At 67.8% G+C, this 55,084-nt stretch carries 57 protein-coding genes, 1 tRNA gene and 1 other RNA gene (2 of these 59 running past the window's edge); 37 read left to right on the top strand and 22 right to left on the bottom strand.

The window, feature by feature from the left end; all coding sequences use genetic code 11:
- The 5 genes from IMW82_RS12195 to IMW82_RS12175 all read left to right on the top strand — a co-directional run.
- Positions 1–334, top strand: the 3' portion of a protein-coding gene (locus tag IMW82_RS12195) for a cation:dicarboxylase symporter family transporter (RefSeq protein WP_211004625.1). The gene continues 902 nt to the left of window position 1, outside the view; only the last 334 of its 1,236 coding nucleotides appear in the window; its start codon lies beyond the left edge, outside the window; its stop codon occupies positions 332–334.
- A gap of 108 nt (positions 335–442) precedes the next feature.
- On the top strand, positions 443–1,039 hold the full coding sequence (locus IMW82_RS12190; protein WP_211004624.1) for an aminodeoxychorismate/anthranilate synthase component II: 597 nt from the start codon (positions 443–445) through the stop codon (positions 1,037–1,039).
- On the top strand, positions 1,036–2,094 hold the full coding sequence (gene trpD, locus IMW82_RS12185) for an anthranilate phosphoribosyltransferase (RefSeq protein WP_211004623.1): 1,059 nt from the start codon (positions 1,036–1,038) through the stop codon (positions 2,092–2,094). Before IMW82_RS12190 ends, trpD begins: the two co-directional genes overlap by 4 nt.
- A 92-nt stretch (positions 2,095–2,186) precedes the next feature.
- The gene (gene trpC / locus IMW82_RS12180; protein WP_211004622.1) at positions 2,187–2,981 is read left to right on the top strand and encodes an indole-3-glycerol phosphate synthase TrpC; all 795 of its coding nucleotides are present in this window, start codon (positions 2,187–2,189) and stop codon (positions 2,979–2,981) included.
- 5 nt (positions 2,982–2,986) lie between these two features.
- Positions 2,987–3,679 (top strand): haloacid dehalogenase-like hydrolase, encoded by a 693-nt coding sequence (locus IMW82_RS12175; RefSeq protein WP_211004762.1) that lies wholly within the window; start codon positions 2,987–2,989, stop codon positions 3,677–3,679.
- Positions 3,680–3,793: 114 nt separating this feature from the next.
- On the opposite strand, the gene IMW82_RS12170 is transcribed toward IMW82_RS12175, so the two are convergent.
- Both IMW82_RS12170 and crp read right to left on the bottom strand, forming a co-directional pair.
- Positions 3,794–4,537, bottom strand: coding sequence for a sulfite exporter TauE/SafE family protein (locus IMW82_RS12170; RefSeq protein ID WP_108470656.1), 744 nt, complete (start codon positions 4,535–4,537; stop codon positions 3,794–3,796).
- Positions 4,538–4,628: 91 nt separating this feature from the next.
- Positions 4,629–5,330, bottom strand: a complete 702-nt coding sequence (gene crp, locus IMW82_RS12165) for a cAMP-activated global transcriptional regulator CRP (protein ID WP_199909801.1) — start codon at positions 5,328–5,330, stop codon at positions 4,629–4,631.
- A gap of 288 nt (positions 5,331–5,618) precedes the next feature.
- On the opposite strand from crp, the gene speD reads away from it, so the two are divergent.
- Positions 5,619–6,404: an adenosylmethionine decarboxylase gene (gene speD, locus IMW82_RS12160; RefSeq protein WP_108470658.1), complete on the top strand. Its 786-nt coding sequence runs from the start codon at positions 5,619–5,621 to the stop codon at positions 6,402–6,404.
- Positions 6,405–6,440: 36 nt separating this feature from the next.
- Here speD and coq7 read toward each other — a convergent pair whose 3' ends face one another.
- Positions 6,441–7,082, bottom strand: coding sequence for a 2-polyprenyl-3-methyl-6-methoxy-1,4-benzoquinone monooxygenase (gene coq7 / locus IMW82_RS12155; RefSeq protein ID WP_211004621.1), 642 nt, complete (start codon positions 7,080–7,082; stop codon positions 6,441–6,443).
- A 287-nt stretch (positions 7,083–7,369) separates the two neighbouring features.
- Here coq7 and rplM point away from each other — a divergent pair, with 287 nt between their 5' ends.
- The 4 genes from rplM (at position 7,370) to IMW82_RS12135 (ending at position 10,442) form a co-directional block, all read left to right on the top strand.
- Positions 7,370–7,798 (top strand): 50S ribosomal protein L13, encoded by a 429-nt coding sequence (rplM, locus tag IMW82_RS12150; protein WP_108472001.1) that lies wholly within the window; start codon positions 7,370–7,372, stop codon positions 7,796–7,798.
- 10 nt (positions 7,799–7,808) lie between these two features.
- Entirely contained in the window at positions 7,809–8,201 is a 393-nt protein-coding gene (gene rpsI, locus IMW82_RS12145) for a 30S ribosomal protein S9 (RefSeq protein ID WP_108472017.1), read from the top strand.
- 12 nt (positions 8,202–8,213) lie between these two features.
- Positions 8,214–8,288 (top strand) — tRNA-Gln (locus tag IMW82_RS12140).
- A gap of 231 nt (positions 8,289–8,519) precedes the next feature.
- Complete coding sequence (locus IMW82_RS12135; protein WP_211004620.1) at positions 8,520–10,442, top strand: chloride channel protein; 1,923 nt, start codon at positions 8,520–8,522, stop codon at positions 10,440–10,442.
- Between the two features lie 135 nt (positions 10,443–10,577).
- Here the strand turns inward: IMW82_RS12135 and rpiA are convergent, their stop codons facing one another.
- The 6 genes from rpiA to IMW82_RS12105 all read right to left on the bottom strand — a co-directional run bounded on the left by rpiA (position 10,578) and on the right by IMW82_RS12105 (position 13,195).
- Entirely contained in the window at positions 10,578–11,219 is a 642-nt protein-coding gene (rpiA, locus tag IMW82_RS12130) for a ribose-5-phosphate isomerase RpiA (protein ID WP_211004619.1), read from the bottom strand.
- Positions 11,220–11,253: 34 nt separating this feature from the next.
- On the bottom strand, positions 11,254–11,706 hold the full coding sequence (locus tag IMW82_RS12125) for an EVE domain-containing protein (RefSeq protein WP_211004618.1): 453 nt from the start codon (positions 11,704–11,706) through the stop codon (positions 11,254–11,256).
- Positions 11,703–12,308, bottom strand: a complete 606-nt coding sequence (locus IMW82_RS12120; RefSeq protein WP_211004617.1) for a 5-formyltetrahydrofolate cyclo-ligase — start codon at positions 12,306–12,308, stop codon at positions 11,703–11,705. Before IMW82_RS12120 ends, IMW82_RS12125 begins: the two co-directional genes overlap by 4 nt.
- 66 nt (positions 12,309–12,374) lie before the next feature.
- Positions 12,375–12,561, bottom strand: a non-coding RNA gene (gene ssrS / locus IMW82_RS12115) — 6S RNA.
- Between the two features lie 77 nt (positions 12,562–12,638).
- Positions 12,639–12,947: a cell division protein ZapA gene (locus tag IMW82_RS12110; RefSeq protein WP_108471996.1), complete on the bottom strand. Its 309-nt coding sequence runs from the start codon at positions 12,945–12,947 to the stop codon at positions 12,639–12,641.
- Between the two features lie 8 nt (positions 12,948–12,955).
- Positions 12,956–13,195 (bottom strand): TIGR02449 family protein, encoded by a 240-nt coding sequence (locus tag IMW82_RS12105; RefSeq protein ID WP_108471995.1) that lies wholly within the window; start codon positions 13,193–13,195, stop codon positions 12,956–12,958.
- Between the two features lie 97 nt (positions 13,196–13,292).
- Between IMW82_RS12105 and IMW82_RS12100 the strand changes: the two genes are divergently transcribed.
- Both IMW82_RS12100 and IMW82_RS12095 read left to right on the top strand, forming a co-directional pair.
- Positions 13,293–13,856 carry a UPF0149 family protein gene (locus tag IMW82_RS12100; protein WP_211004616.1) on the top strand — a complete coding sequence of 188 codons (564 nt, stop codon included), beginning with the start codon at positions 13,293–13,295 and terminating at the stop codon, positions 13,854–13,856.
- On the top strand, positions 13,853–15,193 hold the full coding sequence (locus IMW82_RS12095; RefSeq protein WP_211004615.1) for an aminopeptidase P N-terminal domain-containing protein: 1,341 nt from the start codon (positions 13,853–13,855) through the stop codon (positions 15,191–15,193). Before IMW82_RS12100 ends, IMW82_RS12095 begins: the two co-directional genes overlap by 4 nt.
- Here IMW82_RS12095 and cydX read toward each other — a convergent pair.
- The 10 genes from cydX to rph form a co-directional block, all read right to left on the bottom strand.
- On the bottom strand, positions 15,190–15,330 hold the full coding sequence (cydX, locus tag IMW82_RS12090) for a cytochrome bd-I oxidase subunit CydX (RefSeq protein ID WP_211004614.1): 141 nt from the start codon (positions 15,328–15,330) through the stop codon (positions 15,190–15,192). The genes IMW82_RS12095 and cydX overlap by 4 nt on opposite strands.
- A gap of 15 nt (positions 15,331–15,345) precedes the next feature.
- Positions 15,346–16,476 carry a cytochrome d ubiquinol oxidase subunit II gene (gene cydB, locus IMW82_RS12085; protein ID WP_211004613.1) on the bottom strand — a complete coding sequence of 377 codons (1,131 nt, stop codon included), beginning with the start codon at positions 16,474–16,476 and terminating at the stop codon, positions 15,346–15,348.
- 10 nt (positions 16,477–16,486) lie between these two features.
- On the bottom strand, positions 16,487–18,058 hold the full coding sequence (locus IMW82_RS12080) for a cytochrome ubiquinol oxidase subunit I (RefSeq protein WP_211004612.1): 1,572 nt from the start codon (positions 18,056–18,058) through the stop codon (positions 16,487–16,489).
- Entirely contained in the window at positions 18,055–18,285 is a 231-nt protein-coding gene (gene cydP, locus IMW82_RS12075; RefSeq protein WP_211004611.1) for a cytochrome oxidase putative small subunit CydP, read from the bottom strand. Before cydP ends, IMW82_RS12080 begins: the two co-directional genes overlap by 4 nt.
- A gap of 82 nt (positions 18,286–18,367) precedes the next feature.
- On the bottom strand, positions 18,368–19,684 hold the full coding sequence (gene pepQ / locus IMW82_RS12070) for a Xaa-Pro dipeptidase (RefSeq protein ID WP_211004610.1): 1,317 nt from the start codon (positions 19,682–19,684) through the stop codon (positions 18,368–18,370).
- 264 nt (positions 19,685–19,948) lie between these two features.
- Positions 19,949–20,296 carry a PilZ domain-containing protein gene (locus tag IMW82_RS12065; protein WP_211004609.1) on the bottom strand — a complete coding sequence of 116 codons (348 nt, stop codon included), beginning with the start codon at positions 20,294–20,296 and terminating at the stop codon, positions 19,949–19,951.
- A complete protein-coding gene (locus IMW82_RS12060; RefSeq protein ID WP_211004608.1) occupies positions 20,293–22,593 on the bottom strand; it encodes a DUF1631 family protein in 2,301 nt (766 codons plus the stop codon). The genes IMW82_RS12065 and IMW82_RS12060 overlap by 4 nt, the downstream gene beginning before the upstream one ends.
- 80 nt (positions 22,594–22,673) lie before the next feature.
- A complete protein-coding gene (hemW, locus tag IMW82_RS12055) occupies positions 22,674–23,840 on the bottom strand; it encodes a radical SAM family heme chaperone HemW (protein WP_211004607.1) in 1,167 nt (388 codons plus the stop codon).
- Entirely contained in the window at positions 23,837–24,442 is a 606-nt protein-coding gene (rdgB, locus tag IMW82_RS12050; RefSeq protein WP_108471985.1) for an RdgB/HAM1 family non-canonical purine NTP pyrophosphatase, read from the bottom strand. The genes hemW and rdgB overlap by 4 nt, the downstream gene beginning before the upstream one ends.
- A 56-nt stretch (positions 24,443–24,498) precedes the next feature.
- Entirely contained in the window at positions 24,499–25,227 is a 729-nt protein-coding gene (gene rph, locus IMW82_RS12045) for a ribonuclease PH (protein WP_211004606.1), read from the bottom strand.
- Positions 25,228–25,333: 106 nt separating this feature from the next.
- Here rph and IMW82_RS12040 point away from each other — a divergent pair, with 106 nt between their 5' ends.
- The 7 genes from IMW82_RS12040 (at position 25,334) to IMW82_RS12010 (ending at position 30,451) form a co-directional block, all read left to right on the top strand.
- Positions 25,334–26,194: a YicC/YloC family endoribonuclease gene (locus IMW82_RS12040; protein ID WP_211004605.1), complete on the top strand. Its 861-nt coding sequence runs from the start codon at positions 25,334–25,336 to the stop codon at positions 26,192–26,194.
- Positions 26,191–26,844 carry a guanylate kinase gene (gene gmk / locus IMW82_RS12035; RefSeq protein ID WP_244754295.1) on the top strand — a complete coding sequence of 218 codons (654 nt, stop codon included), beginning with the start codon at positions 26,191–26,193 and terminating at the stop codon, positions 26,842–26,844. The genes IMW82_RS12040 and gmk overlap by 4 nt, the downstream gene beginning before the upstream one ends.
- Positions 26,845–26,919: 75 nt before the next feature.
- On the top strand, positions 26,920–27,756 hold the full coding sequence (locus IMW82_RS12030; protein ID WP_108471982.1) for an ABC transporter ATP-binding protein: 837 nt from the start codon (positions 26,920–26,922) through the stop codon (positions 27,754–27,756).
- Positions 27,753–28,529, top strand: coding sequence for a lipid asymmetry maintenance ABC transporter permease subunit MlaE (gene mlaE, locus IMW82_RS12025; protein WP_211004604.1), 777 nt, complete (start codon positions 27,753–27,755; stop codon positions 28,527–28,529). The genes IMW82_RS12030 and mlaE overlap by 4 nt, the downstream gene beginning before the upstream one ends.
- Positions 28,530–28,563: 34 nt before the next feature.
- On the top strand, positions 28,564–29,415 hold the full coding sequence (gene mlaD, locus IMW82_RS12020; RefSeq protein WP_108471980.1) for an outer membrane lipid asymmetry maintenance protein MlaD: 852 nt from the start codon (positions 28,564–28,566) through the stop codon (positions 29,413–29,415).
- A 50-nt stretch (positions 29,416–29,465) separates the two neighbouring features.
- Complete coding sequence (locus IMW82_RS12015; RefSeq protein ID WP_108472014.1) at positions 29,466–30,146, top strand: ABC transporter substrate-binding protein; 681 nt, start codon at positions 29,466–29,468, stop codon at positions 30,144–30,146.
- A complete protein-coding gene (locus tag IMW82_RS12010) occupies positions 30,143–30,451 on the top strand; it encodes an STAS domain-containing protein (RefSeq protein WP_108471979.1) in 309 nt (102 codons plus the stop codon). The genes IMW82_RS12015 and IMW82_RS12010 overlap by 4 nt, the downstream gene beginning before the upstream one ends.
- 69 nt (positions 30,452–30,520) lie before the next feature.
- On the opposite strand, the gene IMW82_RS12005 is transcribed toward IMW82_RS12010, so the two are convergent.
- On the bottom strand, positions 30,521–31,351 hold the full coding sequence (locus tag IMW82_RS12005; RefSeq protein WP_108471978.1) for a VacJ family lipoprotein: 831 nt from the start codon (positions 31,349–31,351) through the stop codon (positions 30,521–30,523).
- Positions 31,352–31,549: 198 nt separating this feature from the next.
- Between IMW82_RS12005 and rpoZ the strand changes: the two genes are divergently transcribed.
- From rpoZ to IMW82_RS11970, 7 genes are all read left to right on the top strand, one after another.
- A complete protein-coding gene (rpoZ, locus tag IMW82_RS12000; RefSeq protein WP_007509529.1) occupies positions 31,550–31,840 on the top strand; it encodes a DNA-directed RNA polymerase subunit omega in 291 nt (96 codons plus the stop codon).
- Between the two features lie 127 nt (positions 31,841–31,967).
- The gene (locus tag IMW82_RS11995; RefSeq protein WP_108471977.1) at positions 31,968–34,133 is read left to right on the top strand and encodes a bifunctional (p)ppGpp synthetase/guanosine-3',5'-bis(diphosphate) 3'-pyrophosphohydrolase; all 2,166 of its coding nucleotides are present in this window, start codon (positions 31,968–31,970) and stop codon (positions 34,131–34,133) included.
- Positions 34,134–34,235: 102 nt separating this feature from the next.
- Positions 34,236–34,619, top strand: a complete 384-nt coding sequence (locus tag IMW82_RS11990; RefSeq protein WP_108471976.1) for a RidA family protein — start codon at positions 34,236–34,238, stop codon at positions 34,617–34,619.
- Positions 34,620–34,701: 82 nt separating this feature from the next.
- Complete coding sequence (gene recG, locus IMW82_RS11985) at positions 34,702–36,816, top strand: ATP-dependent DNA helicase RecG (RefSeq protein WP_211004603.1); 2,115 nt, start codon at positions 34,702–34,704, stop codon at positions 36,814–36,816.
- A 52-nt stretch (positions 36,817–36,868) separates the two neighbouring features.
- On the top strand, positions 36,869–37,804 hold the full coding sequence (locus tag IMW82_RS11980) for a nucleoside hydrolase (protein ID WP_211004602.1): 936 nt from the start codon (positions 36,869–36,871) through the stop codon (positions 37,802–37,804).
- A gap of 71 nt (positions 37,805–37,875) precedes the next feature.
- A complete protein-coding gene (locus tag IMW82_RS11975; protein ID WP_108471973.1) occupies positions 37,876–38,130 on the top strand; it encodes a type B 50S ribosomal protein L31 in 255 nt (84 codons plus the stop codon).
- Positions 38,131–38,401: 271 nt separating this feature from the next.
- Positions 38,402–39,697 (top strand): citrate synthase, encoded by a 1,296-nt coding sequence (locus tag IMW82_RS11970; protein WP_108471972.1) that lies wholly within the window; start codon positions 38,402–38,404, stop codon positions 39,695–39,697.
- 70 nt (positions 39,698–39,767) lie between these two features.
- Here IMW82_RS11970 and IMW82_RS11965 read toward each other — a convergent pair whose 3' ends face one another.
- On the bottom strand, positions 39,768–40,439 hold the full coding sequence (locus IMW82_RS11965) for a hypothetical protein (RefSeq protein ID WP_108471971.1): 672 nt from the start codon (positions 40,437–40,439) through the stop codon (positions 39,768–39,770).
- A 61-nt stretch (positions 40,440–40,500) separates the two neighbouring features.
- Positions 40,501–43,029, bottom strand: a complete 2,529-nt coding sequence (locus IMW82_RS11960; RefSeq protein WP_108471970.1) for a penicillin-binding protein 1A — start codon at positions 43,027–43,029, stop codon at positions 40,501–40,503.
- A gap of 271 nt (positions 43,030–43,300) precedes the next feature.
- Between IMW82_RS11960 and IMW82_RS11955 the strand changes: the two genes are divergently transcribed.
- The 11 genes from IMW82_RS11955 to IMW82_RS11905 all read left to right on the top strand — a co-directional run.
- A complete protein-coding gene (locus IMW82_RS11955) occupies positions 43,301–44,359 on the top strand; it encodes a pilus assembly protein PilM (RefSeq protein ID WP_108471969.1) in 1,059 nt (352 codons plus the stop codon).
- Positions 44,359–45,069, top strand: a complete 711-nt coding sequence (locus tag IMW82_RS11950; RefSeq protein ID WP_108471968.1) for a PilN domain-containing protein — start codon at positions 44,359–44,361, stop codon at positions 45,067–45,069. The genes IMW82_RS11955 and IMW82_RS11950 overlap by 1 nt, the downstream gene beginning before the upstream one ends.
- The gene (gene pilO, locus IMW82_RS11945; protein WP_108471967.1) at positions 45,066–45,725 is read left to right on the top strand and encodes a type 4a pilus biogenesis protein PilO; all 660 of its coding nucleotides are present in this window, start codon (positions 45,066–45,068) and stop codon (positions 45,723–45,725) included. Before IMW82_RS11950 ends, pilO begins: the two co-directional genes overlap by 4 nt.
- Positions 45,725–46,267, top strand: a complete 543-nt coding sequence (locus IMW82_RS11940) for a pilus assembly protein PilP (RefSeq protein WP_108472013.1) — start codon at positions 45,725–45,727, stop codon at positions 46,265–46,267. Before pilO ends, IMW82_RS11940 begins: the two co-directional genes overlap by 1 nt.
- 55 nt (positions 46,268–46,322) lie before the next feature.
- On the top strand, positions 46,323–48,473 hold the full coding sequence (locus IMW82_RS11935; RefSeq protein WP_211004601.1) for a type IV pilus secretin PilQ: 2,151 nt from the start codon (positions 46,323–46,325) through the stop codon (positions 48,471–48,473).
- A gap of 171 nt (positions 48,474–48,644) precedes the next feature.
- The gene (locus IMW82_RS11930) at positions 48,645–49,640 is read left to right on the top strand and encodes a MoxR family ATPase (protein ID WP_108471965.1); all 996 of its coding nucleotides are present in this window, start codon (positions 48,645–48,647) and stop codon (positions 49,638–49,640) included.
- The gene (locus tag IMW82_RS11925) at positions 49,637–50,572 is read left to right on the top strand and encodes a DUF58 domain-containing protein (RefSeq protein ID WP_211004600.1); all 936 of its coding nucleotides are present in this window, start codon (positions 49,637–49,639) and stop codon (positions 50,570–50,572) included. The genes IMW82_RS11930 and IMW82_RS11925 overlap by 4 nt, the downstream gene beginning before the upstream one ends.
- On the top strand, positions 50,569–51,087 hold the full coding sequence (locus tag IMW82_RS11920; RefSeq protein WP_108471963.1) for a DUF4381 domain-containing protein: 519 nt from the start codon (positions 50,569–50,571) through the stop codon (positions 51,085–51,087). Before IMW82_RS11925 ends, IMW82_RS11920 begins: the two co-directional genes overlap by 4 nt.
- Positions 51,080–52,066, top strand: a complete 987-nt coding sequence (locus IMW82_RS11915; protein ID WP_211004599.1) for a VWA domain-containing protein — start codon at positions 51,080–51,082, stop codon at positions 52,064–52,066. The genes IMW82_RS11920 and IMW82_RS11915 overlap by 8 nt, the downstream gene beginning before the upstream one ends.
- Complete coding sequence (locus tag IMW82_RS11910) at positions 52,063–53,946, top strand: tetratricopeptide repeat protein (protein ID WP_211004598.1); 1,884 nt, start codon at positions 52,063–52,065, stop codon at positions 53,944–53,946. Before IMW82_RS11915 ends, IMW82_RS11910 begins: the two co-directional genes overlap by 4 nt.
- Positions 53,947–53,978: 32 nt before the next feature.
- Positions 53,979–55,084, top strand: the 5' portion of a protein-coding gene (locus tag IMW82_RS11905) for a BatD family protein (protein WP_211004760.1). The gene runs 553 nt beyond the window's last position; only the first 1,106 of its 1,659 coding nucleotides appear in the window; the start codon lies at positions 53,979–53,981; its stop codon lies beyond the right edge, outside the window.

Genomic DNA, 55,084 nt, shown 5'->3' with positions numbered 1-55,084 from the left:
GAGCCTGTTCCGTCTGACCAGCCCGGTGCAGTACGTCACCTCGGCGGTGTTCATCGCCTGGGCCTACGGCATCGACCTCAGCACCGCGCAGCTGCTCGCCGGCGCGCTGCTGGCGGTGGTGATCAGCCTGGGTTCGGTTGGCCTGCCGGGCCAGGTCACCTTCATCGCCACCAACCTGCCGGTGGCGCAGGCGATGGGTTTGCCGCTGTCCCCGCTGGGCCTGATGCTGGCGGTCGACACCATCCCCGACGCACTGGCCACGCTGGGCAACGTCACCGCGGACCTCACCGCCACCAGCGTGGTGACGCGGCAGTCGCGGCGCGATACCGCCTGAGCGAAGGCCTGGCGGCTGCGCCTGGTGCCACTGGCGGAACCGGGGCGGACGGCACGGCTATAATGCCGTGCCCGGCGCGTTGCGCCGCCAAGTCCCGCAAGGCGCGCCATGCTGCTGATGATCGACAACTACGACAGCTTCACCTACAACCTCGTGCAGTACCTGGGCGAGTTGGGGCAGGCGGTCAAGGTGGTGCGTAACGATGCGCTGGACGTGGCCGGCATCCGCGCGCTGAAGCCCTCGCACATCATGATCTCGCCGGGACCGGGTACGCCGGACGATGCAGGCGTGTCGCTGGACGTGCTGCGCGAACTGGCCGGGGAGATCCCGGTGTTCGGCGTGTGCCTGGGCCACCAGGCGATCGGCCAGGTGTTCGGCGGCAGGGTGATCCGCGCCAAGCGGATCATGCATGGCAAGACCTCGCCGGTGCTCCATCGCGGGCAGGGCGTGTTCGCCGGCCTGCCGAATCCGTTCGAGGCCACGCGCTACCACTCGCTGGTGGTGGAGCAGGGCTCGCTGCCGGATTGCCTGGAAGTCACCGCGTGGACGGAGAACCCGGACGGCTCGATCGACGAGATCATGGGCCTGCGCCACAAGACGCTGGCGGTCGAGGGCGTGCAGTTCCATCCCGAATCGATCCTGACCCAGCACGGCCACGACCTGCTGCGCAATTTCCTGGGCCAGCCGCTGCGGGCGGCGGCATGAACGGCCACGCCCGCGAGATCACCATCACGCCGCAAGAGGCGCTGCAGCGCACGATCGAGCACCGCGAGATCTTCCACGACGAGATGATCGCGCTGATGCGGCAGATCATGGCGGGCGAGGTGAGTCCGCTGATGACTGCGGCGATCATCACCGGCCTGCGCGTGAAGAAGGAAACGGTGGGCGAGATCACCGGCGCGGCGCGGGTGATGCGCGAGCTGTCGGCGAAGGTGGACGCGCCGCCGCACGAGCACTTCGTCGACATCGTCGGCACCGGCGGCGACGGCGCTTCCAGCTTCAATATCTCCACCACGTCGATGTTCGTGGCGGCGGCGGCCGGCGCGCACATCGCCAAGCACGGCGGGCGCAGCGTGTCGTCGAAGTCCGGCAGCGCCGACGTGCTGGAGGCGCTCGGCGCGGTGATCGAGCTGCCGCCGGCGCAGGTCGCGCAGTGCATGGCCGAGACCGGCATCGGCTTCATGTTCGCGCCGAACCACCATCCGGCGATGAAGGTGGTGGCACCGGTGCGCAGGGAAATGGGCGTGCGCACGCTGTTCAACATCCTCGGCCCGCTGACCAACCCGGCCGGCGCGCCGAACATCCTGATGGGCGTGTTCCATCCCGACCTGGTCGGCATCCAGGTGCGCGTGCTGCAGCAGCTCGGCGCGCGTCACGCGCTGGTGGTGTGGGGCCGCGACGGGCTGGACGAGATCTCGCTGGGCGCGGCGACCCTGGTCGGAGAATTGCGCGACGGCGTGGTGCACGAGTACGAGGTGGAGCCGGAGGATTTCGGCCTGGCCATGGCGTCCAGCCGCAACCTGCGCGTGGAAAATGCGGACGAGTCGAAGCTGATGCTGCTGGACGTGTTGCAGGGCCGCCACGGCGTGGCGCACGACATCGTCTGCCTGAACGCCGGCGCGGCGTTGTATACGGCCGACGTGGCCGCCTCGATCGGCGAAGGCATCGAGCTCGCCCGTGCCACGATTGCCAGCGGCGCCGCGCATGCGAAAATGCAGGCCTTCGTGGCGGCCACCCGCCGCCTTGCCGGTTCACGCTAGAACGCACGCGGTGTGCGAAGCTGCTGCCGCCCCCGGTGTGCCGGGGTTCTTGTCGCGCATGGGATGCGCTCCTACACCATCAGTGAGATGCCATGACTGACATCCTCAATCGCATTCTTGCCCGCAAGGCGGAAGAGGTTGCCGAACGCCGGGCACGGCTGCCGGAGGCCGAACTGATCGCGCGCATCGCGGAGCTGCCCGGCACCCGCGGTTTCGCCGCGGCGATCGAGGCGAAGATCGACGCCGGCTTGCCGGCGGTGATCGCCGAGGTGAAGAAGGCCAGCCCCAGCAAGGGGTTGATCCGCAAGGATTTCGACCCGGCAGCGATCGCGAAGAGCTACGCGGCCGCCGGCGCGGCCTGCCTGTCGGTGCTGACCGACAGCGACTTCTTCCAGGGTAGCGAGGCGTTCCTGCAGCAGGCGCGCGAGGCGTGCTCGCTGCCGGTACTGCGCAAGGACTTCATCATCGACGCGTACCAGGTGTACGAGGCGCGCGCGATCGGCGCCGACTGCATCCTGCTGATCGTCTCGGCGCTGGACGACGACGTGCTGCTGCAGCTGTCGCTGCTGGCGGCGGAGCTCGACCTGGACGTGCTGTGCGAGGTGCATGACGAAGAGGAACTGGAACGCGCGCTGGCGTTGCCGGTGCCGCTGATCGGCGTGAACAACCGCAACCTGCGCAGCTTCGAGACCTCGCTGGAGACCTCGCTGGCCCTGCAGGAACTGGTCGAGTACGACCGCGTGCTGGTGGCCGAATCGGGGATCCATACGCCGGAAGACGTGGCGCGCCTGCGCGAGGGCGGCATCCAGGCGTTCCTGGTCGGCGAGGCGTTCATGCGCGCCGAAGACCCGGGTGCCGAATTGCGGCGGTTGTTCTCGATCCCGTGACCGTGATGCCGGAGCAGGGGGCGCTGGCGCCAGCAAGCACGGATGCGGCATTGCCGCGCGTGGTGCTGTTCGATTTCGATGGCGTGCTGATCCGCGGCGATTCGTTTTATCTGTTCATGCGTGAGCGCTACCGGCGTTCGCCGTGGCGTTGCGCGCTGGCCCTGCTGTGTTCGCCGCTGCTGCTGTTGCTGCGCCCGTTCTCGTGGCGCGGGCCGATGCACACGCTGGTGCGTATCGCCCTGTTGGGTCTGGATGAACGGCGTTACCAGACCGCTGCGGGCGCGTTCGCCGCGACCCTGGCGCGGCGGCCGAAGCAGTTCTGTCGCGCTGGCCTGCAGGCACTGCGCCGACACCAGTTGCAGGGCGACCGGGTGATCGTGGTGACCGGCTGCGAGCACACCCTGGCCAGCGGCATCCTGCAGCAACTGGGACTGACCGATCTGGAAGTCCTCGCTTCGCAACTGCGTCCCGGCTGGCTCGGCATGCGCCTGCTGCGGCACAACGTGGGGCGGCGCAAGGTGCAGTCGCTGGCCGAGCGCGGCGTCGAGGCATGGCAGCTGGCCTATGGCGATTCGATGTACGACGCGCCGATGCTGAAACTGGCCGCCGAAGCAGTACTGGTCAATGGCACGCCCACGCTGTGCAAGAAGATGGAGAGGGCGCTGGGCCGCGCGGTCACCCGCGTCGAGTGGTTCTGATTACGGTTTCGTGGTTTCGCAGCACGGGCACTGCCGCCGGTTCTGCCCGGCGCGAGCGGTGGCTAGTACCGCCCTGCGCAGCAACCTCCGGCACGGGAATCACTTCCCTCGCGCCTACAGCAGTGCTTGCGCCAGTTGGCCCAGGCTGATCAGCACGATCAGGCTGCCCACGGCGGCCATCACGGCCTGCTCGGGCAGGTGGCGCACCAGCCAGGCGGCGAACGGCGCGGCGATCACGCCGCCGGTGAGCAGACCGAGCACGATCGGCCAGTGGCCGACGCCGACATGCCAGACCAGGGTGGCGGAGACACAGACCGTCACCACGAACTCGGCGGCGTTGACCGAGCCGATCGTGCTGCGCACGCCGCCACCGCGCGCGATCAGGGTGCTGGTGGCCAGCGGCCCCCAGCCGCCGCCGCCGATCGCGTCGAGCAGCCCGGCGAAGAAGCCCAGCACGCCGCTGTGCTGCACCTGGTGGCGGGTCAGCCGCTTGCCGAAGGCGCGCAGCAGCACCATCGTGCCGAGGATCAGCAGGTAGGCGTTGACCCAGGGCCGGATCGCCTCGCCCGGCACGCTGGCCAGGAAGGTCGCGCCAAGGATGCCGCCGATCGCGCCGGGAATGGCCAGTTGCCAGAACAGGCTCCAGCGCACGTTGCCGAACCAGGCGTGCGACGCACCGGAGACGCCGGTGGTGAACACCTCGGCGGTATGCACGGTGGCGCTGGCCACCGCCGGCGGCAGGCCCAGCGCCAGCAGGATCGAGTTGGAGACCAGGCCGTAGGCCATGCCCAGCGCGCCATCGACCAGTTGGGCGAGCAGACCGACACCTGCAAAGATGAAGAACTGTCCGTAATCCAAGCGTCATCTCGCAGCCGGTGGCGAGGCACCATCCTCGACCAGTCTTCGTAAAAAACCGGTTCAGACGGTGCGCGGGGTGCTTCGCGAGGGCTCAGCGCGTGCCACGCACCACGATGGTCTTGCCGGAGACGTCGATCATCCGTTGCTCTTCCAGCTGCTTGAGCACGCGGCCGACCATTTCGCGCGAACAGCCCACGATGCGGCTCACTTCCTGGCGCGAGATGCGGATCTGGGTGCCGTCCGGGTGGGTCATCGAATCCGGCTCCTGGCACAGGTCGAGCAGGGTGCGCGAGATGCGGTTGGTGACGTCCATGAACGCCATCCGGCTGACCTGGCGCGAGGTGCGCAGCAGGCGGTTGGTCAGCTGCGAGCCGATGGCGAACAGGATCTTCGGGCATTCCTCGCGCAGCGGGCCCTCCATCAGCTGGAACAGGCGCTCGTAGCTGACCTCGGCCATCTCGCACGGGGTGCGCGTGCGCACCATCGACTCGCGCTGGGCCTGCTCCACGAACAGGCCCATTTCGCCGATGAACTGGCCGCGGCTGATGTAGGCAAGGATCAGTTCGCGACCCTGCTCGTCCTCGGTGCATACCGCCAGCGAGCCCTCGACCACGTAATACAAGGTGTTGGCCGGGTCGCCGGGGCGGATGATCGCGGTCTTGCCCGGGTAGCGCCGGCGGTGGCACAGGGCCAGGAATCGCTCCATGGAGGCGGGGTCCGGGGCGAAGCCAAGCGGTGCCTGCGAACGTTCGAAAGCCTGTTGGAGCTGGTACTTGAGTTGCGCCACGTTTATCCCCCACAGATGGTTGAAGTCACAGCGGCGGCCATTGCCACACGGCACTGCTTGTCCGCGGACCATCCCTGCAAGCTTGGCATTATGGCAAACCTGACGATTTGCGACAGGTTCAATTTCTCGTTCTTTTGCCCCATAATTCGCGGTCTTCCGTATGCGGCAGGATTGTCGCATGCGATACGCAAGGGTCGTGCAGGCTGCGCGCCTGTACTTCACACCATATCGCGGGGACCCTTGTCGCTAACCCGCCTCTGCTGATGGCCGAAGTCCGGTCATGGAGAGCTGCCCGTGGTCAAGCCACTTCCCCGTCTGCGCCTGCAGGGTTTCAACAACCTGACCAAGGCGTTGAGCTTCAACATCTACGACATCTGCTATGCGGTGTCGGAAGACCAGCGCCGCAACTACATCGAGTACATCGATGACCAGTACGACGCCGACCGGCTGACCCAGATCCTCACCGATGTGGCCGAGATCATCGGCGCGAACATCCTCAACATCGCGCGCCAGGACTACGACCCGCAGGGCGCCTCGGTGACCATGCTGATCTCCGAGGAGCCGGTGGTCGAGAAACTGGGCCGCGACACCATTTCCGGTGCCGTGGTCGCGCACATGGACAAGAGCCACATCACCGTCCACACCTATCCGGAAACGCATCCGCACAACGGCATCGCCACGTTCCGCGCGGACATCGACGTGGCCACCTGCGGCGTGATCTCGCCGCTGAAGGCGCTGAACTACCTGATCGACAGCTTCGAGTCGGACATCGTGGTGTGCGACTACCGCGTGCGCGGCTTCACCCGCGACATCAAGGGCAAGAAGCACTTCATCGACCACAAGATCAATTCGGTGCAGGACTACCTGGCCAAGCACATCCGCCAGAAGTACGAGATGTTCGACGTCAACGTGTACCAGGAGAACATGTTCCACACGAAGATGCACATCAAGGACTTCGACCTGGAGACGTACCTGTTCGACTCGCACGCCGACGACCTCTCGTTCAAGGAGCGCCAGCGCATCGAGTCGCTGCTGCGCCGCGAGATCGAGGAACTGTTCCACGGCCGCAACCTGATGTGACAAAAAACCCGCCGAGAGGCGGGTTTTTTGTTCCTCCTACAGGCGATAAGCCACCGTCTTCATCACCATCGAGCTGGCGTGCATCAGCTGCGGCAGCGGGAACGGCAGCTGGATGCCGCCTCGTTGCCGTGCGGCCTGCGCGTGGCGGATCTCGTCCGACTGCATCTGTGTCAGCACGGCGCGCGAGCGCTGGTCCTGCACGGGCAGCTTTTCCAGGTGTTCGGCCAGGTGCGCTTCCACCTGGCGCTCGGTTTCCACCACGAAGCCGAGGCTGACCGGGTCGCCGGCCAGCGCGGCGGCGGCACCGATCGCGTAGCTGCCGGCGTACCACAGCGGGTTGAGCAGACTGGGGCGGCTGTCCAGTTGCTGCAGCCGTTCGGCGCACCAGGCCAGGTGATCGGTTTCCTCGACCGCGGCATGCAGCAGGTGCTGGCGGTTGTCGGCGTTGCGCGCCAGTGCGGCCTGGCCGAAGTACAGCGCCTGCGCGCAGACCTCGCCGGTATGGTTGATGCGCATCAAGCCGGCGGCATGGCGGCGCTCGGCCTCGTCGAACTCCGCCTCGGCGAGGCCGGCAGCGGGCGAGGGACGATGGGCGCGGGGCGTGCCGGCGATCGCTTCCAGCGCGCGTTCGCAGCCGGCGAGCAGGCGGTCGAAGGGGCTCAATGTGCGCACGTTCATGGGGTTTCCCGTTGCGATTGTTCGGCCAGCAGGGTCAGGGAGGAACCGGCCGGCAGGCAAAGTCCGCGCTGCACGCACTGGTCGGCCAGTTCGGCGATACGGCCAGCCCACAGGGGGACTTTTCAAGCAGCCTGGTGATCATGCTATCATTGCCAGCTCACAGCTCGCCGACCGGTGGGCTTGCGCCATGGATGACGGCTCCGCTATCATCTCGCGCCTTTGTTCCACCGAAGCATGCTTTCCCGGATCATGCGTACCGCCTCACGGCGGCAGACAGGTATTCTGAAATGAAAACGTTTAGCGCCAATGCCGACAACGTCAAGCGCGACTGGTTCGTGGTCGATGCCACGAACAAGACGCTCGGTCGCCTGTCGACCGAAATCGCCCGTCGTCTGCGCGGCAAGCACAAGCCGGAATACACCCCGCACTGCGATACCGGCGATTATATCGTGGTGATCAACGCGCAGAAGGTGGCCGTCACCGGTGCCAAGCTGGACGACAAGAAGTACCACCGCTTCACCGGCTACGTCGGCAACCTGAAGACCACCAGTCTGAAGGACCTGCTGGCGACCTACCCGGAGCGCGTGATCGAGATCGCCGTCAAGGGCATGCTGCCGAAGAACCCGCTGGGCCGCGAGATGTATCGCAAGCTTAAGGTCTACGGCGGTGCCGAGCATCCGCATACCGCACAGCAGCCGCAGGCGCTGGAGATCTAAGGAAATGAGCATGGCAATCCAGCAGAATTACGGCACCGGCCGCCGCAAGACCTCCGCCGCCCGCGTGTTCCTGCGCAAGGGCAGCGGCGCCATCGAAGTCAACGGCAAGTCGCTCGAGCAGTTCTTCGGTCGCGAGACCTCGTGCATGATCGTGCGCCAGCCGCTCGAACTGACCGAGAGCACCGGCAAGTTCGACATCAAGGTGACGGTCGCCGGCGGCGGCATCACCGGCCAGGCCGGCGCGATCCGCCTGGGCATCGCCCGCGCGCTGATCGAGTACGATGAAAGCCTGAAGTCGCCGCTGCGCAAGGCCGGCTTCGTGACCCGCGACGCCCGCGAGGTCGAGCGCAAGAAGGTCGGTCTGCACAAGGCACGTCGCGCCACGCAGTTCTCCAAGCGCTAAACCAAGCTTCATAGCCCCGTCGCCAAGCGGTAAGGCACCTGACTCTGACTCAGGCATTCGGTGGTTCGAATCCATCCGGGGCTGCCAAATCCAGATGCCGATACCCGCAGTGATGCGTGGTGATCCGGTCGAGAAGCCCGCCTTACGGCGGGCTTTTTCGTTCTACCGAGGGTGCGGTCGGGGACAGGGCGTCACCGCTTTCGAGCCGAAGTGCTGCCGCAGAACAGCAAGATATTGCGTGCAAATTCATGGACTTCGCCCCTTCGGTTTTGCGGTGCACCAGAGTAAAATTTCCGGTTTCACCTCTGCGATGATTTCATGACGCCAGCCACTGACACCCCCGTGGAGCATACCGATGTGCGTACGGTAGGCAGTACGGATGCACTGCCGATTGCGCCCGCACTGGGCCTTTCACTGGATGCCGCGCGGATGCCGCGCAAATCCACCCTGGTCACGCGCCGCATCCTGCTGATCAGCGTACTGGCGGTGATTCTGGGTGTCGTGGCGGCTTATGTCGCGCAACTGTTGATGCTGACGATCAACCTGATCACCGATCTGTGCTTCTACGGTCGGGTATCGGACGTGATCGGCCCGCATGCGCATGCGGGCTCGTTCGTGCTGTCGCCGGCCGACAACCAGCTGGGTGCATGGGTCATCCTGATTCCGGTCATTGGCGGCCTGCTTGCGGGCGTCATGGCACGCTGGGGCTCGCGGGCGATCCAGGGGCACGGCATTCCCGAGGCGATGGAGCAGATCCTCACCAATGAATCCAACATCCCGGCGCGGATCACCTGGTTGAAGCCGCTGTCGTCGGCGTTTGCCATTGGTACCGGCGGCCCGTTCGGTGCCGAGGGGCCGATCATCTCCACCGGCGGCGCCATGGGTTCGCTGATTGGCCAGCTGCTGCGGGTCACTGCGAACGAGCGCAAGGTGTTGCTGGCGGCGGGTGCGGCTGCCGGCATGGCCGCGGTATTCGGGGCGCCGGTGGCGTCGCTGGTGCTGGCGGTGGAATTGCTGTTGTTCGAACTGCGCCCGCGCTCGCTGATTCCGGTGGCTCTGGCTGCGGTGACGGCCGTTGGCGTCCGCTACGCCACCTACGGTTCGGCGCCGGTATTTCCGATGCCTGAAGTGCTGCAGCCGGGTGGCTGGGCCTTGATCAGCTTCGTGCTGATCGGTGGCCTGGTCGGCTTTGCCTCGGTGTGGGTGACCAAGGCCGTGTACGGGGTCGAGGATATGTTCGAGAAGCTGCCGATCCACTGGATGTGGTGGCCGGCGCTCGGAGCACTCGTTGCAGGTGTGGTGGGCTGGATCGAGCCGCGGACCCTGGGCGTGGGCTACGACAACATCGATGCGCTGGTACAGGGTCACTTCGGCCTCACCGTGCTGCTCAGCTTTGGCGCGTTGAAGTTTGTTTCCTGGGTCATCGCGCTGGGCAGTGGTACCTCCGGCGGTACGCTGGCTCCGTTGTTCATGATCGGTGGATCGCTGGGTGCGGTGATCGGCATCGGCATCAATCATCTGGTCCCGGGCCTCAACGTCGATCCGCGTATCGCGGCGCTGGTGGGCATGGCGGCCATTTTTGCCGGCTCCTCGCGCGCCCTGCTGACTGCGGTGGTGTTTGCCTTTGAAACCACGCGTCAGCCCGCGTGCCTGTTGCCCTTGCTTGGAGGCTGCACCGCGGCCTACCTGATCTCGGCCCTGCTCATGCACAACACGATCATGACCGAGAAGATCGCCCGCCGTGGTGTGAAAGTGCCGTCCGAATATGCGGCCGATTACCTGGAGCAGGTGAGCGTGGGCACGGTGTGTTCGCGCAATGTGGTGACCTTGCAGACCACCCAGACGCTGGCGGAAGTACGGCGCTGGCTGGCCGAGGACTCCGCCGACACCCAGCACCGGAGCTATCCGGTCATCGACGAGAAGGGTCACGTGAAGGGCATGCTGCCCCGACGTACCCTGCTCGACCCGCAATGGCATTACACGCTGGCGTTGAGTGAACTGATCACGCAGGCACCGATTGCGGTCGATGAAACCCATTCGCTGCGCGAGGCCGCCGACCACATGGTTGCCGAAAACGTCGGGCGGCTGGCCGTGGTGAGCAAGAGCGATCCGCGCAAGCTGGTGGGCATCGTCACCCGTGGGGATATCCTGGCGTCCCACGCCCAGCGCCTGCGCGAGGCGCGTTTCAAGGGCCGGCACATCAAGCTGGGCAAGTCGAACAAGGCAGCGCCCGCGGCGTAAACATCCGCGGGCGCATTACGCCCGCAGATTCAGGCGTTCTCGCATCAGCAGGATGCGACGGTGGAGATTGATGGCCAGCCCAGGCTGGCACGTTGCATGGCCGGCGCGGCACTCATGCCGCGCGGTACCGGCACTTCACATCTCGCGATCGCCAACCAGCACCACGTCGGCCGGGCGCCGCGCAAACAGGCCGACGGTGACGATGCCGGGCAGCTGGTTCAGTTCACTCTCCAGCGCGGCCGGGTCGACGATCTGCCAGCCGTGCACGTCGATGATCCAGTTGCCGTTGTCAGTGACCACGCCGTCGCGCCATACCGGCTGGCCGCCGCGCTTGATGATTTCGCGGCCGACCAGGCTACGCGCCATCGGGATCACTTCGATCGGCACCGGGAACTTGCCGAGCAGCTTGACCTGTTTGCTGGAGTCGATGATGCAGACGAACTTCTCGCTGGCTGCCGCCACGATCTTCTCGCGCGTCAGCGCCGCACCGCCGCCCTTGATCAGCCGCTTGTGTGGATCGCACTCGTCGGCGCCGTCGACATAGAGCGTCAGCGGGCCGGCGGCGTTGAGGTCGAGCACCGGGATGCCCAGCTTCTTCAGCTGCGCGGTGGACTGCTCCGAGCTGGACACCGCGCCCTGGATGCGGTGCTTCAGGTCGGCCAGCGCGTCGATGAAGAACGCCACAGTGGAGCCGGTGCCGACGCCGACGATGGCGCCGTCCTCGACGTAGCGGATCGCGGCTTCGCCGGCCTGGCGTTTTTCGTTGGCGTTGCTCATCGGTGGATTCCGGTGGAGGGTGGTCGGTTCGCGCTCATTCCAGCGCGAGGATGTGTTTCCAGTATGTCGCCTCGACCGGCATCACCGACAGCCGGTTGCCCTTGCGCAACAGCGGCATGTCGGCGAGGGCAGCGTCGTTTTTCAGTTCGTCCAGGCTGATCGTGCGCTTGAGCTTCTTCACGAACTTCACGTCCACCAGCATCCAGCGCGGGTTGTCGCGCGAGCTGCCGGGGTCGAAGTACTTGCTGTTCGGATCGAACTGGCTGGGATCGGGGTACGCATCCGTGGCCACTGCGGCGATGCCGACGATGCCGGGCACGGCGCAGTTGGAGTGGTAGAAGAACACCGGGTCGCCCACGCGCATGCCGTCGCGCATGTAGTTGCGTGCCTGGTAGTTGCGCACGCCGTCCCAGGCTTCGTGCTTCTTGCGCTTGAGGTCGTCGATCGAGAACGTGTCCGGCTCGGACTTCATCAGCCAGTGGTTCATGCGTTTGCTTCCGGGTGACAGTCGATCAGCTCGCGCTCGCTGGCGATGAAGTCGAGCGGCACGTCCCACACTTCCTCCTCGACCTGCGGCAATTCCTGGAACGCGTAACCGATGCCGACCAGCAGCGGTTCGGTCGGGCGCACCTGCTCGTTGAGGAAGGCGAAGCTGCGGTCGTAGTAGCCGCCGCCATGGCCGAGCCGGTTGCCGCGACGGTCGAAACCGAGCAGCGGCACGAATACCAGGTCGAGCTGGAACGGTTCCAGCAGTTCGCCCGGCGCGACCGGTTCGGGGATGCCGTAGCGGTTCGGCTGCACGTCGTCGCCGGATTGCCAGGGTGCGAAGCGCAGGAGTTTGTCGCGGCCGATCACCGGCAGCAGGAACTGCTGGCCGCGGCCGGCCAGCGGCGCGATCGCCAGGTTCAGCGGCAGCTCGCCATGGCTGGCCCAGTAGCCGGCCACGCGTGCGTCGGTGAGGTATTCGGGGAGTTGTTCAAGGCTGCGGCGCAGGCCCTGCGCGGCGGCGATGCGCTCGGCCGGTGGCAGGGCGCGGCGCTGGTCGGCCAGGCGCTGGCGAAGCTCGCGTCGTCGGGCGGGGGCGTCCACGTTTCGCGCAGCTCCGTCGTAGTTCGCCCCGTTCGTCGCGGGACGAACGGGGCGGGGGAATGAGTGGCGTCAACCGCGATGCCGCTGCCCACCGAACGACCTTGATCCACGATGGATCAGGTGGGAGAGCTACATGGCCTCAAGGCTTTCCGCACGTGGCGGACATGCACAACAGCCGATGTGAAGCCGACCCGGGGCCGTATTTAGGAACAAGGCAAATGTAAGAGTGTGCTGGCGCACATCGCAGAAAACGCCGAGAGCGATTTTAGGCGCTTGATCCCGAATGCGCCACTGTCCGCGGCCAGCCCGGGTTCATGCAGGCAAGCTTGTTCAGCGCTTGACTGGCTCGCTGTCGAGAACGGCATCAAGCTTGCTTCGCAGCGCGGCGAGGCCGTCGCTGAGACGCTGTTCCTGGTTGTCGTGCTGCTTGCGCAGGCTGAGGAATTCGTGTGCCACGCTGATCGCGGCGAGTACCGCCAGCCGCTCGAAACTGGGCGCCTTCGCGTTCGCGCGCAGCTCGCGCATCTTGCGGTCGAGAAAGCCGGCAGCCTCGAGCAGGCCGTCGCGCTCTTCCGGCGCGCAGGCGATCAGGAATTCTCGGTCGATCAGTCGCAGCGCGACCGGTTCACTGCTGGACATGGTTTCTATCAGCCGTTGCTTTCAAGCGATTTGAGCCGCTGGATCATCGCCTCGACGCGGCTGCGGGCCTGCTCGTTGCGGGCCAGCAGGCCGGCGCGTTCGCCGGACAGTTGCTCCTGGCTCTGGCGCAGGCTGCGGTTTTCCTCGGTGAGCCGGCGCACCGTATCGAGCAGCCGGTCAAGCTGCCGGGCCAGGGAGGCCAACTCCTGATGGACCGGATCGGGCTGGAGGGGATCGGGCGTACTCATGCCCGAAACTATAACAGGACGCCGGCGGAAATCAGCCGGCGCGGAGGTGGGGCCGGGCTGCATTAAACTGGCGGCCATTCCCAGCAGGAGCAACGCCATGACGGCACCCGGACTCGTGGGTCACGACGATATCGACGCGCTGGTCAGGCGCCTGCGCCTGGGCACCGAGGCCAGCGAACTGCATGGCTCGCTGTGCGGCTACCTGGCCGGCGGCGGCTCGCTGCGCGGCAGCTCGGTGCTGGCCGCGCTGCAGCTCGATGGCGAGGCGACCGACGCCGATGCGGACGACCTGGCCCTGCTGGCCCGGCTGGCCCGGCAGAGCGAAACCGAACTGGCCGACCCCGAGCTGGGCTTCGAGCCGCTGCTGCCGGAGGATGACCGTCCGCTGGAGCAGCGCGCCGAGGCGATGGTCGACTGGTGCCGCGGCTTCCTCGGCGGCTTCGGCCTGGCCGGCACGGCGGCGCATGCGCAGTTGTCGGACGAGGCGCAGGAGGTGCTGCGCGATCTCGGTACGATCGCCGCCTCGTCGTTCGATTTCGGCAGCGAGGACGAAGACGAGGACGCGCTGATCGAGGTGCAGGAGTTCGTGCGCGTCGCCGCGATGCTGCTGTACACCGAGTGCGCCGCGCCCGATCCGTCCGCCAGCGGCACCGTGCATTGATCCCGAGCGCGCCGAAACTGGCCGCGCTGGCGATCGGCCCGGACGAATTCGCGCGACGCCGGCGCCAGCTGATGCAGATGGCGGGCGAGGAGGCGGTGCTGCTGGTCGCCGCCGCGCCCGAGCGCATGCGCAATGCCGACGCGGCGTGGCCGTACCGGCAGGATTCGGACTTCCATTACCTGGCCGGCTTCCCCGAATCCGACGCGGTGCTGGCGCTGTTGCCGGGGCGCCGGCACGGCGAGGCGGTGCTGTTCTGCCGCGAACACGATCCCGAGCGTGAACGCTGGCACGGCCAGTCGATCGGCGCCGAGCAGGCGGTGGCCGCCTACGGCATGGACGACGCGTTTCCGATCGAGGATATCGACGACATCCTGCCCGGCATGATCGAGGGTCGCGGCCGGGTGTACTGCCATTTCGGCCGTGAGCCGGAGTTCGACGCGCAACTGCTCGGCTGGATGCGCCGCCTGCGCCAGTTGCGCGGCGGCGGTGTGGTGCCGAAGGAATTCGTGGCGCTCGGCCACCTGCTGCACGATCTGCGCCTGTACAAGTCGCGTGCCGAGCTGAAGCTGATGCGCGCGTCCGCGTCGATCGCGGTGGACGCGCACCTGGCCGCCATGCGGATCGCCGCGCCCGGTCGCCACGAATACGAGGTGGAAGCCGAGCTGTTGCGCGTGGTGCGCAGCCGCGGCGCGGTGCCGGCATTTTCGCCGACCGTCGCCGGTGGCGCGAATGCCTGCGTGATGCACTACCAGAGCAACCGCGCGGCGTTGCGCGACGGCGAGCTGCTGCTGATCGACGCCGGCGCCGAACTGGACTGCTATGCGTCCGACATCAGCCGCACGTTCCCGGTCAACGGCCGTTACAGCCGCGAGCAGCGCGCGCTGTACGAAGTGGTGCTGGCCGCGCAGCTGGCGGCGATCGACGAGGTGCGTCCGGGGCGGCCGTTCGGCGCCGCGCACACGGCGGCGGTGCGCGTGCTGGCCGAAGGCCTGTGCGAACTGGGCCTGCTCAAGGGCGATGCCGACACGGCGATCGCCGACGGCAGCTACCGGCGCTATTTTCCGGCCAAGACCGGCCACTGGCTGGGGCTGGACGTGCACGACGTGGGCGATTACCGGGTCGACGGCGAATCGCGCCTGCTCGAACCGGACATGGTGCTGACGGTGGAGCCGGGTTTGTACGTGCCGCCGGACGACCGCTCGGTGGCCGAGCGCTGGCGCGGCATCGGCATCCGCATCGAGGACGACGTGGCGGTGACCCGCGACGGCAACGAGGTGCTGACTGCCGCCGTGCCGAAAGAGGCCGAGGCGATCGAGGCGTTGCTGGCCCGGCGCTAAGTCAGTTCGTCCGGCAATGCCGAGTCGTCACGCAGCCGGTTCGCCTCGTCGGTGGCATGCACTTCGTACCACATCGCGTTGAGGATCGCGAAGGCGCAGGCCAGGCCCAGCCCGAGGATCCATGAGAAATACCACATCGGTCCGCACTCCCTTCAATAACCGCCGTGCGCCTTGCGCACCTGCTCCAGCGTGACCCGTCCGCGCATCACCCGGTATACCCAACTGGTGTAGAGGATGACGATCGGCAGCAGCATGAGGGTGGCCAGCAGCATCAGCTGCAGCGTGCCGCGACTCGACGAGGCATCCCACACGGTAAGGCTGGAACGCGGGTCGAGGCTGGACGGCAGCAGGAACGGGAACAGCGCGAAGCCGGCCGAGGCGATCGTGCTGCCGACCATCAGGCTGCTGGCGATGAAGCCGGCCACGCTGCGCCGGCCGACCAGCGCCTGCACGCCGACCGCCGAGGCCAGCGCCAGCAGCGGCGCGGCCCAGAACCACGGATATTGCATGTAGCCGGCAAACCAGCTGCTGCCGAGGGCGACCTGCTTGTACAACGGATTGGAAACGCCATCAGCGAGCACCGGGCCGACGATCGCGTAGCCGGGGATGCCCCAGGCCAGCCACACGCCGGCCAGCACATACAGCACGGCAAACACCAGGGTTGCCCAGCGCGCGATCGCCACCGCGCGCACGGCGATGGCGTGGTCGGCCTTCAGCGCAGCGAAGCAGGCGCCGTGCGCCAGCAACATGCCCAGCGAGACCAGGCCGCACAGCAACGCGAACGGATGCAGCAGGTCGAGGAAGCCGCCGTGCCAGCTCATGCGCAGGTCGTCGTCGAAGCGGAATGGCAGGCCGAGGAACAGGTTGCCGAACGCGACGCCGGCCAGCAGCATCACCGCCAGCCCGGAGCCGGTCAGCACCCAGTCCCACAACGAGGCCCAGCGCGAGTCGTGGATCTTGCCGCGGAAGTTGAAGCCGACCGGACGCAGGATCAGCGCCAGCAACACCAGCGCAATCGCCATGTACATGCCGGAAAACGACACCGCGTAGAGCATCGGCCACGCCGCGAAGGTGGCGCCGCCGGCCAGGATGAACCACACCTGGTTGCCCTCCCAGGTGGGCTCGATGCCTTCCAGCAGCACCTTGCGTTCCTCGTTGTCGCGTCCCAGCACCTTGAGCAGGCCGGCGACGCCGAAGTCGAAGCCATCCATGATCGCGAAGCCGATCAGCAGCGTGCCGAGCAAGGCCCACCAGATCATCCGCAGCGTGGCGTAGTCGAGCATGGCGATGTCCTCAGTGCTGGCCGGATGGGATGGCGGCAAGCGCCGGCGGCCAGATGCCCAGCCCGTCCGGCCCCTTGCGCACGAACTTCAGCATCAGGAACACGTCGACGATCGCCAACGCGGTGTAGAAAAACACGAAGCCGCCGAGCGAAGTCAGCACCTGGCCGGCGCTCACCGACGATACGCCCAGCGCCGTCGGCAGCACGCCGTCGATTGCCCACGGCTGGCGGCCGTACTCGGCCACGATCCAGCCCAGTTCAATCGCGATCCACGGCAGCGGCAGGCTCCACAGCGCCAGGCGCAGGTACCAGCGACGGCTGTCCAGCGTGCGCGTGCTGGCCTTCCAGAACGAGAACGCAAACAGTGCGATGAAATAGAAGCCGCAGCCGACCATGACGCGGAATGCCCAGAACAGCACCGGCACGTTCGGAATGGTGCTGTCGGCAGCCTTCTGGATGTCCGCCGGCGTTGCCTGGCGCGGATCGTCCACGTACTTCTTCAGCAGCAGCGCATAACCCAGGTCCTTGTCGTGCGCGGCCAGCGTGGCCCTGGCCTGCACGTTGTCCTTGTCCTGGCGCAGCATCAGCATCGCGTCGTAGGCCTGGATGCCGTTGCCGATGCGACCCTTGGCGGCATCCACCAGTTCGGCGATGCCGGGCATCGTTTCGTCGAGCGAACGGGTGCCGATCAGACCCATCACCCAGGGAATCTTCACCGCGAAGTGGGTGGTGCGCTGCTGTACGTCCGGGATGCCGAGCAGGGTGAACGAGGCCGGTGCCGGCTCGGTGTGCCACATCGCCTCGATCGCCGCCATCTTCATCTTCTGGTTCAGCGACACGGTGTAGCCGGACGCGTCACCCAGCACCACCACCGACAACGCCGCCGCCAGCCCGAAGCTCGCCGCCACCGTCATCGAGCGCCTGGCGAAATCCACGTTGCGTCCGCGCAGCAGGTACCAGGCGCTGATCGACAGCACGAACATCGCCCCCAGCACGTAGCCGGCGCTCACCGTGTGCACGAACTTCTCCTGCGCCACCGGATTGAAGAACACCTCGGAGAACGAGGTCACTTCCATGCGCATCGTGTCCGGGTTGAACGCGGAACCGACCGGATGCTGCATCCACGCGTTCGCCACCAGGATCCACAGCGCCGACAGGCTGGTGCCCAGCGCCAGGAACCACGTCACCAGCAGGTGCTTGATGCGCGAGATGCGATCCCAGCCCATGAAGAACACGCCGACCAGGGTGGCTTCGAGGAAGAACGCCATCAGTCCCTCGATCGCCAGCGGCGCGCCGAAAATGTCGCCGACGTAATGCGAGTAGTACGCCCAGTTCATGCCGAACTGGAATTCCATGGTCACCCCGGTGGCCACGCCCATCGCGAAATTGATGCCGAACAGCACGCCCCAGAACTGCACCATGCGCTTCCACACCTCGCGCCCGGTCATCACATAGACGCTCTCCATGATCGCCAGCATCCACACCAGCCCCAGCGTCAGTGGCACGAACAGGAAGTGATACAGCGCAGTCAGCGCAAACTGCAGGCGCGACAGCGTGACGACGTCGGCGTCGATCAGCATCATGGCTGGGTTTCCGATGGCGCGTGGGCGGTGGGGGCCAGCCGCTGTGCGATCGCAGCCGGGCTGACGTCGGGTTTCGGCTGCGGCGCGAACACCACCCACCAGATCAGCGTGAGCGCCGCGATCTTCAGCGCGACGATACCGAACAGCTCAAGCGTCAGCCGCCGCAGTGGCCGCGGCGGCTTATCGAAGGTCCCGGCGGAAGTGCTGGAAACCGGAGAACTGGACATGCGCCGAATCCGTGCATTATCTGCCCGTCAGCATACGCCGCAGGGATGTTTCGGCCATGTGGACGAATGTCGCAGCAGTGAGTTACAGCATGCCGAACGCGTCCCGCGTGAGGTTTTCCGGTGCGCCGTCGGTGCACACCACGTCGTCCTCGATGCGGATGCCGCCGTACTGGCGGAAGTGGTCGACCCTAGCCCAGTCGATGTCGGCGGCGACCGGCTTGTCGCGCAGTTCGGCCAGCAGCATGTCGATGAAATACAGGCCGGGTTCGATCGTCACCACCATGTCTGCTTCCAGCACGCGGGTCATGCGCAGGTACGGATGGCCGTCCGGGCGGGCGATGCTGCCGCCGTGTTCGCTCTGCTGGAAGCCGGCGACGTCGTGCACCTGCAGGCCGATCGGGTGGCCCAAGCCGTGCGGGAAGAACGCGCTGCTGACGCCGGACTCGACCGCGCTTTCCGCGCTCATGCGGATGAAGCCGTGCTCGCGCAGCACGCCGGCCACCACGTGGTGGGCGTGGATGTGCAGCTCGGGGTAGCTCTGCCCGGCGCGCACTTTCGCCACGAAACCCTGCTGGGCGGCGTCTACGCTGTCGATCAGTGCCTGGAACTCGGCGGCCTGCGGAGTGGCGTAGGTGCGCGTGATGTCGCTGGCGTAGCCGGCGGCGCTGGCGCCGGCGTCGATCAGGAACGAGCGGTGGTGTGCCGGCGGCGCGCGGTCGAAGTGCGTGTAGTGCAGTACCGCGCCGTGTTCGTTCAGCGCCACGATGCTGGCGTAGGGCAGTTCGGCGTCGATCTGTTTCGCGGCGGCCAGGTAGGCCAGGTGGATGCCGAACTCGCTCTCGCCGGCGCGGAACGCGGCCGCGGCGGCGCGGTGGGCGCGCGTGCCGATGCGGCTGGCTTCACGCATCAGTGCCAGTTCGTAGGGCGTCTTGTACGAACGATGCCAGTGCAGGTAATCGAGCACGGTCGGCGGATTGTTTGCCTCGACGCCATCGACGGTGGGGCAGGCAGCAGCGATCACCGCACGCTTGCCGGCCGGCAGCTGCGCGACGGCTTCCGCCGCGCTGCGCACGATCACGATGTCGAAATGTTCGACCCAGTAGCCGTGCGGCGCCTCGGGCACCACATGCCAGTAATCGCGTGGCTGCACGAAGATCAGCTTCGGCTTGCTGCCCGGGGTGTACGCGATCCAGCTGCCCGGCGCATCGGTCAGCGGCAGCCAGTGCCTGAAATGCGGATGGGCGATGAACGGGTAGTCCTGGTCGTCGAGGAACTTGCGCGGCGGCGTGCCGGCGGCGACCAGCAGGTGGTCGAAGCCGCCCAGCGCGAGCGCTTTGTCGGCGCGTTCGCGCACGCTGGCCAGGTGGTGTGGATACAGCCGGGCGAGTTGGTCGTGCATGGGGACTCCTGCGGCACCGGTCGGCCGAATCACTGCGTGCGCGGCGGCATGCAGGGCGGGGACCGCTGGTGGTGAACTGGGGAGGGAAGGACGCCGCCCATGATGACGCGCGGGCGCGATGGCTGCCAGTGGAGTGCCGGAGCCATGACGCTTGCCTAGAGGTTCGATCCCCGGGTTTCGTCATTCCTGCCTGACCAGCCGTGCGGCTGTTGAAAGCCGCGGGAATGATGGCGCCTGGGCAAGCGCCCTTCTGAACAGGCTGACTCAGGCTTGCGCCAGCCAGCTCTCGATCCGGGCGGCGTCGGCGTCAGTGATCGCCACGATGCGGTAGCCGGCCCAGATCTGCCCCGAACTGGCGGCGGATTCGTGCCACTGTTCCTGGATGCCGACTTCGATCGGTTGTGACTGGGCCAGCATCCGCTCCGAACCGGGCAGGGTCATGCTGACCTGGTACAGCGCCTCGCTGCGCGGCGCCTGCGCGCTGATCAGCAGCATGCCGGTGGTCGACAGGTTGCCCAGATGGCCGATCGGCAGGCCGCTGATCGCGTCGGTGACGATGGCATTGATGGTGGCGCGCTTGCGTTCGGCACGGCGCTGGTCGCTGCTGCTCATCGGTGGGCGGCTCCCGGTGGGGTGGAGCGGCGCGGCTCGGCCGCCTGGCGCAGGTTACCGGTGAGGCTGCGCCAGGCGCGGTCGAGCAGGCTCTCCGGCTGCGCCGGCACCTCGCACACGCGGCCGCTGGCGATCTCGTGGGCCAGTTGCGCCAGGCTCATCTCCTCGCCGCGCTGGCCGCGCCGGCTGACCAGCAGGCAGCGCCCGGACATCGGCGAGTGCCAGGCCAGCTTGCGCCGGACGATTTGCCCGGTGTCCGGATCGACGAACTCGAACCAGCTGCCGAACGGCAGCTCGCGCAGGTGCTGCTCAATGCGCTGCTCGCGCGGGTCGGGCGCCGCGACCGCCGGTGCGGCAGCTGGTGCGGGGCCGGCGCCTGCTTCATGGCTGGCCTGCTGTTCGCCCAGCCGCTGGTGCTGCTTCAGGCGCAGCGCAAGGTCGGTGGCGCTGGGCAGTTCCACGGCGGGGCCGGGCCGGCCCGCGCCGAGCAGCCGCTGCGCCACCTGCACCGCCTCCTCGACGTGCATGCCGATCTGCTGCAGGCCGGCTTCCACCTCCGCCTGCAGTTGCAGACGGTCGTCCACCGGCAGGCGGCCGAGCAGCTGGTCGGTGATCGCCAGTTGCGCGCGGAACGCTTCGCTGTCCTCGCCGTGCCGCAACAAGGTCAGCGCCAGCACGTCGGACCAGGCACGGTCGAGCAGGGCGCGCAGCAGGCCGCGCGGCGGCGATTGCGTGAAGCGTTCGGTCATCAGCTCGCCGGCGCGATGGCGCGCCTGATCCAGCCGCTCGCGCCCCTGTGCCGCCTCCACATGGCGGCGCTCGGCCGCCTGCGCCTTGCGCGTGAGCAGGGCCAGGTGGTGCTCGATGTCGGCCAGCAGCGTGGTGTACAGGCCGGCGCTGGGCGGTTCCTGGCTGGCGCGGTTGACCAGCTGCTCGAGCTTGGTCGCCAGCGGGCGGTTGCTCTCGTCGTCGCTGCCGTCGAGCCAGTCGTTCGCCGCCGCGGTCACCGTGTCGAGCAGCCGCCGTGCCGGATGTTCGCGCTTCTCGAAAAAGCCGCGGTCGGCCACCGCCATGCGCAGCACCGGCAGTTGCAGGTCGCTGAGCAGGTGGTGGGCGCTGCCGCCCTGTTGCATCTGTTGGCCAAGCTGCTCGAACAGCCGTGCGACCAGTTCCACCTTGTCACCCTGCTCGTCGCTGAGCTGGGTGCGCGGCGCGTCGCCGGGTTTGCCGGCGTTGAGCTGGGCCAGCAGTTCCTCACGCAGCCGTGCCGCGCTGCGCAGCTCGCGGCCGGCCTGGTCGGTGACCTGGGCCAGGTGCAGCTGCAGCGCGCCCAGTGCGGAGGCCAGTTCCTGCTCGCTGGCGGCACGGCCGACCGCCTGGCCGCTGACGCCACTCTGGCTGGCGCGTTGCCGCGCCAGCAGGTCGCGCAGGGATTCCAGCACCTCGATCGGCGCGCCGGAGCCGGTGCCTTGCGCCGTGCCATGGCCTTGCGTCGTGCCGGCTGCCGGTGCCGGCTCGCCAGCCGTGGCAGAACCGCTGCCGGCGAGGGGGCGTGCCCGTTTGCCAATGTGCCGCGGGACCGGGATGCTGCGCAACTGCGGCAGGATGCCGTCGCCCTGCAGGTGGGCGTTGATGATGTCGTACAACGGCGCCAGCGCCTGGATCACCCACTGGTCGAAATGCTGCAGCAGCAGCAGCTGATGTTTCAGCGGCAGTTCCAGCTCGGCGCCGGCCGCATGGCATGTCTGTGCTATCGCATAGGGCCCCAGCGGCAGCGCCTGGCCTTCCAGTGGCGGTGCGCCGATCAGCACCGCCAGCCGGTGGCCCAGTTCGTACAGCACGCTGCCGTGGCGCACCTCGCCGCGGGCGCCCAGCTGTTCCAGGGCCATCGACACTTCCTGCTCGCCGGGGTCGACCAATGCCAGTGTTTGCCACGGCTTGACGCCGGTGGCGGCCGTGGTCGGCCTGGTGCTGGTGCTAGTGCTGTCGACCTCGTTGAGCGTGCTGCCGAGATGTTCCATGAAACGCTGCGCGAAGGTGGTGCGACCCTGCAGCACACGTTGCCGGCTGGCGAAGCAATCCTGCTGCTCGGAGGCTTGGTGGGCGCGCTCGGCCAGCGCAAAAAGCTGCTTCTCGAATTCGCTCAGGCAGCGGCGCAGGGGTTCCTGCAGGCCTTCCACGCACAGGCCGTAGCTGGCCTCCAGCAGGCGTTGCGCACGCGCTGGCCAGCGCGCGCTGCCGATGCGGCCGCCATGGTGCGACGCGGATGAGTGACGTCGATCGTGCCCGACATCCATGCATGAACCTTGGTGATTCCCCCGGAGTGGCAAGTCTATGCCGGTTGCGGCGGCTATGCCATCCGGGTGCCGGGTGCCTTTCAGTCGAGAAAAGCAGCGATCACGTCGTTGAGGAATCGCTGGCCCAGCGCGGTGGTGTGCAGCCGTTGCGGATCGTCGTGCAGCCAGCCGCGGCCGCGCGCCACCGCCAGCGCGGCGGCGATGCGTTCCGGTGGCAGGCCGGTGCGTTCGGCGAATGCGGCCATCGGCACGCCGTCGACCAGGCGCAGCGCGTTGAGCATGTACTCGAACGGCAGTTCGCTGGCGCCGACCACGTTGTTGCCGCCGATCCGGGCGGCGCCGCCGGTGGCGTCCATATAGGCGCGGGGCCCGCGGGTCTTCCAGCGCCGGTGGATTTCGCCGCCGGCCGCGTCGCTGAGCTTGCCGTGCGCGCCGGCGCCGATGCCGAGGTAGTCGCCGAACTGCCAGTAGTTGAGGTTATGCACGCAGCGCCGACCGGGCCGGGCGTAGGCGGAGATTTCGTATTGGCCGTAGCCGGCTTCGGCCAGGCGTGCCTCGCAGGCTTCCTGCATCGCCCAGGCGTGGTCGTCGTCCGGCAGCGGCGGCGGGTTGGCGGCGAACGCGGTGTTCGGCTCCAGCGTCAGCTGGTAGTGCGAGATGTGGGTCGGCGCCAGCGCCACTGCGCGTTCGACGTCGGCCAGCGCGCCGTCCAGCTCCTGCTTCGGCAGCGCGTACATCAGGTCGAGGTTGATGTTTTCGTAGCCGGCATCCTGCGCGGACTTCACCGCGGCCTCGGCCTCGCCGGCGGAATGGATGCGGCCGAGCCGGCGCAGCTTGTCGTCGTCGAAGCTCTGTACGCCGAACGAGATGCGGTTGATGCCGGCCGCGAGATAACCGTCGAAACGGCCGTGCTCGACCGTGCCGGGATTGGTTTCCAGGGTGATCTCGGCGTCGTCGGCCAGCGGCAGCCGCCCACGCACGCCGTCGAGCAGGCGCGCGATCAGTTCCGGCGCGAACAGGCTGGGCGTGCCGCCGCCGAAGAACACACTGATGACGGGGCGGCCTTCGAGGGCCGGCGCGAAGTCGGCGCGATCGGCGTCGAGATCGGCCAGCAGGTGGTCGATGTAGTCGGCGTAGGGTGGCGGCTCGCTGCGCAGGCCGTGCGAGTTGAAGTCGCAGTACGGGCACTTCTTCACGCACCACGGCATGTGAATGTACAGCGACAGCGGCGGCGCGATCAGGCTCATGCGTGGCGCAGTTCGCGCAGCCGGTCGTGCAGTTTCACCAGCGCCTGGCCACGGTGGCTGAGGCGGTTCTTCAGCGTCGGCTCCAGCTCGGCGGCGCCGAGGGTCTGGCCGTGCGGCAGGAACAGCGGGTCATAGCCGAAACCCTGCGCGCCGCGCGGCGCGTCGAGCACGCGGCCGTGCCAGCGGCCTTCGGCGATCAGCGGTGCGGGGTCGTCGGCGTGTTGCAGCAGCGCCAGCACGCAGATGAAGAACGCGCCGCGCTGTTCCGTCGGCAGGCCGTCCAGCTCGCGCAACAGCTTCGTGTTGTTGGCGGCGTTGTCGCCGTGGCGGCCGGCGTAGCGCGCCGAGTACAGGCCAGGCGCGCCGTGCAGGTGATCCACGCACAGGCCGGAATCGTCGGCCAGCGCGGGCAGGCCGCTGGCGCGGGCGGCGTGGCGCGCCTTGAGCAGCGCGTTCTCGACGAAGCTGAGGCCGGTTTCCTCGGCGTCGGCGATGCCCAGACTCGCTTGCGTGACCACCTCGAAACCGCTGTCGGCGAGCAGCGCGTTGAACTCTTTCAGCTTGCCGGGGTTGCTGCTGGCCAGCACAAGGCGTTGCGTCATGGATTCATTCCAGATCTTTGGCAAATGCGGCGCAGGGGGGCACTGCCCGTCCTGCGTTATCGGGCCAGCGCTGCGCGCTGCGCCGCGACCAGGTCGCCGATGCCTTTTTCGGCCAGCGCCAGCATCGTGTCCATCTCGCCGCGGCGGAACGCGTGGCCTTCGGCGGTGCCCTGCACCTCGATGAAGCCGCCGCCGTCGTTCATCACCACGTTCATGTCGGTGTCGCAGTCCGAATCCTCGGCGTAGTCGAGGTCGAGCACCGGCACGCCCTTGTAGATGCCCACCGAGACCGCGGCGACCGCGCCGACGATCGGGTTGCGCTTGAGGTTCTCGCGCTTCATCAGCAGGTTCACCGCGTCGACCAGGGCCACGTAGGCGCCGGTGATCGCCGCGGTGCGGGTGCCGCCGTCGGCCTGCAGCACATCACAGTCCAGCGTGATCACGCGCTCGCCCAGCGCCTGCCGGTTGATGCAGGCGCGCAGGCTGCGGCCGATCAGCCGCTGGATCTCCATGGTGCGGCCGCCCTGGCCGCCGCGTGCGGCTTCGCGCTGGGTGCGGGTGTTGGTGGCGCGCGGCAGCATGCCGTATTCGGCGGTGATCCAGCCCTCGCCCTTGCCGCGCAGCCAGGCCGGCGCGCGATCCTCGATGCTGGCGGTGCACAGCACGCGGGTGTCGCCGAAGCTCACCAGCACCGAACCTTCGGCGTGGCGGGTGTAGTGGCGCTCGATGCTGACCGGGCGCAGCTGGTCGCTGGTGCGGCCACTGGGGCGGCGGATGTCATTCATGTGGGGAGTTCATGGGGGCAGGTCCTGGGGTCGCCTGGCCGGATTGGGCAAGGCGGGACGGGAGAGTTTACCATTGCGTCCTTTCTCCACGTCCGGACGGCACCCGATGATCCGCAGCATGACGGCCTACGCCAGTGCCGAAACCACCGGCCCCGCCGGCACCCTCGGCTGCGAACTGCGCACGGTCAACCATCGTTACCTCGAGCTGAGCCCGCGCCTGCCGGACGACCTGCGGGCGTTCGAATCGCAGCTGCGCGAGCGGGTGGCGGCGAAGCTGTCGCGCGGCAAGCTGGATCTCACCGTGCGCCGCACCGGCGATGCGCGCGGCGAATTGCTGCAGATCAACAACGCGCTGCTGACGCGTCTGTCCGAGTTGAATCTGGACATGATCGCGCGGTTTCCGGGAATGCAGGTGCAGTTCACCGAACTGTTGCGCTTTCCCGGCGTGATGCAGCAGGCCGAGATCGATCCGGAGGCGCAGCAGGCCGCGCTGTTCGACGTGCTTGACCGCGCGCTGGACGCGCTAACCGCCACCCGCGAGCGCGAGGGCGCGAAGCTGGGTGAGATCCTGCGCGACAAGCTGGACGCGATCGAACGCGTGGTGGCCGACGTGCGCGGCTGGATGCCGGAGATCCGCAGCGCGCTGCGCACCCGGCTGGAAACGCGGCTGGCCGACCTGAAGCAGCCGGTCGAGCCAGGCCGGCTGGAGCAGGAGCTGGTGCTGCAGATCACCCGCACCGACGTGGACGAGGAACTGGACCGGCTTAGCACGCACATCGGCGAGACGCGCCGCGTGCTGGGCCTGAAGGAACCGGTCGGCCGGCGCCTGGATTTCCTGATGCAGGAGTTCAACCGCGAGGCGAACACGCTGGGCTCCAAGTCGGTCGACGCGCGCAGCACCAACGCGGCAGTGGAGCTGAAGGTGTTGATCGAGCAGATGCGCGAACAGGTGCAGAACATCGAATGAGCATGCTCGACGCCAGCGGCAGGCCGATCGAGGGCACCCTGTTCATGGTCGCCGCGCCCTCCGGCGCCGGCAAGTCCACCCTGGTCAACGCGCTGCTCGAGCGCGAGAGCGCGATCTCGCTGTCGGTGTCGCACACCACGCGGCCGCCGCGGGTCGGCGAGACGTACGGGCGGCACTACTACTTCGTCGAGCGCGCCGAGTTCGAGCGCGAGATCGCCGAGGGCATCTTCCTGGAATATGCCGAGGTGCACGGCAACCTCTACGGCACCTCGCGCACCACCGTGCAGGAGCTGCTGGGGCAGGGGCGCGACGTGCTGCTGGAGATCGACTGGCAGGGCGCCCAGCAGATCCGCCGCAGCAAACCCGACTGCGTCAGCGTGTTCATCCTGCCGCCATCGCGGGCGGAACTCGAACGGCGCCTGCGCGGTCGAGGTTCGGACAGCGCCGAGGTGATCGAGCGCCGGCTGCGTAATTCGCGCGGCGAGATCGCCCACGCGCACGAGTTCGACTACATCCTGGTCAACGACGTGTTCGACGAGGCGCTGGCCGGGCTGCAGGCGATCGTGCGGGCGGTGCGCCTGCGCAGCGCACTGCAGTGGCGGCGGCACGAGGCGCTGATCGCCGAACTGCTGGCCGACGAGGCCGGTTGAACCGGGGCGCCTGCACATGGTCTTGGCACGACGCTTCGGCTACCTTGTCCGCTTCCCTCCCCGCACGTGCCGCCCATGAACGAAACCGCTCACGCCACGCCTGACGACACCACCTTGGTGCGCATCCGCGGCCTGACCACGGTGCTCAGCGGCAAGACCATCTTCGACGCGCTGGACCTGGACATCCCGCGCGGCAGGATCACCTCGATCATGGGCCCCAGCGGCACCGGCAAGACCACCCTGCTCAAGCACATCACCGGGCAGATGTACGCCGACGCCGGCAGCATCCACGTCGACGGCCGAAACGTGGCCAGGCTGTCGCGCGAGGAGCTGTACAAGCTGCGCGAAGGCGTGGGTTACCTGTTCCAGAATTCCGCCCTGCTGACCGATTTCGACGTATTCGAGAACGTGGCGTTCCCGCTGCGCCAGCACACGAAACTGCCGGAGGTGCTGATCCGTGACCTGGTGCTGATGAAGCTGCAGGCGGTCGGCCTGCGCGGCGCCGCGCGGCTGATGCCGAACGAGCTGTCCGGTGGCATGGCGCGGCGGGTGGCGCTGGCGCGGGCGATCGTGTTCGACCCACAGCTGATCCTCTACGACGAGCCGTTCGTGGGGCTCGATCCGGTAGCGCTGAACCAGGTGCTGAAATTGATCCGTACCTTGAACCAGACCCTCGGCATCACCAGCGTGCTGGTCTCGCACGAGCTGGCCGCGGTGCAGCAGATCGCCGACCACGTGATGCTGCTGTCCAACGGCAAGGTGGTGGCACAGGGCGACCCGAAAACGATCGCCGACGACGGCTCGCCGTGGACGCGGCAGTTCTTCGGCGGCGAGGCGGACGGGCCGATCCCGTTCCGCTACCCGGCTGGCGACTACGCGACCGAGCTGGGCTTTGCCGGAGCGGCGAAATGAACGCACGCGCGCCGCAGCACAACAACGTGGTGAGCCAGTCGCTGGCCCAGATCGGCGCCTGCGGGCTGTTCCTGCTGACCCTGCTGGCGGCGATCCCGCGCAGCTTCCGTTATGCACGCGAAACCGTCCGCCAGCTGTGGTTCGTCGGCGCGATGAGCCTGACCATCATCATGGTCTGCGGCCTGTTCGTCGGCATGGTGCTGATGCTGCAGCTGTACCACGTGCTGTCGATCTTCGGCGGTACCTCGGCCAGCGGCATGGTGGTGGCGCTGTCGGTGTACCGCGAACTGGGGCCGGTGGTCACCGCGCTGCTGTTCGCCGGCCGTGCCGGCACCGCGATCACCGCCGAGATCGGCCTGATGCGCGCCACCGACCAGATTTCCGCGATGGAGATGATGGCGGTCGACCCGATCGCCTACGTCGCCACGCCGCGTTTCCTGGCCGGGCTGATCGCCATGCCGCTGCTGTGCTGCGTGTTCTGCGCGATGGCGATCTTCGGCGGCCACCTGGTCGGCGTGACCTGGCTGGGCATCGACAACGGCACGTTCTGGTCGAACATGACCGCCCAGGTCGACATCCACACCGACATCGTCAACGGCGTGCTGCTGAAGAGCCTGGCGTTCGGCGCGGTGGTATCGCTGATCGCGGTGTTCCAGGGCTTCACCACGCCGCCCACCAGCGAGGGCGTGGCCTACGCCACCACGCGCACCGTGGTCGCCTCGTCGATCGCCATCCTGGCGCTGGACTTCGTCCTCACTGCTTTCTTGATGTGACTGCCATGACCCACCGTTCTCCGAGGATTCTGCCGTGAGCCAACCGAGAAGTTCCTATGCCGTCGGCACCGGCCTGTTCATCGTGCTCGGCTTCGCTGCGCTGGCCTATCTGGCGACGCAGACCAGTTCGGTGGCCAACGTGCGCCAGGGCGACAGCTACGCCGTCGAGGCGCAGTTCACCAACATCGGCCAGCTGAAGGAGCGCGCACCGGTGAAGATCGCCGGCGTGCGGGTCGGCCAGGTGCAGGCGATCACGCTGCAGCCGGGCCACGACGTAGCGGACGTGAAGCTGTCGATCGACAAGAACTACGACCACATCCCGCAGGATTCGGTGGCGACGATCTTCACCAGTGGCCTGCTCGGCGACCAGTACGTGGGCATTGAGTACGGCAGCGCGAAGCAGTTCGTGGCCGCCGGCGGCACGCTGGCACGGACCAAGTCCACCCAGCCGCTGGAGGAGATGCTGGGCAAGTTCTTCGGTGCCGGCGGCGTGGTCGACAATGTCGGCGGCAGCTACACGGTGAAGGCGAGCTTCACCAATGTCGGCACGCTCTCGGCCGGTGCGCCGGTGAAGATGGCCGGCGTGGTCATCGGCAGCGTGCAGTCGGTGCACGCCGATCCGGTCAAGTTGAACGCCCAGGTGGTGCTGTCGATCGACAAGCGCTACGACGCGATTCCCGACGATTCGGCCGCGGCGGTGTTCACCAGCGGTTTGATCGGCAGCCAGTATGTTGCGATCCAGCCGGGTGGTTCGCCCGAAGTGCTCAAGAACGGCGACGAGATGATCCTGACCCAGTCCGCGATGCAGCTGGAGGATCTGATCGGCAAGTTCCTGGTCAACGGTTCGCCCAGTGACAAGAAAGATGCCGGCAACGGCAGCAAATAGCCCGCCATCCCCACCGGTTCGCCGAGCCGGTTTTGCTGAAGGAGTTTCCCATGTTGCGCAGACTGGCTCTTGCCACCGCCATCGCATTCGGCACCATCGCCGCCGCTCCGGCGTTCGCCCAGGCGACCGCCCCGGCCGCTGCCCCGGCGGCGGCACAGCAGGCCCCGGTCGAGATCGTGCAGGCCATCGCCGACCAGCTGGCCACGGCGATCGAGGGGCATCGCGACGAGCTGAAGAAGAACCAGGAAAAGCTGATCAGCGTCATCGACGAGGTGTTCCTGCCGCACTTCGACATCGACTACGCCTCGATCCTGGTGCTCGGCCAGCATGCCCGCGAGACTTCGCCGGCGCAGCGCGAGCGCTTCGCCCGGGCGTTCTACAACTCGATCACGCATCGTTACGCCGAGGGCCTGCTCAACTACACCCGCGGCCGCGTGAAGGTGTTGCCGTTCAAGGGCGACCTCAACGACAAACGCACCGTGGTGCGCACCCAGGTGGTGCTGGACGACGGCAAGCTGGTGTCGATCGACTATGCGTTCCGCAAGGGCCGCGGCGGCGACTGGAAGGCTTACGACGTGATCATCGAGGGCATTTCCTACGTCACCAATTACCGCAACCAGGTGGACGCGGAGATTCGCAAGGTCGGCATCGACCAGTTGATCACCAACCTCGAGACCCAGGGCTCCAAGGCGCTGGACACGATGGCCAAGGACAACAAGGACAAGTCGTGACGGATGCGACCGCACACGGGTTCCAGCTGGACACCGGCACGCCCGGCACCCTGGGCGTGCGCGGCGAGCTGAGCTTCGACACCGCGGCAGCGGCGTTGCAGGCGATCCAGTCCGCGCTGACTGGCGGCTCCGTGTCGCATCTTGACCTGGCCGGCGTGCGCCACAGTGACAGCGCCGGGCTCGCCTGCGTGCTGGCGGTTGCGGCGGAGGCTGCCCGACGTGGACAGGCGTTGCAGGTCGTGCATATGCCGGCCGGCATGCAGGCGCTGGCGCAGGTATGCGAGGTCGATCGCCTGATCGCCTGATCGCTTGCGGAAGGCGGCAACGAAGAAGGGGCCTTGCGGCCCCTTCTTCGTATCGGTGTCCGGTACCGCCTATGGCTGCTTGGTGGCTTGGTCCGGATGCTTGTTTTCCCACTGGTGCTGCTGGTCCAGCAGCTCTTCGGGGTCGAAGTTCTTCTCGTCCAGGCCCTGCATCTGCTGGATGATCTCGACCGGCGGGTTGCCGTCGTAGATCTTGTACAGGCGCTGCTGGCGGTAGGCATCGCGGATGAACACGTAGGGATCGTAGGCGGATTGCAGGAAGCCCTCCGCGTCGATCGCGCGCGAACGCAAGGTCACCAGATAGATCGCCTGCGGCAGGTATTGCAGGCCGTTGTAGTGGTGGTTGTTCGCGTACAGGGTCAACGGATCGAAGAAGTAGCTGTCGACCGGCAGGCGCCAGATGTCGCGCGCCGTGCTGGGTCCGAAGAACGGCAGCATCAGGAAGTCGCCTTCCGGGGCGCCCCAGCGCGCCAGGGTGATGCCGAAGTCGTTGTCTTCGATCGGCAGGCCGAGCTGGCTGGCCGGGTCGAAGAAGCCGCCGATGCCCAGGGTCAGGTTCACCAGGAAGCGGCCGGTACTCTGCAGTGCCTGCTTCGGGCGCGCCTGCAGCAGGTCGTTGGCGACCGTGACCGGCATGCGGATATTGGTGAAGAAGTCGCTGAACGAGCGGCGTACCGGCGGGTTGGTCACCTTGCGGTAGCCCAGCGCGACCGGGCGGATCACCGCCTGGTCCACCGCGTCGTTGAATTTGTAGGCGCCGCGGTTGTATTTCTCCAGCGGGTCGTCGGTGCGCGGCTTGGCAATGGTGCAGCCGGCCAGCAACGTGATCGCGAGCACGGGCAACCAGCGGCTCAACTTGGAAAATCGAAGCGGGGAGGGCATCGGTGCGGGGGTTCGCGTCAGGGGTGCAGTAAGTGTACTGTCTGGTTTTATATCGTGCACGGCTTTCGGCTTGCTTCCATCGAGCGCATGCCGGTCCGAGGCCAGCCCGCCATGATACGCGTCGCGTGCATTGCCAGCAAAGCACCCGCTCCTCTACACTGTCAGGCCATATAAGTCACTATTCCCTAAGGAATTCGCATGGCACGTATTACCGTGGAGGACTGCCTCGAGGTGGTCGACAACCGTTTCGAGCTGGTATTGATGGCGACCAAGCGCGCGCGCCAGCTGGAAAAGGGCGCCGAGCCGGCCGTCAACCCCGATCATGACAAGCCGACCGTGCTGGCCCTGCGCGAGATCGCCGCCCGCCGCATCGACCAGGCCACGATCGACCAGATCGACAAGGCCGAGCGCGAGCGCGCCGAGCGCGAGGCGCTGGAGTGGGCCGCGGCCGAGGTCGACGACGACCTGTCCAAGGGCGGCGACGACTGATGGACGGCGGCTGCTGTAGCACGCGTCTCCGTCGCACCGGTGCAGCCGGTGTGACGGCGTGCGTGCACATGGCAGCCGCTGGCCGTGGCTGGCGCGAGGTAGGCGCCTGAGCAGGCGCCGGCAGCGAATGACTGCGGCCACTCACCCCGCCACGGTCGACCTGTCCGCGCTGCCGCCGTACGCGTTGGCCCTGAAAGAACGTATTGCCTACCTGCCCGACGTGCAGGTTGATCGCGTGCTGCGCGCGTTCCAGATCGGCGCGCAGGCGCACGCCGGCCAGGAGCGCAAGAGTGGCGAGCCGTACATCACCCACCCGGTGGCGGTGGCCGGCATCCTGGCCGAACTCGGGCTGGATGCCGAGACGATCATCGCGGCGATCCTGCACGACACCCTGGAAGACACCGAACTCAGCCGCGAGACGCTGGCCGTCGAGTTCGGCGAGGTGGTGGCTGAACTGGTCGACGGCGTCACCAAGCTGGACAAGATGCGTTTCGGCACGCGCCAGGAAGCCGACGCGGAAAGCTTCCGCAAGATGCTGCTGGCGATGGCGCGCGACATCCGCGTGATCCTGATCAAGCTGGCCGACCGCCTGCACAACATGCGCACGCTGGGCGCCAAGGACGCGCCGTCGCGCCGCCGCATCGCGCGCGAGACGCTGGAGATCTACGCGCCGATCGCGCAGCGCCTGGGCATGAACAAGTTCAAGGCGGAGCTGCAGGACCTGGGCTTCCGCGCGCTGTATCCGGACCGCTACCGGGTGATCAGCGAGCGCATCCGCGCCGCGCTGGGCAACCGGCGCGAGGCGATGGGCAAGATCGAGGCGGCGCTGTCTACGCGGCTGGCCGCCGACCACCTGCCGGCCCGCGTGGTCGGCCGGATCAAGTCGCCGTGGAGCATCTATTCGAAGATGCACGGCGACCACAAGAGCTTCGCGCAATTGATGGACGTCTACGGCTTCCGCGTGGTCGTCGACAGCGCGATGAGCTGCTACATGGCGCTGGGCGTGGTGCACGCGCTGTACAAGCCGGTCGATCGCCGCTTCAAGGATTTCATCGCGATCCCCAAGGCGAACGGCTACCAGTCGCTGCACACCGTGCTGCTGGGGCCGTTCGGCGCGCCGATCGAGGTGCAGATCCGCACCGCCGAGATGGATTCGGTGGCTGAGCGCGGTGTGGCCGCGCACTGGGCCTACAAGACCGACTCGGGCCCGGCCAACAGCGCACAGGCGCGGGCGCGCGAGTGGCTGTCGTCGCTGGTCGACAGCTCGGCAAACACCGTGTCGTCGTCGGAGTTCATCGAGAACGTCAAGATCGACCTGTTCCCTGACGAGGTCTATCTGTTCACCCCGCGCGGCGACATCCTGTCGCTACCGCGCAACGCCACTGCGCTAGATTTCGCCTACGCGGTGCACACCGACGTAGGTGACCACGCGGTGGCCGCGCGCGTCGACAAGAAACTGCTGCCGCTGCGCGCAAAACTTGAGTCGGGCCAGCTGGTGGAGATCATCACCGCGCCGTCGGCGGTGCCGAACCCGGCCTGGCTGGAAGTGGTGGTCACCGGCAAGGCGCGCACCGCGATCCGCCAGTACCTGAAACACCTGCAGCACGAGGATGCGGTGGACTTCGGCCACCGCATGCTCGACCGCGCGCTGGACGCGCAGGGCAGCAGCCTGGACGGCATCCCGCCGGCGGTGCTGGACCGCTTCCTGGAAACCTCCAAGCTGAAGCGGCTGGAGGAACTGCTGTCCGATATCGCGCTGGGCAACCGCATGCCCGACGTGGTCGCCAGCCAGCTGCTGGCGTCGCGCGGGCGGAAAGCCGGCAAGCCGCAGGCGTCGGCGCACGCGCACGAGAAGATCCGCATCACCGGCGCCGAGCGCGGCGTGCTCAGCTTCGCCAACTGCTGCCATCCGCTGCCGGGCGATGACATCATCGGCTACCTGTCCTCGGGCAAGGGCATCGTGGTGCATCGCGAGGAATGCCCGAACGTGGTCGAGCTGCGCAAGTCGCCCGAGCGCTGCGTGGCGATCGAGTGGGACCGCGACGTGCAGGGCGACTACCGCGCCGAGCTGCGCATCGAGGTGATCAACCGCCCCGGCGTGCTGGCCACCGTGGCTGCCGCGATCGCCGCCGCCGACTCGAACATCGAGAACGTGGAATACGTCGAGCGCGATTCCGCCGCCGCGACCTTGCTGTTCGCGATGGAAGTGAAGAGCCGCAAGCACCTGGCCGACGTGATCCGCCGCGTGCGCCGCACCGGCGTGGTCAGCGGCGCGTATCGCTATCCGCTGTAGGAGCGCGCCCCGCGCGTGAAAAGTGCCAGCCAGGTTGCGTGCCGGTTTTCGCGCACGCGGTGCGCTCCTACAATCAACACCTTTCCCACCCGAGGCAAGCCCATGTCCAGCAGCATCATCTCCACCGAGAAAGCCCCCGCCGCGATCGGCCCGTATTCGCAGGCCGTGCGCGCCGGCCATACCGTGTACTTCTCCGGCCAGATTCCGCTGGATCCGGCCACCGGCGCGCTGGTCGAGGGCGACATCACGGCGCAGACGCGGCGCGTGTTCGACAACCTCACCGCCGTGGCGGCGGCTGCCGGCGGTTCGCTGGCACAGATCGTGCGCGTGGGCATCTATGTCACCGACCTGGCGAACTTCGCCGCGGTCAATGCGGTGATGGCCGAGTACTTCCAGCAGCCGTATCCGGCACGCTCCACCATCGAGGTGTCCGGTCTGCCGAAGGCGGCGCAGGTCGAGGTCGACGCGGTGATGGTCCTGGACTGAGTCCGGTCGGCGCCCCGCGCCGACAGCCAGTGTCGGCGTCCGGCTTACGACAAGAGACGGTGCTCGGTTAGGCTTGCAGGTCATGGCCACCCGCACCGCCCGTCCTGCTTCCGTTGTCGGCGCCGATCCGGGCATCACGCCGGTGGGCGCGCTGCCGGGTGTCGGCCCGGCGCTGGCCGCATCGCTGGCCCGGCTCGGGCTGGAGCGGGTGCAGGGCCTGTGGTTCCACCTGCCGCTGCGCTACGAGGACAGGACCCGGATCACCGCGATCGCCGACCTGCGGGTGGGGGAGCGGGCGCAGGTCGACGGCGTGGTCGAGGCGGTCGAGCGCGGCTTCCGCTATCGCCCGCAGCTGAAGGTGGCGATCGGCGACACCAGCCGGCAGACCTTGCTGCTGCGCTTCTTCCACTTCAACCGGGCGCAGGCAGAACAATTGCTGCCGGGCACGCGGCTGCTCTGCTACGGCGAAGTACGCCATGGCGCGCAGGGCCTGGAGATGGTGCACCCGAACTACCAGCGACTGAGCGGGGATGCGGAGGCTGCGGTCGACGAGTTGCTCAGCCCGGTCTATCCGACCACCGAAGGGTTGGGTCCGAAACGGCTGGCCGGGGTGATCGACAAGGCGCTGGCGCTGCTGCCGCCGGCTGCACAACTGGAACTGATCCCGCCCGCGCTGTGCGCGAAGCACGGACTCACCTCGCTGCGTGACGCGCTGCTGTACGTGCACCGGCCGCCGCCGGACGCGCACCTGGGCCAGCTCATGCTGGGCCGGCACCCGGCGCAGCAGCGGCTGGCGTTCGAGGAACTGCTGACCCAGCACCTCAGCCTGAGGCGCATGCGCGCGGCGGTGCGGCAGCGGCGTGCACCAAAGCTGGGTGACACCGGCGAGCTGCGCAGGCGGCTGCTGGCCGGGCTGCCGTTCCGGTTGACCGCCGCGCAGCAACGCGTCGGCGAGGAAGTCGCGCGCGACCTGGCACAGCCACGGCCAATGCTGCGGCTGGTGCAGGGCGACGTCGGCAGCGGCAAGACCGTGGTCGCCGCGCTGGCGGCACTGGCGGCGGTGGAATCGGGACATCAGGTTGCGCTGATGGCGCCGACCGAGCTGCTGGCCGAGCAGCACCTGCACAATTTCCGGCATTGGCTGCAGCCGCTCGGCATCGAGGTGGAATGGCTGGCCGGCAAGGTCACCGGCAAGGCACGCCAGCAGGCGCTGGCGCGGGTCGCCGAGGGTGCGCCGGTGGTGGTGGGCACGCATGCGCTGATGCAGGAGGGCGTGGCATTCGCGCGGCTCGGCCTGGTGATCGTCGACGAGCAGCACCGCTTCGGCGTGCAGCAACGGCTGGCCCTGCGCGACAAGGGCAGGGATGGCGAGCTGGTGCCGCACCAACTGGTGCTGACCGCCACGCCGATCCCGCGCACGCTGGCGATGAGTGCGTACGCCGACCTCGACGTCTCCTCGATCGACGAACTGCCGCCCGGGCGCACGCCGGTGCAGACCATCGCGATCTCGAATGCGCGGCGGATCGAGGTGATCGAGCGCATCCACGCCGCCTGCGGCGAAGGGCGGCAGGTGTACTGGGTATGCACCCTGATCGAGGAATCCGAGCAGCTGCGCGCGCAGGCGGCCGAAGTGGCGCACGCGGAACTCTCCGCGGCGCTAGCCGGCTTCAGGGTCGGCCTGATCCACGGCCGCATGAAGCCGAAGGAAAAGCAGGCGGTGATGGACGCATTCAAGGCCGGCGAACTGGCCGTGCTGGTGGCGACCACGGTGATCGAGGTCGGCGTGGACGTGCCCAACGCCAGCCTGATGGTGATCGAGAACAGCGAGCGGCTGGGGCTGGCCCAGCTGCACCAGCTGCGCGGGCGGGTCGGCCGCGGCGCGGTCGCCTCCAACTGTGTGCTGCTGTACCAGCCGCCGCTGGGCCAGCTGGCGCGCGAGCGGCTGCAGGTGATGCGCGACACCAGCGACGGTTTCCGCATCGCCGAGAAGGATCTGGAACTGCGCGGTCCGGGCGAGGTGCTGGGTACCCGCCAGACCGGCCAGCTCAGCTTCCGCATCGCCGACCTCACCCGCGACGCGCACCTGCTGCCGGCGGTGCAGCAGGTCGGCGAACACATGCTGGCCGAACACCCGCGGCAGACCGCGCAGCTGATCGAGCGCTGGATCGGCGCCGCGGCGCGCTACGCGCATGCGTGACGGCCGTTCGTCATCGCATACACTCAGCGGCTGAAACGAAGACGACGCCTCCATGAGCAAGCCGCAACTCCTGATCGATACCGACCCCGGCGTCGATGACGCCCTGGCCATCCTGATGGCCTACGCCCACGCCGACATCGCCGGTCTCAGCATCGCTGCCGGCAACGTGGGCCTCGGCCATACCGTGCGCAACGCGCGCACCCTGGTCGACCTGGCCGGTGCGGTGACGCCGGTGTTCGCCGGCTGTGCCGTGCCGCTGGTGCGTGCGGCAGACGAGGACGCCGCGTTCGTGCACGGCCAGGACGGTTTCGGCGACGTCGGCTTTGCCGAGCCGGCTGCGCCACTGGCCGATGAACCGGCCGCGCTGGCCCTGCTCAGGCTGACCCGTGAGCGGCCGGGCGAGCTGACCCTGGTGGCGCTGGGGCCGCTGACCAACCTGGCGCTGGCGCTGCGGCTCGATCCCCGCTTGCCCCAGCGGGTGGCGCGACTCGTGGTGATGGGCGGCGCGGTCACCGGCCACGGCAATACCGGCAAGGTGCCGGCCGAATTCAACATCGGCTTCGATCCGGAAGCCGCGCACGTGGTGTTCGAGGCGTTCCCCGCCTTCGACCTGGTCGACTGGGAAGCCACCTTGCGGCACGCATTCGATGATGCCGAATTCGATCGCTGGCTGGCGGCCGGCGACCGGCGCGCGGATTTCTTCGGCAGGATCGTGGCCACCGCGCGCCGCTACAATGCGAAGCATGATCGCCACGGGCTGGTCGCCGCCGACGCGCTGGCGATGGCGGTAGCGCTGGATCCGTCCATTGTGACCCGACGCGAGACCCGGGCGGTGGCGGTGGAACTGGACGGTCGCCTGACCCGCGGCGCCACCGTGGTCGACTGGAAGGGCCGCCTGTGTCGGCCGGCCCGGGCGAACATCGTGCTGGAAGTGGACCAGGCCCGCTTTGCCGCGATGGTGCGGCGTGCGCTGGGTGTACCGGATTGAGCGCGGACTTGCAGGGGCAGCCGGTTCCTCGTTACAATGCCGCTCTTTTCACCACCGCTTTAGAGCCAGTCATGAAGCCTGATATCCATCCGAACTACATCCCGGTGGTGTTCCAGGACCTGTCGTCCGACTTCGCGTTCCTGACCAAGTCGACCATGTCCAGCAAGGAAACCATCAAGTGGGAAGACGGCAATGAGTACCCGCTGATCAAGGTGGATATCTCCAGCCATTCGCACCCGTTCTACACCGGCAAGCAGAAGACGCTGGACGTCGGCGGTCGCGTCGACAAGTTCCGTCGCCGCTATGCGGGTTCCGTCAAGGAATAATCGACGCGACGGTCGGCGCCCGGCGCCGGACGTGCAGAACCAATCCAGGACACGGGGCAGGCACAGGCCTGCCCCGTGTCTTTTTGCGTTCGCCATTCGACCATTCGCCATCGAATGCAAACGGGACCTTGTGCGATAATGGTCAGTGAACTGACGCCACCGCGTCCGTCGCACGCGTGCTTTCCCCGGCGTGCAGTGCCGACATTCCCTCGCCGGACGGCGCCGCCATGGCGGTTGCCGGCGGCGACGACCCACATGTAAGGAGGTTTCCGTGTCCGATCCCAAGACCGTCAAGCTGGTGGATGAGTCGAGCAACCGCAGCAGCGAACTGCCGCTGGTCAGCGGCACGCTCGGCCCGGCGTGCATCGACATCGCCACGCTGTACAAGGACACCGGCCACTACACTTTCGACCCCGGCTACGGCTCGACCGCCAGCACCAGGAGCGCGATCACCTATATCGACGGCGACCAGGGTGTGCTGCTGTACCGCGGCTATCCGATCGAGCAGCTGGCGGAACATTCCAGTTTCCTCGAAGTGGCCTACCTGCTGCTCAACGGCGAGCTGCCGAAGCCGGCCGAGTTCGCCACCTTCGAGCACGACGTTGCGCATCACACGATGCTGCACGAGTCGCTGAAGAACTTCTTCCAGGGCTTCCACCACGACGCGCATCCGATGGCGATGCTGGCCGCCGCGGTGGCCTCGCTGTCGGCGTTCTACCACGATGACCTCAACGTCGACGATCCGGCCGACCGCAAGCTCGCCGCGATCCGCCTGATCGCGAAGATGCCGACCATCGCCGCCGCCTGCTACCGCTATTCGATCGGCTGGCCGATGCGCTACCCGCGCAACAACCTGGAGTACGTGGACCGCTTCCTGCACATGATGTTCGAGGTGCCGAGCGAGCCGCTGCAGATGAACCCGGTCGCGGCCAAGGCGCTGGACCTGCTGTTCATCCTGCACGCCGACCACGAGCAGAACGCCTCCACCTCGACCGTGCGCCTGGTCGGCTCCACCGGTGCGAACCCGTACGCGTCGATCGCCGCTGGCATCACTGCGCTGTGGGGTCCCGCACATGGCGGTGCCAACGAGGCGGTGCTCAAGCAGCTGCAGGAGATCGGCACGCCGGACAACGTCGAGTCGGCGATCCTGCGCGCGAAGGACAAGAACGACAGCTTCCGCCTGATGGGCTTCGGCCACCGCGTGTACAAGAACTTCGACCCGCGCGCGAAGATCATCCGCGAGATGTGCCACAAGGTGCTGGCCGAGCTGGGCGTGAACGACCCGCTGCTGGACGTGGCGATGAAGCTGGAAGAGGCGGCGCTGAAGGACGAGTACTTCGTCGAGCGCAAGCTGTACCCGAACGTCGACTTCTACTCCGGCATCATCTACAAGGCGCTGGGCATCCCGACCGAGATGTTCACCGTGATGTTCGCCATCGCGCGCACCGCCGGCTGGATCGCGCACTGGATCGAGCAGCACGAAACGCCCGGATCGCGCATCGGCCGCCCGCGCCAGGTCTATACCGGCGCCGGCGTGCGCGACTACGTGGCGACCGCGAAGCGCTGACCGCCGCACGCTGATGAAAAAGCCCCGGCCTTGGCCGGGGCTTTTTTGTGCAGGAAAATATATCCCGGGCTCAGCGCAACGCCGCGCCCAGCCGTTGCTCGAACGTCTCCCCGGCGTCCTCGTCGAGCAGCATTTCTACCTGGGCCAGCGAGGCGCGCCGCATCGGCCGGTCGTCGGCGCGGTCCAGCGGGGCCTGGCGCAGCGCGTCGTGGGGCAGCACGGTGAGGTCGAACGGCAGCTCGTCGGCGGCGAACAGCAGCACCGGGTACTCGGGCTGGTCGTCGCGGCCGTAGCGCAGCCGGCGCACCTGGGCCTCGATCGGCACGCCGTGCTCGCGCAGGTACAGCGCGACTGCTTCCGGATCGTCGCTGAACACGTGCAGGCAGACCGCCGAGTGCGCGTCGGCCGTGCCTTCGAGCACGCTGCCGACCAGGCGCGGCTCGAACGCGGCGAGGAAACGCATCGCCTCGACCGCCGCCTCGCGGCGCTGGCGCAGCAGCTGCGGCTGGCTGTCGGCGAGGAACAGGCGCTGGTGCTCGCGCAGCGCCTGCTCGATCTCCAGGTTGCGCGGCAGCGCCTGTGTGTCGAGGATGCCGAGCCGCTCGGCCGCCTTCAGCTTGGCATGGTGGAAGTCGCGGATGCCGTGTTCGCTCATCAGCCGTGCGGCTTCCTGGGCGACGCGCAGGCGATTGCGCTGCAGGCGGTCGTGCGCGTGGATGCGGTGGTGTTCGCCTCGGGACATGGCGCGCTCCTCATCGATCGGTAACCGGCAGCTTCCTTGTGCCGGAAGCTGCGTCGAAGGCTCAAAAGATGTCGTAGGCGTGCTGCTGGTCCTGCTCCTTCTGCTGGGCGGCCTGGCTGCGCAACCGATCGATGTCTTCCACCTTGAACATCTCGTTGATGCCGTCCGGATCGCCCGATGCCGCAGGCAGGCCGCTGTAGCGATTGATCAGTACCGTACTGATTCCCGGCGGCATCGGCAACGTGCTCGACGGCTGGCCCTTGAGCACGCTGCCCATGTAGGACATCCAGATCGGCAGCGCGGCCTTGGCGCCAAACTCGCCGCGGCCGAGCGAGCTGTAGTCGTCGAAGCCCACCCACACGGCGGTCGACAGTTCGCCATCGAAGCCGACGAACCAGGCGTCGCGGTGATCGTTGGTGGAGCCGGTCTTGCCGGCCAGGTCGTCGCGCCCCAGTGCGCGTGCGGCCGAGCCGGTGCCGCGCAGGATCACGTCCTTCATCAGCGAGGTCACCAGGTAGTCGTTGCGCGCCTCGATCACGTGCGGTGCAAGTACCGGCGGGTGCGCGCCATCGCCGTGCGCGTCGGCCGGCAGCACCGCGTCGCCGACGCCGTCGACGCTGCTGGACTCCGCTGGCGCCGCGGACGAGGCGCTGGCCAGGCTGTTGGCTGGCGCGGGGTTCATCCCGGCCGGCGGCGGGCCGGGCGGCTGCGTGTCGAGCAGGCGCTCCTGGCAGTTGCGGCAGGCGCGCGCGGGGTTGGCCACATAGACCGGCTGGCCGTTGCGGTCGTCGATCTCGTGGATGAAGTACGGGGTGACCAGGTAACCGCCGTTGGCGAACACCGCGTAGCCGCGGGCCATGCCCATCGGCGACACCGAGGCGGTGCCCAGCGCCATCGACAGGTTGGCCGGGATCGCGTCCTGCGAGAAACCGAAGCGGGTGGCGTATTCGCGCACGTAGCGCACGCCGATGGCGTCGAGCAGGCGTACCGAGACCAGGTTCTTGGACTGCACCAGCGCCTCGCGCAGGCGCATCGGTCCGGCGAACTTGTCGTCGTCGTTGGACGGTGTCCAGATCCCGTTCGGGCGCGACGGGTCGGGCAGGGCGAGCGGTGCGTCGTTGATGATGGAGGCCGGGGTGAAGCCGCGGTCGAACGCCGCCGAGTACAGGTAGGGCTTGAAGCTGGAACCGGGCTGGCGCGCGGCCATCACGGCCCGGTTGAACTTGCTGCGCACGAAGTTGAAGCCGCCCACCAGCGCCTGGATCGAGCCGTCCTCCGGCGCGATCGAGGCCAGCGCCGCCTGCGCGGCGGGGATCTGCGCCAGCTGCCACTCGCCCTTGTCGTCGCGTGCCAGCCGGATGATGTCGCCGCGCTTGAGCACGCCGTCGACCCGGCTCGGTGCGGCGCCGACGCGGTCGTCATTGATGTGCGGACGTGCCCAGCTGACGGCGGCCAGGTCGAGGATCACGCTCTCGCGACTGGACAGGTAGACCGTGGCCTGCTTCGCGTCGCTGGCCGTGACGATGCCCGGCTGCATGCCGGAGACGCTGACGTAACCGGACAGCAGGCCGTCGAGATCCGCTTCGCCGGCGCCGGCCGGCAGGTCCTGATGGGCTTCCGGTCCGCGCCAGCCATGCCGGCGGTCATAGGCGACCAGCCCGTCGCGCAGCGCTTCCACGGCGGCCTGCTGGCGGCCGCTCTGCAGCGTGGTCCGGACCACGTAACCTTCGGTCAGCGCGTCGTTGCCGAAGCGGTCGAGCACCTGCCGGCGCACCATCTCGGCCAGGTAGGGGGCGTCCACCTCGATCGGCTGTTCGTGCGGGTAGGCGTGGTTCGGTTCGGCAATCGCCTGCTCGTACACGGCTTTGGTGATGTAGTCGTGGCGCAGCATTTCGCCCAGCACCCAGTTGCGTCGGGCGATGGCGCGCTTCGGGCTGTTGATCGGGTTGACTACCGACGGCAGCTGGAAGGTCGAGGCGATCAGTGCGCATTCGGCCACGGTCAGCTGGTCCAGCGTCTTGCCGTAGTAGTACTCGGCGGCCGCGGCCACGCCGTACGAACGATGGCCGAGGAACATCTTGTTGAGGTACAGCTCGAGGATCTGGTCCTTGCTGAGTTCGTGCTCGATGCGCAGCGCGATGAAGATCTCGGTGAGCTTGCGCGAATAGAGCTTCTCGGGGCTCAGGAAGAAGTTGCGGGCGACCTGCTGGGTGATGGTGGAGCCGCCGGGGCCCTTGTCGCCGCCGGTCACCAGCACATGCCAGCCGGCGCGCGCGATGCCGTGCCAGTCCACTCCGGGGTGGTGGTAGAAGTCCGCATCCTCGGCCGACAGCACGGCGTGCTTGAGGCGGTCCGGCACTTTTTCGATGTCCACCGGGATGCGCCGGGTCTCGCCGAAACTGGCGATCAGCTTGCCGTCGGCGCTCAGCACGCGCAGCGGCACCTGCATCGGATAGTTCTTCAGCTCGGCCACCGAGGGCAGCCTCGGCGCCAGCAGCCAATACGCCACACCCACCGCGACAACTGCCAGGAACAACCCGGAAAAGGCCAGGATCAGAGCCCAGCGCAACAAGCGTTTGAAAATTTGCATGGTGTGGGGATAGCGAGACCTGAGTCAAAACATGACAGAGTATAGATGTAGGAGTATTCCGGGCATGAGCAGCGGTCGACCAAATGCGGAAGCCGTCCGCAAAGCAAGGGTCGGGCCAATAGGGGGTTTACCTTAAATGTGGCGGGCATCACGCCAATTACTTGAGAAAGTTGCCGTAGACCGTTGCCAATACGTTATTTTTTCGATTTAATGCCACTGCGTACTCCGCCAGGACTCTGGCTATGGGCGTCAGCGGCAAGGGGGAAACACCGTGGGGCTCTTTACACCGAAGAAGCCGGCGCTGATTGGTGTCGACATCAGTTCGACTGCCGTCAAGCTGCTGCAGCTAAGTCAGGCCGGCGGCCGTTACCGCGTTGAGCATTACGCGGTCGAGCCGTTGCCGCCGAATGCCGTGGTCGAGAAGAACATCGTCGAGGTCGAGGCGGTGGGTGATGCGATCCGTCGCGCGCTGGCACGCTCGGGCTCCAAGCTCAAGCACGCCGCCGCCGCGGTGGCCGGGTCGGCCGTGATCACGCGCATCATCCCGATGACCGGGGATCTTTCCGACGACGACCTGGAAGGCCAGATCCAGGTCGAGGCGAACCAGTACATCCCGTACCCGATCGACGAAGTCAGCCTCGACTACGAGGTGCTCGGCCCGGTCCGCGACAACCCCGACATGAACAGCGTGCTGCTGGCAGCCTCGCGCACCGAGAACGTCGACATGCGCGTGGCCGCGCTGGACCTGGGCGGGCTCACCGCCGCGGTGATCGACGTCGAGGCGTTCGCGATGGAGAACGCCTTCGCGATGATCGCCGACCAGCTCAACGTGGGTCGCGACGCGCTGGTGGCGGTGGTCGACATCGGCGCCACCATGACCACCCTGTCGGTGCTGCGCAACCAGCGCACGATCTACTCGCGCGAGCAGGTGTTCGGCGGCAAGCAGCTGACCGACGAGATCATGCGCCGCTTCGGGCTCTCCTACGAGGAAGCCGGCCGCGCCAAGCGCAAGGGCGGCCTGCCCGAGTCCTACGAGACCGAGGCGCTGGAACCGTTCAAGGAATCGCTGATCCAGCAGATCAGCCGCCTGCTGCAGTTCTTCTTTGCCGGCAGCGAATACAGCAAGGTCGACCAGGTGGTGCTGGCCGGTGGCTGCGCCTCGATCGAGGGGTTGGGTCCGATGCTGGAAGAGCAGCTCGGCGTGCCCTGCGTCGTCGCCAATCCGCTGGCCCGCATGTCGCTGTCGCCACGGGTACAGGCACAGTCGCTGGCGCAGGACGCCCCCGCATTGATGATTGCGGTCGGCCTCGCCTTGAGGAGCTTCGACTGATGGCACACGTCAACCTACTTCCATGGCGCGCCGCACGGCGCAAGCAACGCGAACGCGAGTTCTACATGCAGCTCGTCACCGCCTTCGTGGCGGGGCTGGGTGTGCTGCTGCTGTGGGTGTTCTGGATGGACCAGCGCATCGACAACCAGAACGATCGCAACGCCTACCTGCAAACCGAGATCAAGCAGCTCGACGTACGCATCGCCAAGATCAAGGATCTGGAAAAAGTGCGCGAGCACCTGCTCGCGCGCAAGCAGATCATCGAGCAGCTGCAGGCCGACCGCTCGCAGATGGTGCACCTGTTCGACGAACTGGTGAAGACGATTCCCACCAGCGCGCGGCTGACCGGGCTGAAACAGGGTGGCCAGTCGATGTCGCTCGACGGTGTGGCGCAATCCAACGCCAGTGTCGCCGAGTACATGCGCAACATCGAGGGTTCGCCGTGGATGGGCCATGCCGATCTGCGCAAGACCGAAAACACGCATAACGGCACCCGCATGCCGTACGAGTTCGGCCTGAACGTGCTGCTGAGCAAGCCGAAGACGGACGAAACCGACGGCAAGATGCCGGTGCTGCCAGCCGGTACCAGTTCCAGCGCGGCCCCGGCGGCCTCGGCGGCGCCCGCGGTTCCGGCGAAGCCGGCGACGGCGGCCACCCCGGGAACCAGGCCGGTGAGTGCGCCAGCTGCCACGGGAGGTGCCGGCTCATGAGTTTCCTGAACGATATCCAGAACCTGGACCGCAACAACGTCGGCGGCTGGCCGCAATCGGTCAAGATTTTCTTCACCGCCTTGCTGCTGGGCCTTGTATTGCTGGTCGGCTGGTACTTTTTCGTCAGTGACCAGCAGGACAGCCTGAATACGCTGGTCGGCAAGGAGAACCAGCTCAAGCAGGAGTTCTCCACCAAGCAAGCCAAGTCGGTCAACCTGGAGGCGCTGCAGCAGCAGCTCGACGAGATGCAGGACATGCTGCGCCAGCTGCTGCGCCAGCTGCCCAGCAAGACCGAGATGCCCGAACTGCTGATCGACATCTCGCAGACCGCGCAGTCCGCGGGTCTGGAGACCGAGCTGTTCCAGCCGGGTCCGGAGACACCGAAGGACTTCTATGCGGAGAAGCCGATCACGCTGCGCATGAGCGGTACCTATCATCAGTTCGGCGCCTTCATCAGCGGCGTGGCCTCGCTGCCGCGGGTGGTGATCCTGACCCTGCACGATGTCTCGCTGACCCCCAAGACGCCCAGCAAGAGCGGCGGTAGCTCGGACGGCCAACTCGTGCTGCAGGGCACCGTGAAGACCTACCGTTACCTGGACGATGAAGAGAGCTCCACCGCGGGCGCCGGCAAGAAGAAGGCGGGGGGGGCGAAATGATGAACATGCTGACTGCCATCAAACCGGCCCGCATGGTGCGCCTCCTGCTGATGCTGGGCATCGCGCTGGTGCTGGCGGGCTGTACCCGCGGCATGTCCGACCTGCGCACCTGGGTCGCCCAGGAAAAGGCCAAGAAGGGCGCGCCGATCCAGCCGCTGCCGGTGATCAAGACCTTCGAGACATTCAAGTACGACGACCAGGACCGGCGTGACCCGTTCAGCCCGAGCACGGCCGAGCTGGACAACAGCGCCGCCGCCAGTGGTCCGCGGCCGGACGCCAATCGCGCCAAGCAGCCGCTGGAGCTGTTTGCTCTGGACAGCCTGAAGATGGTCGGCACGATCGGTACCGGCGCGGCTATGGAAGTGCTGGTCAAGGACCCGGGTGGTGTGATCCATCGTGTCCATGTCGACGAGTACATGGGTCAGAACTACGGGCACATCACTGCGATCAGCGAAGACCATATCGACCTGGTCGAGCTGGTATCCAACGGTAATGGTGGCTGGATGGAACGTCCGGCCAGCATCGCGCTTGACGCGAAATAGGTAGACAGGGGCTGATGCAATGACCAACCAAATCCAATCCGTGCGGGGCCGTGTCATGCGCCATGCGAGCCGTTACTTGTTGATGGGCCTGCTGATCGCCGGCGCCACCTGGGCCAGTGCTGCGATGGCAGCCACCACCACGCTGAAGAACATCAGCTACGACGCACTGCCCGGCGGCAGCGTCGAGCTTCACATGGACTTTGGCAATGGCCCGGTGCCGCAGCCGAAGATCTTCACCACCGGCAACCCGCCACGCATTGCAGTCGACTTCGCCGACACCGACAACGCGGCCCCGCGTCATCTGGACATCGGCAAGGGCTCGACTTCCGGCGTATCCGCCGTGGCGGCCGGTGGTCGCACCCGCGTGGTGGTCGAGCTGATGCGCGAGTCGAGCTACCGCTCGCGGGTCGAAGGCAACAGCCTGGTGCTGACCGTCAACAACGGCAGCACGGATCAGTCGGTGACCACCGCGTCCACGATCGACCCGACCAAGGCACTGCCATCGTCATCGGCCGGTCCGGCCATCTCCAACATCGACTTCCGTCGTGGCCCGAACGGCGAAGGTCGTGTGCTGATCAGCTTCAGCGGCAGCGGCGCGAATGCCGACATGACCCGCAAGGGCGACAAGGTACTGGTCACCATCGACCACGCGAACCTGCCGGCCAACCTCGCCCAGCGCCTGGATACGCTGGACTTCGCCACCCCGGTGCAGTCCATCGTCACCCGAGCCGGCATGGGCGGTGGCGCGCGGATGGAAATCGCGGTCAAGGGCGATGTCGAGACCTCGGCCTACCAGACCGCCGACCAGTACGTGGTCGAGGTGGCGCCGAAGAAGGCCGATACCGCCAGCAAGGATGCCAAGCTGGCCAGGCTGGGCCAGGAGCCGAGCTACAACGGCAAGCGCGTCACCTTCAACTTCCAGGACATCCCGGTGCGCTCGGCACTGCAGCTGATCGCCGACATCTCCGGCCTCAACCTGGTCGCCTCCGACAGCGTCGGTGGCAGCGTCACCCTGCGCCTGGTCAACGTGCCATGGGATCAGGCGCTGGACGTGATCCTGCGTGCCAAGAGTCTGGACAAGCGCCGCAATGGCAACGTGGTGTGGGTCGCGCCGCAGGCCGAACTGGCCAAGTACGAGCAGGACCTCGCCGACGCCAAGCTGAAGGCGCAGGACACCGCCGAACTGGTCACCGACTATGTGCCGATCAGCTACGGCAAGGCGTCCGATATCGCCAAGCTGCTGACCAGCGGCAGCATGCAGGGTGGCGGCGGCAGCAGTGGCGGTGCCAATACCCAGCGCGGTTTCCTGTCGCCGCGTGGCAGCGTGTCGTTCGATACGCGCACCAATACGCTGCTGCTCAACGACACGCCGGAGAAGATCAAGCAGTTGCGTGAGCTGATCGCCGTGCTGGACAAGCCGGTGCAGCAGGTGCTGATCGAGTCGCGCATCGTGGTTGCCAGCGACGATTTCACCCGCGAGCTGGGCGCCAAGTTCGGTGTCAACGGCCGGGTCAACAACACCGAGTTCCAGAACGCCGCGGCAGCCACGCCGGCCCTGACCGCGGGCCTCGGTGGTGGCAACGTGACCTCGGGCGGCCTCAACGTGAACCTGCCGGTCACCCCGGCGGCCGGCACCTTCGGCCTGGCCATCCTCGGCGCCAATTACGCGATCGACCTGGAACTCTCTGCCGCGCAGACCGAGGGTCGTGGCGAGGTGATCTCCAGCCCGCGCGTGATCACCGCCAACCAGCAGGAAGCGGTGATCCGCCAGGGCCAGGAAATCGGCTACGTCACCTTCCAGAACAGCGCCGGCAGCGGCGCCGGCAGCGGTACCGCCACGGTGCAGTTCAAGGATGCGGTGCTGGAGCTGAAGGTGACCCCGACGATCACCGCCGACAATCGCGTCTACCTGACGATCAACGTCAAGAAGGATGCGCTGGCCGGTTACGTGGACGCCCCGGGAAGCGGCAAGATCCCGACCATCGACACCCGCGAGATCAACACCTCGGTGCTGGTCGACAACGGGCAGACCGTGGTGCTGGGTGGCATCTACGAGATCAACAAGGCCAACACCATGACCAAGGTGCCCGGCCTGGGCGACATCCCCGGCGTCGGCATCCTGTTCCGCAAGACCTCGCGGACCAACACCAAGGCCGAGCTGCTGATCTTCGTGACGCCGCGCATCCTCAGCGACACCTTGCAGTAATCGCGCAAGCTTGCAGTGAAAGAGGCGGCTTCGGCCGCCTCTTTTTTTATGCGTGCCGGGAAATCACCGATGGCCGGTTAAACTTCCTGGCTAGCTGATGGTCTGTAGCACGCCAACCGGTGCCGCAGCGCCCGGGTCGCGCTGCTGTCACGTCAAGAACGGAACCCGCCCATGGACATGCCTGAAACCACGCCGCCAAACCGCCTGCAGCAGTCATTCACGCGACTGCGCGACGACCTGCAGCAATGCATCATCGGCCAGCCGCACCTGATCGACTGCCTGCTGGTGGCCTTGCTGGCGGATGGCCACCTGCTGGTCGAGGGCGCACCGGGCCTGGCCAAGACCACGGCGGTGAAAGCGCTGGCGGCGCGCATCGAGGCGGACTTCCACCGCGTGCAGTTCACCCCCGACCTGCTGCCGGCGGATCTCACCGGTACCGACGTGTTCCGCCCGCAATCCGGCAGCTTCGAGTTCGAACGCGGCCCGCTGTTCCACAACATCGTCCTGGCCGACGAGATCAACCGCGCGCCGGCCAAGGTGCAGTCCGCGCTGCTGGAGGCGATGGCCGAGCAGCAGATCACCGTCGGCCGCCGCACCTGGCAGCTGCCCGAGCTGTTCATGGTGATGGCGACGCAGAACCCGATCGAGCAGGAAGGCACGTTCACCCTGCCGGAAGCCCAGCTCGACCGTTTCCTGATGCACGTGACGATCGGCTATCCCGATGCAGTCGCCGAACTGGCCATCCTCAAGCTGGCGCGCGAGCAGGCCAGTCGTCGTGCCCACCCGGTTGCCGCGCCGCCGGCGTTGCTCAGCCAGGCCGACGTATTCGCCGCGCGCGATGCGGCGATGGCGGTGCACATGGCGCCGGCGCTGGAGGCATACCTGACCCAGCTGGTGCTGGCCACCCGCGATGCCGGCCGCTACGGGCCGGAGCTGAAGCGCTGGATCGCCTGGGGTGGCAGCCCGCGCGCCACCATCGCGCTGGACCGCTGCGCGCGCGCGCAGGCGTGGCTGGCCGGTCGCGATTACGTGCTGCCGGAAGACGTGCACGCGATCGCCCACGAAGTGCTGCGCCATCGCGTGCTGCTCAGCTACGAGGCGGAGGCCGAGGGCGTGCGGCCGGACCAGGTGATCGACCGCCTGCTGGATCTCGTGCCGCTGCCGTGAACGCCGTCGCGACACACCATGCGGACGGCGACGGCCGCAGCCAGGTCGCGCTGGCCGAACTGATCGCGCTGCGCGCGCGGGTCGGTCGCGTGCGCCTGGCGCCGCTGCTCAGCTGCGCCGCGCGCAGTGGCCAGCAGTCCAGCCGTCTATACGGCCGTGGCATGGATTACGCCGAGTCGCGCGTCTACCAGGCGGGCGACGACGTGCGACGGCTCGACTGGCGGCTCACCGCGCGCAGCGGCAAGCTGCACACCAAGCTGTTCCAGGAAGACCGCGAAGGCTGCCTGCTGATCCTGCTCGACACCCATGCCAGTATGCGTTTCGGTACACGGGTGCGCTTCAAGTCGGTGCAGGCGGCGCGTGCCGCCGCCGCCGCTGCATGGTACGCGGTGCGTGCCGGCGAGCGGGTCGGCGTGATGGCGTTCGGTCACGCCGAACAACTGCTGCGTCCGCAGGCCGGGCCGCGCGGTGCGCTGGCGGTGTGCGGCGCGCTGGCCGAGTGGGACGCGCAGCCGGTATCCGAACGGGTCGAGCCGTTGTCCGGGGCGCTGGCCCGCGCCAGCCGCGTGTTGCACGGCGCCAGTCGCGTGCTGCTGGTCAGTGACGGCTTCAGCTGCGATGCACCGGCGCGGCAGCGCCTGCTCGACCTGGGCCGCCATGCCGGGGTCAGCGTGCTGGTGGTGGCAGATGCGCTGGAACGGGCGCCGGCCCCGCCGGGACGCTATCCGCTGGAGCATGCCGGCGAACGCTGCGAAGTGCTGTTGCAGTCCGAACGTCAGCGCAACGATTTCCAGCGCGCGCTGGGCGCCGGTCCGGCTCGACTGGGCGAGCTGGCGCAGGCGCTGGGCCTGCGCTGGAACAGCATCGACACCGCCGCCGATGCCTTCGATGCAGTCAGCGGTCTGCTCGGTGGACGGAGGTCGGCACGATGACGCTGCCGCCCGCGCCGTCGCCCGGTCCACAGCTGCGCGACATCCACCTGCCGCCCGAGCCGTCGTGGTGGCCGCCGGCACCGGGCTGGTGGCTACTCGCCGTACTGGCGCTGGCATTGCTGCTGGCTGGCATCGGGTGGTGGCGTCGTTACCGCCGCGCGCTGCATCAGCGCCGGCAGGTGCTGCGGGAACTCGATCGGCTGGCGCAGCAGCACCAGCGCGACGGCGATGCAGCAGTGCTGGCGGGTGAGTTGCACCAGCTGCTGCGCCGGGTGGCGCGCCGGCACGATGCGCTGGCGGTGCAGCAACGCGGCGACGCCTGGCGGCGAACGCTGGCGCGGGTGCCGGTCGACGCCGCTACGCTGGAACGATTGCTGGCGCTGGACCAACAGATCTATCGGCCGCCGACCGCGTTCGATCACGCGGCCGCGATCGCCGCCGTGCGCCGCTGGCTGCAGCTGGCGCTGAAGCCCGCGGCGTGGAAGCCGGCCGCGACGGAGCGCGTCGATGCCTGAGTTCGCCTGGCCCTGGGTGATCGTGCTGCTGCCGCTGCCGTGGCTGCTGCGGCGCTGGCTGCGCCCGGCCGCGCCGGGGCAGGCGCTGCACCTGCCGCAGCCGGGGGTGCGACTGGCGACGGTCGCCGGTAGTCGCGCACACGGCGCCACGCCGTGGTTGCTGGCGCTGGCCTGGCTGTGCCTGCTGGCTGCGGCGGCGCGGCCGCAATGGGTGGGGCCGCCGCAGGCGCAGCAGCGCAGCGGGCGTGCCCTGATGCTGGCGGTGGACCTGTCCGGCAGCATGCGCACCGGCGACATGCAGCTGGCCGGTCAGGACGTCAGCCGCTTCGGCGCGGTGGAGGCGATCGCCGGCGACTTCATCAGCCGCCGCAGCGGCGACGAGATGGGGCTGATCCTGTTCGGCAGCCAGGCCTTCCTGGTGACGCCGCTGACCTACGACCTCAGCGCGGTGCGCGCGCAGCTGCAGGGTGCGGCGGTGGGGCTGGCCGGCACCGAGACGGCGATCGGCGACGCCATCGCGGTGGCGGTGAAGCGGCTGGCCGCGCTGCCCGAGCAGGCGCGCGTGCTGGTGCTGCTCACCGACGGCGTCAACAACGCCGGCAGCATCGCGCCGCGCGACGCGGCACGCGCGGCGAAAGCTGCCGGCGTGCGCATCTACACCATCGGCATCGGCGCTACGCGCATGCGCATCCCCGGTTTCTTCGGCAGCCAGCTGGTCAATCCTTCGGCCGACCTGGATGCGGACATGCTCACCGACATCGCCAACGAGACCGGTGGGCGCTTCTTCCGCGCCACCGACAGCGGCGAGCTGGCCGAGGCCTACCGCGCGATCGACGCACTGGAACCGATGCCGCAGCACGGCCCCAGCCTGCGGCCGCGGCATGAACTATTCCGCTGGCCGTTGCTGGCCGCGATGGCGCTGCTGTTGCTGGTGATCGTGCCGCGCCGCTTCGCCCGTTCACGGGAGTTGCCGGTATGAGCGAACTGCTGCAGCAATTCCATTTCCTGCGGCCGTGGTGGCTGGCCGCGCTGCTGCTGTTGCCGCTGCTGGGCTGGTTCGGCGTGCGCCGCAACGTGGCGCAGGTGGAACTGTCGCGGCTGGTCGATGCCGAATTGCTGCCGCATCTGCTGCGTGGGCGCGCCGTCAATCGCAGCCTGCCGCTGTGGCTGTTCGCGCTGGGCTGGACACTCTGCGCGCTGGCCCTGGCCGGGCCGACCTGGAGCCGTGTCGAGCAGCCGCTGTATGCGAGCCGCGCGGCGCAGGTGGTGGCGATCTCGCTGTCGCAGCGCATGCTGGCGCGCGACGTGACGCCGAGCCGGCTCGATCGCGCGCGCTACAAGGCGCGCGATCTGCTGCACGCCAACCAGGACGGCCTGAACGCGCTGATCGGCTACGCCGGCGAGGCCTTCGTGGTGGCGCCGCTGACCGCCGATGCGCACAGCCTCGACGACCTGCTCGCGGCGATGGCGCCGGACACCATGCCGGTGGATGGCGACAACGCGGCGGCGGCGATCGAGCGCGGCGTGGCCCTGATCCGGGGCGGCAAGGCCGGCGGCGGTTCGCTGGTGCTGATCACCGACCAGGCTGATGCCGCGGCCGAGGCCGCCGCGCACAAGGCGCAGGCGGCCGGGGTACGGGTGTCGGTGCTGGGCGTGGGTACGCCGCAGGGCGGGCCGGTGCCGCTGCCCGACGGCGGCTTCCTGCGCGATGCGCAGGGCGGCATGCTGCTGGCTCGCCGCGATGATGCGGCACTTGCCGCGATGGCCGCGGCCGGCGGTGGTCGCTACGTGGCGATGAGTGCGGACCAGCGCGACGTCGACGCGCTGCATGCGCAACTGCGCAGCGCGAAAACAACCTTGGCGGAAGGGCAGGTCGGCGATCAGTGGCAGGATCGCGGCGCCTGGCTGCTGTTGCCCTTGCTGCCGCTGGTGGCGCTGGCGTTCCGCCGCGGCTGGCTGCTGTTGCTGCCGCTGGTCGTGTTGCCGCTGTGGCCGGGCACGGCCGCGGCGACGAGCTGGCGCGACCTGTGGCAGCGCCCCGACCAGCAGGCCGCGCAAGCCTTGCACGCGGGCGACGCGAAACGGGCGCAACAGCTCGCGCGCGATCCGGCCTGGCGTGGTGCGGCGGCGTACCGCGCCGGCGACTACACCGCCGCGGCGCAGGCGCTGCCGCAGGCGCCCGGCAGCGACGCGGCGTACAACCTGGGCAACACGCTGGCGAAGCAGGGCGAGTACCAGCAGGCGCTCGCAGCCTACGACCATGCGCTGAAGCTCGACCCGGCCAACGCCGACGCGAAGGCGAACCGCCAGGCGGTCGAGGACTGGCTGCGCCGGCAGCAACAACAGCCGTCGGACCAGAAGGAACACGAGGGCCACGGCGGCAAGCAGAACCAGTCGTCGTCGGGCGAGCAGGGCAAGAGCGGCAAGCAGGATGCGAAGGATCAGTCATCCACATCGAAGAACGCCGAGCCGTCCGGCCAGCCGGGCCAGGACGGCAAGTCGCAGCAGGATCCGTCCGGCAACAACGCATCGCAGCAGGGCAAGTCCGAGCAGGGCGTCGCCGGTCAACCCAAACCGCAGACCGCGCAGCAGCAGGCCGAGCAGAAGGCGCAAGCGGAACAGGCGCGACAGGCGTTGAAGCAGCAGATGGACGCCGCGTTGGCGAAACCGGGCGACAGCAAGGCCGGGCACCAGCTCGGCGCGCTGGCCAAGGACGACCCGCAGGCGAAGTTGCCGGCCGACCTGCGCCACGCCCTGCAGCGCGTGCCGGATGATCCCGGCGCGCTGCTGCGGCGCAAGTTCGAACTGGAATACCAGCAGCGCCACGGCGGCGCGCCGAGCGAGGATCAACAGCCGTGAAGTTCCGACATGTCGTGTGCAGCTGCCTGTTGATGCTGGCGTCGATTCCGGCGCTGGCCAGTGCGGCCGCGGTGACCGCCACGCTGGACCGCGACCACGTGCAACTGGGCGAGACGGTGACGCTCAACGTGCGCGTGCAGGGCGACACCGGCGGCGTCGTCGCACCCGATCTGCGCGCGCTGAACCAGGATTTCCAGCTGCTCGGCACCTCGCAGAACAGCAGCCTCAGCATCATCAACGGCAAGGCCAGCTCGGAACTGACCTTCGGCGTGGCGCTGTGGCCGCGCCACGTCGGCGTGCTGCAGATCCCCGCGCTGAGCGTGGCCGGCGGCCGCACCGCGCCGCTGCAGCTCACCGTGACCGCGCCGGACCCGGCCGCCGCCGCTGCCACCCAGCGCGACGTCTTCATGGAATCGCAGGTCGAGCCGGCGCACGGCTACGTCGGCCAGCAACTGACCTACGTGGTGCGCCTGTACTACGCCAACCGCATCGGCGGCGACGCGCCGTCACCGCCGCAGGTCGACGGCGTGGAGGTCAGCGCGCTCGGCAAGGGCCTGAACTACGACGCCGAGCGCGGCGGGCGCACCTACCACGTGCTGGAACAACGCTACGCGCTGATTCCGCAGCACGCCGGGCAGGTCGAGATCCCGCCGGTGGATTTCCAGGGCGAGGCCGCCGATCCGCGCGACCCCAACAGCTTTTTTGGCGCCACCGTGCCGGTCACCGCCAGCGCGCCCGCGCAGACCATCGAGGTGAAACCGGCGCCGGCGGACTGGGGCGGCAGCGCGTGGTTGCCGGCACGCCAGCTGAGCCTGAGCCTGGACGGCTGGCCCACCGCGCGGGATGCGTCGCCGCGGGTCGGCCAGCCACTGAACCTGACCATGACCCTTGAAGCCACCGGCCTGTCGTACGAGGCGCTGCCGGCGCTGAGCCTGCCGCCGCTGGACGGCGCCACGGTGTACCCGGACAAGCCGGTCACCGGCAACCGCCAGGACGGCCAGTGGATCATCGGTCGGCGCCAGCAGTCGTTCGCGATCGTGCCCGAACGCGCCGGCACGCTGACCATTCCCGCCACCACGCTGAAGTGGTGGAACGTGCTGACCGACAAGATGGAAGTGGCGCAGATCCCCGCGCACAG

Origin of the sequence: Rhodanobacter sp. B2A1Ga4 (genome assembly GCF_018101315.1) — a bacterium.
Lineage (GTDB): Bacteria > Pseudomonadota > Gammaproteobacteria > Xanthomonadales > Rhodanobacteraceae > Rhodanobacter > Rhodanobacter thiooxydans_A.
Note: the sequence above shows the minus strand (reverse complement) of the source record. Positions and strands in the feature narration are given on the sequence as shown.

What these genes read in the sequence shown, in the direction of transcription:
- IMW82_RS12190 (WP_211004624.1), top strand. Translation starts at nt 443, where the DNA reads ATGCTGCTGATGATCGACAACTACGACAGCTTCACCTACAACCTCGTG.
- trpD (WP_211004623.1), top strand. Translation starts at nt 1,036, where the DNA reads ATGAACGGCCACGCCCGCGAGATCACCATCACGCCGCAAGAGGCGCTG.
- trpC (WP_211004622.1), top strand. Translation starts at nt 2,187, where the DNA reads ATGACTGACATCCTCAATCGCATTCTTGCCCGCAAGGCGGAAGAGGTT.
- IMW82_RS12175 (WP_211004762.1), top strand. Translation starts at nt 2,987, where the DNA reads ATGCCGGAGCAGGGGGCGCTGGCGCCAGCAAGCACGGATGCGGCATTG.
- coq7 (WP_211004621.1), bottom strand. Translation starts at nt 7,082, where the DNA reads ATGAACGTGCGCACATTGAGCCCCTTCGACCGCCTGCTCGCCGGCTGC.
- rplM (WP_108472001.1), top strand. Translation starts at nt 7,370, where the DNA reads ATGAAAACGTTTAGCGCCAATGCCGACAACGTCAAGCGCGACTGGTTC.
- rpsI (WP_108472017.1), top strand. Translation starts at nt 7,809, where the DNA reads ATGGCAATCCAGCAGAATTACGGCACCGGCCGCCGCAAGACCTCCGCC.
- IMW82_RS12135 (WP_211004620.1), top strand. Translation starts at nt 8,520, where the DNA reads ATGACGCCAGCCACTGACACCCCCGTGGAGCATACCGATGTGCGTACG.
- rpiA (WP_211004619.1), bottom strand. Translation starts at nt 11,219, where the DNA reads ATGAGCAACGCCAACGAAAAACGCCAGGCCGGCGAAGCCGCGATCCGC.
- IMW82_RS12125 (WP_211004618.1), bottom strand. Translation starts at nt 11,706, where the DNA reads ATGAACCACTGGCTGATGAAGTCCGAGCCGGACACGTTCTCGATCGAC.
- IMW82_RS12110 (WP_108471996.1), bottom strand. Translation starts at nt 12,947, where the DNA reads ATGTCCAGCAGTGAACCGGTCGCGCTGCGACTGATCGACCGAGAATTC.
- IMW82_RS12105 (WP_108471995.1), bottom strand. Translation starts at nt 13,195, where the DNA reads ATGAGTACGCCCGATCCCCTCCAGCCCGATCCGGTCCATCAGGAGTTG.
- IMW82_RS12100 (WP_211004616.1), top strand. Translation starts at nt 13,293, where the DNA reads ATGACGGCACCCGGACTCGTGGGTCACGACGATATCGACGCGCTGGTC.
- cydX (WP_211004614.1), bottom strand. Translation starts at nt 15,330, where the DNA reads ATGTGGTATTTCTCATGGATCCTCGGGCTGGGCCTGGCCTGCGCCTTC.
- cydB (WP_211004613.1), bottom strand. Translation starts at nt 16,476, where the DNA reads ATGCTCGACTACGCCACGCTGCGGATGATCTGGTGGGCCTTGCTCGGC.
- IMW82_RS12080 (WP_211004612.1), bottom strand. Translation starts at nt 18,058, where the DNA reads ATGATGCTGATCGACGCCGACGTCGTCACGCTGTCGCGCCTGCAGTTT.
- cydP (WP_211004611.1), bottom strand. Translation starts at nt 18,285, where the DNA reads ATGTCCAGTTCTCCGGTTTCCAGCACTTCCGCCGGGACCTTCGATAAG.
- pepQ (WP_211004610.1), bottom strand. Translation starts at nt 19,684, where the DNA reads ATGCACGACCAACTCGCCCGGCTGTATCCACACCACCTGGCCAGCGTG.
- IMW82_RS12065 (WP_211004609.1), bottom strand. Translation starts at nt 20,296, where the DNA reads ATGAGCAGCAGCGACCAGCGCCGTGCCGAACGCAAGCGCGCCACCATC.
- IMW82_RS12060 (WP_211004608.1), bottom strand. Translation starts at nt 22,593, where the DNA reads ATGGATGTCGGGCACGATCGACGTCACTCATCCGCGTCGCACCATGGC.
- hemW (WP_211004607.1), bottom strand. Translation starts at nt 23,840, where the DNA reads ATGAGCCTGATCGCGCCGCCGCTGTCGCTGTACATTCACATGCCGTGG.
- rdgB (WP_108471985.1), bottom strand. Translation starts at nt 24,442, where the DNA reads ATGACGCAACGCCTTGTGCTGGCCAGCAGCAACCCCGGCAAGCTGAAA.
- rph (WP_211004606.1), bottom strand. Translation starts at nt 25,227, where the DNA reads ATGAATGACATCCGCCGCCCCAGTGGCCGCACCAGCGACCAGCTGCGC.
- IMW82_RS12040 (WP_211004605.1), top strand. Translation starts at nt 25,334, where the DNA reads ATGATCCGCAGCATGACGGCCTACGCCAGTGCCGAAACCACCGGCCCC.
- gmk (WP_244754295.1), top strand. Translation starts at nt 26,191, where the DNA reads ATGAGCATGCTCGACGCCAGCGGCAGGCCGATCGAGGGCACCCTGTTC.
- IMW82_RS12030 (WP_108471982.1), top strand. Translation starts at nt 26,920, where the DNA reads ATGAACGAAACCGCTCACGCCACGCCTGACGACACCACCTTGGTGCGC.
- mlaE (WP_211004604.1), top strand. Translation starts at nt 27,753, where the DNA reads ATGAACGCACGCGCGCCGCAGCACAACAACGTGGTGAGCCAGTCGCTG.
- IMW82_RS12015 (WP_108472014.1), top strand. Translation starts at nt 29,466, where the DNA reads ATGTTGCGCAGACTGGCTCTTGCCACCGCCATCGCATTCGGCACCATC.
- IMW82_RS12005 (WP_108471978.1), bottom strand. Translation starts at nt 31,351, where the DNA reads ATGCCCTCCCCGCTTCGATTTTCCAAGTTGAGCCGCTGGTTGCCCGTG.
- rpoZ (WP_007509529.1), top strand. Translation starts at nt 31,550, where the DNA reads ATGGCACGTATTACCGTGGAGGACTGCCTCGAGGTGGTCGACAACCGT.
- IMW82_RS11995 (WP_108471977.1), top strand. Translation starts at nt 31,968, where the DNA reads ATGACTGCGGCCACTCACCCCGCCACGGTCGACCTGTCCGCGCTGCCG.
- IMW82_RS11990 (WP_108471976.1), top strand. Translation starts at nt 34,236, where the DNA reads ATGTCCAGCAGCATCATCTCCACCGAGAAAGCCCCCGCCGCGATCGGC.
- recG (WP_211004603.1), top strand. Translation starts at nt 34,702, where the DNA reads ATGGCCACCCGCACCGCCCGTCCTGCTTCCGTTGTCGGCGCCGATCCG.
- IMW82_RS11980 (WP_211004602.1), top strand. Translation starts at nt 36,869, where the DNA reads ATGAGCAAGCCGCAACTCCTGATCGATACCGACCCCGGCGTCGATGAC.
- IMW82_RS11975 (WP_108471973.1), top strand. Translation starts at nt 37,876, where the DNA reads ATGAAGCCTGATATCCATCCGAACTACATCCCGGTGGTGTTCCAGGAC.
- IMW82_RS11965 (WP_108471971.1), bottom strand. Translation starts at nt 40,439, where the DNA reads ATGTCCCGAGGCGAACACCACCGCATCCACGCGCACGACCGCCTGCAG.
- IMW82_RS11960 (WP_108471970.1), bottom strand. Translation starts at nt 43,029, where the DNA reads ATGCAAATTTTCAAACGCTTGTTGCGCTGGGCTCTGATCCTGGCCTTT.
- IMW82_RS11950 (WP_108471968.1), top strand. Translation starts at nt 44,359, where the DNA reads ATGGCACACGTCAACCTACTTCCATGGCGCGCCGCACGGCGCAAGCAA.
- pilO (WP_108471967.1), top strand. Translation starts at nt 45,066, where the DNA reads ATGAGTTTCCTGAACGATATCCAGAACCTGGACCGCAACAACGTCGGC.
- IMW82_RS11940 (WP_108472013.1), top strand. Translation starts at nt 45,725, where the DNA reads ATGAACATGCTGACTGCCATCAAACCGGCCCGCATGGTGCGCCTCCTG.
- IMW82_RS11935 (WP_211004601.1), top strand. Translation starts at nt 46,323, where the DNA reads ATGCGCCATGCGAGCCGTTACTTGTTGATGGGCCTGCTGATCGCCGGC.
- IMW82_RS11930 (WP_108471965.1), top strand. Translation starts at nt 48,645, where the DNA reads ATGGACATGCCTGAAACCACGCCGCCAAACCGCCTGCAGCAGTCATTC.
- IMW82_RS11920 (WP_108471963.1), top strand. Translation starts at nt 50,569, where the DNA reads ATGACGCTGCCGCCCGCGCCGTCGCCCGGTCCACAGCTGCGCGACATC.
- IMW82_RS11915 (WP_211004599.1), top strand. Translation starts at nt 51,080, where the DNA reads ATGCCTGAGTTCGCCTGGCCCTGGGTGATCGTGCTGCTGCCGCTGCCG.
- IMW82_RS11910 (WP_211004598.1), top strand. Translation starts at nt 52,063, where the DNA reads ATGAGCGAACTGCTGCAGCAATTCCATTTCCTGCGGCCGTGGTGGCTG.